Genomic DNA, 56971 nt, shown 5'->3' with positions numbered 1-56971 from the left:
CTGAAGGTCTGGGACGTCCACTACGGGTTCCGTCCGCAAGTGCCGAACCTGCGCGTCGAGAACCTGACGCTCCACAAGGTCGCTTACGGCGTGTACCACCCGAACTACGACGGCCACTACTACAGGAACGTGCTGATCAGCCACACGAACACGGAGCCGTTCAACCGCGGCCACGACGACCTGAGCGTGCAGTACGGCCGGCTCGTCGTGGACGGCCTGACGTTCGACTCGTGCCGCTCCGGCGGGATGCCGCTCGTGCAGATCTCGGACGACAACCCGACCGGTGCCGCGGTCACGCACCTGCGGAACGTTCGGACGCGGAACTGGACCGACACCAGTCGGCAGCGGTCGCTGGTGAACCTCGGCGGCGGGCCGCGTCCGGTGCCGAAATCCGAAAAGGGCGTGTCGGTGTACCTGCACGACTGGTTCGGACCCGGCCGCACGGCGCAGGTCGTGAGCGTGAAGTCGGGCGAGTACAAGGCGGACGAGTCGGCGTTCCGCTCGGAACCGCCGCTGACTGGCAATGAGTCGCGAGTCGCGGAGGTGAGCGGGGTGGCGTTCCCGGAGCCGCCCGCGGTCGTGGACGACCTGCCGCCCGCGACGGTCGTCACCCGGGTGATCCGCGAGAGCGGCCGGTTGCTGGTCCGCGGCTCCTGCACCGACAACGGCGTGGTCACGAAGGTGACGGTCAACGGCCGGCCGGCGCGGGCGACGACGCCGAACTTCGCCGAGTGGGAAGTCGAACTGGAGCCCGGCACGCAGCGGGTGGAAGCCCGCGCCGAAGACGCTGCCGCCAACGTGGAGCCGACACCGATGATCCTGGCGGTGAAGTGAACCCCCCCTGGGGTCGCGCGATCGACACTCGCCCCGAACCTCCTCCCAGTGGGCAGCGGGGGCTCGGGGCTACGTCGGGCGCAGGCCGCCCGGCGTGTCCGTAGCAGATCTAGCTGGGCAGCCTGGTAAGAAGCATCGTCGAGCGGAGACACGTCGACGAACTCGCTCCGAATCTCCGATCGTCCCGCGACCGACCTCCGGCGCGATCGACGAGAAACGTACCGGGCACCCTCTTCGACTCGTTCGGGAAAAACCACGACGACCAGTTTGTGCCTGTCCGCGCCTGGTGCCGGAGAATCACCACCGAGAACCGCGGCCCTGAGGACAATTACTGCCGCGAGGCGAATCGCTCGAGTTGGCGCGAGTATCGCGCCGCCGCACGCGGGGTCAGGTGGCGAGGCTGACCGACGCGACTGTACGCTGCCTTTTCACGGCCTCCACTTCGAATTATCACGTGCATCCGCCGTGACGGATCTGTAGCATTGGCCTCACCGGCCGACCCGTCCGAACTCACACCACCCCGTGGTGTCCCACGCACGTCTCGGTCGGAATCGCCGCCCTCCTTCTCATTCTTGCACCAGCCGCGGCCGTGGACGACACCGTCGCCGACTTGCTCGGGTGGGTGCCGGATCGGGCCAACGCCGCACTGTTCATCGACGCCAACGCGATTCAGAAGACGGACATGGTCGTCCGGCTGAAGTGGGCCGGCCAGATGGGGCCGACGTACGGCCTCGAGTCCCTCCCGCCAATCGCCGCACGGCTGGTTGTCGGCTGTCAGATCGACCTGAACGGAGGGATGGACTGGGAGATGGGTGTCGCTGCCCAGCGGAAGCGGACCACCGACGCCGAGTTCGCCAAGGCCAACGGCGGCAAACACGCCACCGTCGGAGGCAAGTCGGTGGTCGTCATCGAGAAGCACGGCATCGCAGCGACCCTCGCCCCGGGCGTGGTGACCGCGCACCAGCCGCCGAACCGCCAGGAGTCCGGGCGGTGGCTCCGGGCGGCGACCGGGAAGGCCGGCCCAGGCATGTCCCCGTACCTGAAGCAGGCTGCCGCCCTGGTCGGCCTTCAGACCCCAGCCGTACTCGCGTTCGACACCACCGACCTGCTCCCCGCCGCGAAGATCAAGGGCGGGCTCGACAATGCCAATAGGTCGGCTCGGGTTGCCCCTGTGGGCTGTCACTGGCGGAGCGTCCAGCGGGGCGCTCGTCAGTGTGCGGCCACGACACATGGCTGCGGTGGCGTGTCAAGGTGGCACAACCCGCGACTGAGTCGGCTGCGGTGTGTCATTTGAAATGCCTGGAGTTCAGGCGGGTGGCGGCCGTTCGAAGAGAGTTTACGTGCCGGCCCGAGGGTTGCGTTAGTGAGCCGATCGGGTGGCGGCCGAGGAGCGACGCATGAAGGTCGGAATCGTCGGGAGTGGGCTGGTCGGATCGACCGCGGCGTATGCCATGGTGATGCGCGGTGTCGGCCGCGAGATCGTGCTGGTCGACATGAACGCGGCCCGCGCCGAAGCCGAGGCGGCCGATATCCGCCACGCTGTCCCGTTCGCGCACGCCCACGAGGTTCGTGCCGGCGGCTACGCCGACCTGGCCGGATGCCTGGCCGTCGTGCTCTGCGCCGGAGTCGGGCAGAAGCCGGGTGAGACGCGGCTAAGCCTGTTACAGCGGAACGCGGCCGTCTTCGCCGAGGTCGTCCCTGCCGTGCTCGCCGCCGCCCCGGACGCGGTGCTCGTCGTCGCAACCAACCCGGTGGACGTGATGACCCACTTGGCCGCGCGGGCCGCGGCCGCGGCGGGTGTGCCAGCCGGGCGGGTGCTCGGGTCGGGCACCACGCTCGATACCGCCCGGTTCCGGTCGCTCCTCGGGGGTCACTGCGGCGTCGACCCGCACCACGTTCACGGGTACGTCATCGGCGAGCACGGCGACTCCGAGGTGCTGACGTGGTCGCTGGTGACCGTCGGCGGGATGCCACTCGAGGCGTTCGCCCAGCTCCGCGGCGTCGACCTTTCCGAGCCGCTCCGGTGCGAAATCGACTCCCAGGTGCGCCGGGCCGCGTACACAATCATCTCGGGCAAGGGCGCGACGTACTACGGCGTCGGGAGCGCCCTGGCCCGGGTGGTCGAGGCGGTGATCCACGACCAGCGTTCCATCCTGACGGTGTGCACTCCGGCCGCGGAGGTTGCCGGTGTCGCCGACGTGACCGTGTCGCTCCCGCGCCTGGTCGGCCGGGCGGGGGTGGCAGAGACCTTCCCGCTCCCACTGACTCCCGACGAACACGCCCGACTCCAGGCCAGCGCCGCGGTCATCCGGCAGGCGCTCGACGAACTCGGGAGTCAACCATGACCGGCACCGCGGGGGTAAGGACAATGAACGACTGCTCCGTTATAGTGGACCTTCAACCGGCAGTGACCGCCGCCCGCCAGGCGCTCGCGCAGACCAGCTACGGCTGGCTCCAGCGGGTCGAGGTCGTCCTGGAAGCCGGCCGCCTCGTCCTCCGGGGCGAGGTCCCGAGCTTTTACTTGAAGCAACTCGCGCAAGTGGCCGTGCTGGCGCTCCCGGACGTACCGGGTCTGCGCAACGAGCTCCGGGTCACCAGCGGGGTCTGACCCCCTCACCGACACCACCGAGAGGATGCAACTGATGCCCCCGACCCCCGCGGCGCCGGCCTCGATCAGCGCCTTCGGCCCGGCCCGGGCCACCGTCGCCGGCACGCCGCTCTCGGCCGACGAGGCTCGCAAGATCGACGCCTACTGGCGGGCGTGTAATTACCTCGCGCTCGGGATGACGTACCTGAAGGCCAACCCCCTGCTCAAGGAGCCGCTCAAGCCCGAGCACATCAAGGACCGCCTTCTCGGTCACTGGGGCGCGAGCCCCGGCCTAGCGTTCTGCTACATCCACCTGAACCGGGCGATCAAGGCGCACGACCTGGACGTGGTGTTCATGGCCGGCCCCGGCCATGGCGCCCCCGGAGTGCTCGGCCCGTGCTACCTGGAGGGGAGCTACAGCGAGGTCTACCCCGACTGCTCCGAGGACGAGGCCGGCCTGCTCCAGTTCTTCCGGCAGTTCTCCTTCCCCGGCGGGATCGGCAGCCACTGCACGCCCGAGACGCCGGGCAGCATCCACGAGGGCGGCGAACTCGGGTACGTCCTCTCGCACGCCTGCGGCGCGGCGTTCGACAACCCGGACCTGATCGTCGCGGCCGTGGCCGGCGACGGCGAGAGCGAGACCGGCCCGCTGGCGACGAGCTGGCACATCAACAAGTTCCTCAACCCGATCCGCGACGGGGCGGTGCTGCCGATCCTGCACCTGAACGGGTACAAGATCAACAACCCGACCATCTGGGCGCGGGTGCCGCACGACGAGATCGAGGCCTTCTTCCGTGGCACCGGCTGGACCCCGTACTTCGTCGAGGGCTCCGACCCGGCCACGATGCACCAGGCGATGGCCGCCACGATCGACAAGTGCGTCGCCGAGATCCGCGCCGCCCAGAAGCAGGCCCGCACGTCCGGCCAGGCGTTCCGCCCGCGGTGGCCGATGATCGTGCTCCGCACGCCGAAGGGGTGGACCAGCCCGGGCGAGTCCGGCGGGCACAAGCTGGAGGGGAGTTGGCGGTCGCACCAGGTGCCGATGGCCGACGTGAAGAAGGACAAGGGCCGGCTCAAGCAGCTGGAAGACTGGCTCCGCGCCTACAAGCCGGAGGAACTGTTCGACGACAAGGGGCGGTTCAGCCCCGAGATCAAGGCACTGTCCCCCGTGGGTACCAGGCGGATCGGCTCCAACCCGCACGCCAACGGCGGGCTGCTGAAAAAGGCGCTCCTCATGCCGGACTTCCGGCAGTACGGGGTGAAGGTCGAGAAGCCGGGTACGACTGAGGCCGAGAACTGCAAGCCGCTCGGCGTGTTCCTCCGCGACGTGATGAAGGCGAACATGCAGCACTTCCGGGTGTTCGGCCCGGACGAGAACACGTCGAACAAGCTCCAGGCTGTCTACGAGGTGTCGAAGAAGTTGTGGCTCGAAGAGTACTTCCCCGAGGACGCCGACGGCACCGAGTTGGCGGTGGACGGGCGGGTCATCGAGATGCTCTCGGAGCACACCCTGGAGGGGATGTTCGAGGGGTACGTGCTGACCGGCCGGCACGGGTTCTTCAGCACGTACGAGGCGTTCGCCCACGTCATCGGGTCGATGTTCAACCAGCACGCCAAGTGGCTGACGATCTGCAACCACCTGTCGTGGCGGGCCAAGGTGCCGTCGGTGAACCTGCTCATCACCAGCACCGTGTGGCGGCAGGACCACAACGGGTTCACCCACCAGGACCCCGGGTTCCTCGACCTGGTGGTGAACAAGAGCGCGGCCGTCACCCGCATCTACCTGCCGCCGGACGTGAACTCGCTCCTGTCGGTCGCGGACCACTGTCTGCGGAGCGAGAACTACTTCAACGTGATCGTGTCCGACAAGCAGAACCACCTCCAGTACCTGAGCATGGACGACGCGATCGTCCACTGCACGAAGGGCGTCGGCATCTGGGCGAAGGCCAGCACCGACCAGGGCCACGAGCCGGACGTGGTGATGGCGTCGGCCGGCGACATCCCGACGAAGGAGGCGCTGGCCGCCGTGGACCTGCTCCGGCAGGAGTTCCCGGACCTGAAGCTGCGGTTCGTGAACGTGGTGGACCTGTTCAAACTCCAGCCCGACACCGAGCACCCGCACGGGCTGAGCGACAAGGACTTTGACAGCCTGTTCACCACCGACAAGCCGGTGATCTTCGCCTTCCACGGCTACCCGTGGCTGATCCACCGGCTGGCCTACCGCCGCAAGAACCACCCGAACTTGCACGTCCGCGGGTACAAGGAGAAGGGGAACATCAACACCCCACTGGAGCTGGCGATCCAGAACCAGCTCGACCGGTTCACCCTGGCGATGGACGTGATCGACCGCGTACCGCGGCTCAAGATCGCCGGCGCGCACGCCAAGGAGAAGTTCCGCAACGAGCAGATCGCGTGCGTGAACTACTCCCACGAGCACGGCGTGGACAAGCCCGACGCGGCTGGCTGGAAGTGGCCGTACTGACTCGCAATCCGGGGACCGGGAGACGGGTACGGCAATCTGCGATCGATACTCCCTGTCCCCGAGTCCTCCGACCTCAGCCCACGGGCAACGATGGCCGACGCGGTTCTCGTCATCAACGCCGGTTCGTCCAGCCTGAAGTTCGCGGCGTTCCCGGCCGCGGGCGGTGACGCCCTCATGCGCGGAACGGTGGACCGACTCCCCGCCGACGGTCACGACCAGGCACTGACCGTGGCGCTGGACCGCTGCAAAACCGACCTCCGCGACCACCGCCTGATTGGCGTCGGCCACCGGGTGGTTCACGGCGGTGTCAAGCATTCGTCACCGGCCCGGATCGACGCCGCGGTGTTAGCCGAACTCGACGGCCTGACCCCGCTCGCCCCGCTCCACCAGCCGCACGGCCTCGCCGCCGTCCGGGCGGTGACCCGGCTCGCCCCGGACTTGCCGCAGGTCGCGTGCTTCGACACGGCGTTCCACCGCGCGCAGCCGGAGGTCGCACAGCGATTCGGGTTGCCGAGGCGGTTCCACGACGCGGGTGTCCGGCGGTACGGGTTCCACGGCCTGTCGTACGAATACGTCGCGTCCGTCCTGCCCGGCGTCGATCCGGGTGCAGCCGCCGGCAGAACGATCGTGGCTCACCTCGGCAACGGCGCCAGTCTGTGTGCGCTACTCGGCGGGCGAAGCGTGGCTACGACGATGGGGTTCACCCCCACCGACGGTTTGTTGATGGGCACCCGCTGCGGGGCCATCGACCCCGGCGTACCGATTTACCTGATGAACCACTACGGCATGCGTGTGGACCACGTCGGGCACCTGTTCGACTTCGAGTCGGGACTTCTGGGCGTGTCCGGTCTCTCGGCCGACATGCGTGAGCTGCTGGCGAGCGCCGACCCGCACGCGGCCGAGGCGGTGGAGTTGTTCGTGTACCGCATCGGGCGTGAGATCGGGTCACTGGCCGCGGCCATCGGCGGGCTAGACGCGCTGGTCTTCACCGGCGGCATCGGCGAGAACTCGGCCGTCGTTCGCGACCGCGTGTGCGCTGCGGCCGCGTGGCTCGGTCCGGTGAGGACGCACGTGATCCCGACCGACGAGGAGCGAATGATCGCCGACCACACCCGCCGGCTCCTCGTCCGGCCAGGAGCAACACCATGACTCCCGCCTCGCCCCAGGATGGTCTCATCCCGCTGTCCGACGAGCGGGCCGCTCTGAACGTGATCGGCAAGGCCGTCCTCGGCTTGTGGGACACGGTGAACACGCTCACCCGCCTGCGGCCGACGCGGCGGGAGCGGTACCGGGTGACGATCTTCGGGTCGGCCCGGGTCGCCGCCGACCACTGGGTGTACGGCGCCATCCGCGACCTGGCCGCCGAGTTGACGCGGCTCGGGTGCGACATCGTGACCGGCGGCGGTCCCGGGCTGATGCAGGCGGCCAACGAGGGCGTCAAGCTCTCCGACCCGGACGGCACGCACCAGAAGTCCGTCGGCATTCGCGTCGAGCTGCCGTTCGAGCAGAACGTGAATGCGTTCGTGACCGACTCCTACGAGCACAAGACGTTCTTCACGCGGCTGCACCACTTCGTGCTGGTGTCGGACGCGTTCGTGGTGACACCCGGCGGCATCGGCACGGCGCTGGAAGCGCTGATGGTGTGGCAGCTGCTCCAGGTGCGGCACCTGCGCGACACTCCGCTCATCCTCGCGGGCCACTTCTGGGACGGGCTGCTGGCGTGGGCGAAGGACGCGATGCTGCGGCCCGACATCCCGCTGGTGAGCCCGGGCGACCTGGACATCCCGGTGGTGCTGACCGACGGCCCGGCAATTGTTGCCGCAATCCGTGACCACCACGCCCGCTGGCTGGCCCGGCAGGGCGCCCCGGCGTAGCCCCGACGACACCCGAGACGCAGCACCACACGAGGAACGGCGATGGGGAAGGCGAAGCCGGCGGCCGCGCCCTCGGCGAAAGGTCCCTTGGAAATCCTCCAGGAGTACGGGTGCGGGTCGGTCCCGTTCTCCGGTGCGAACGACGCCCTGTACGAGCGGCGGCTCGTGTTCGACCACGTCATCGAGCCGGCCACGGCGACGCCGCGCGAGCAGTTCGAGGCGCTGTCCGCGGCCGTCCGCGACGTACTCGCCCAGCGCTGGGTCGAGACCTCGCGCCGCCACGACACGGCGAACCCGAAGCAGGTCTACTACCTGTCGATGGAGTTCCTGATCGGCCGGTCGCTGGCGAACAACGTCGCCAACCTGCTGCTGTCGCCGCTCGGCGCGTGGTTCGAAAAGTCGAAGGGGGTGAGCCTGGCACGGCTGATCGAGGAGGAGCCGGACGCCGGCCTCGGCAACGGCGGCCTCGGTCGCCTCGCCGCGTGCTGCATCGACTCCCTCGCCACCCTCGACGTGCCCGCCGTCGGCTACGGCCTGCGGTACGACTTCGGCATCTTCCGCCAGGAGCTCCGCGACGGGAATCAGGTCGAGCAACCGGACCCGTGGCTGACGGAACCGGACCCGTGGGAGGTCGCCCGCCCCGGCGAGCAGGTCACGGTCCCCGTCGGATGTACGTTCGAGGTCCGCCACGGCGACGTCCGCGTCAAACACGCCCAGCCGATGAACATACTCGGCGTCCCCTACGACCGGCCGGTCGTGGGGTACGGCGGGCGGACGATCAACACCCTCCGGCTGTGGCGCGCCGCGTCCCCGAACGTCTTCGACTTCGGCGAGTTCAGCGGCGGCGACTTCTTCGGCGCGGTCGGCGACCGGGTGCTGGCCGAGTCCGTCACGCGCGTCCTGTACCCCGACGACTCGACCGCCCGCGGCCGCTCGCTGCGGTTCCTCCAGGAGTACTTCCTCGTCCGCTGCTCGCTCGACGACATCGTGAAGCGCTTCCGCCGCCGTGGCAACGACTGGGCGGCTCTGCCCGACAAGGTGGCGATCCAGCTGAACGACACCCACCCCGCGATGGCCGTCCCGGAGTTGTTGCGCATCCTGCTCGACGAGGCGGGCCTCGGCTGGGATCAGGCTTGGGACCTCACCGTCCGCACGCTGGCGTACACGAACCACACCCTGTTGCCGGAAGCGCTGGAGAAGTGGCCGGTCGAGCTGTTCGAAGCGCTCCTGCCGCGGCACCTGGAACTGGTCTACGAGATCAACCGCCGCTTCCTCGGCGACGTGGCCGCGAAGCACCCCGGCGACGAGGGCCGGCTGGCGCGGGTGAGCCTCATCGAAGAGGGCGGGGCGCGGAAGGTGCGGATGGCGAACCTGGCCATCGTCGGCACCCACAGCACCAACGGCGTCGCCGCGATCCACTCGGAGTTGCTCCGGACGGCGACCGTACCCGATTTCGCAGAAGTGTTCCCCGAGCGGTTCAACAACAAGACCAACGGCGTCACCCCGCGGCGCTGGCTGTTGCTCGCCAACCCCGACCTCGCCGCGTTGCTGACGGACGCCGTCGGCCCCGAGTGGGTGACAAACCTGGCGCACCTGCGGAAGGCTGACGGGTTGGCCGACGACCCCGCGTTTCGCGCGAAGTTCCTTGTCGCCAAGCGGGCGGCGAAACTGCGCTTCGTGGATTGGCTGAAGGCGACCGCGGGGATCGCCGTCGACCCCGACACGCTGTTCGACGTGCAGATCAAACGCATCCACGAGTACAAGCGGCAGTTGCTGAACGCGATTCAGGTCGTCGTCTGGTACAACCGGCTGCGCGCGAACCCGTCACTCGCGGTGCCGCCCCGGACGGTGCTGTTCGCCGGCAAGGCGGCTCCGGCGTACCACCTGGCGAAGGTCATCATCAAGCTCGTGGCCGCCATCGGGAAGGTGGTCAACGCCGACCCCGCCACCAGGGGTAAGTTGCGGGTCGAGTTCCTGCCGAACTACTCCTGCACCCTCGCCGAGCACCTGATCCCCGCGGCCGACCTGTCGGAGCAGATCTCGACCGCAGGGTACGAAGCAAGCGGCACGAGCAACATGAAGTTCATGATGAACGGGGCGCTGACGGTGGGTACCCGGGACGGCGCGAACATCGAGATCGCCGAGGAGGCGGGGCAGGAGAACGTGTTCATGTTCGGCCTGACCGCCGACCAGGTGCTCGGCGGCCGCGGCTGGTACAACCCGCAATGGCACTACGAAAATGAGCCCGAGACGCGGGCTGCGCTGAACCTGATCTTCGACAACCACTTCTGCCCGGACGAGCCGGGGGCGTTCGAGGCGATCCGCGAGACGCTGCTGGGGAAGGGCGACTACTACATGCACCTCGCCGACCTGACGGAGTACGTGGAGACGCAGCGGGGCGTGATGGCGCTGTACGCCGACCGCGACGCCTGGGCGAAGAAGGCGGTCCACAACGTGGCCCGGTCGGGGAAGTTCTCGAGCGACCGGACGATCTTCGAGTACTGCCGCGACGTGTGGAGGGCCGGCCCGTGCCGGCCGGCGTAACGAGAGCCGCTGTGACGTGGGAGCAGCGCTACCGGCTACGGCTGACCGTCCGCACCTCGCTGGTGCCGTGGGCCGTCACCGCCCTCGCCGCGGCGCTGGTCGCGAACCCGGCCGTCCGCGCGCTCGACGCGGCCACCGGGTGGCGGGTGTTCGGCTTCACCACCGACGGGGCGCGGGCCGTGCTCGGGGCGCTCGCCGGGTCGATGCTCACGTTCCTCGTGTTCGTGCTGTCGTCGGTGCTCATCGTGGTGCAGCTCGCCGCCGGCCAGCTCACCCCGCGGGTGATCGCCCTCGTGTTCGCCATGCGGCTCGTCAAGGTAACGCTCGCCGCGTTCACGTTCACGCTCGTGTACACACTGGCGGCTCTGTCCCGCGTCGAGACGGCGGTGCCGGACCTGCACGTCGGCGTGGCCGTGGTGCTGAACCTGCTGTGCATCGTGCTGTTCTTCGTGTTCGTGCAAGAGCTGTCGGGGGCGCTCCGGCCGAGCACCATGATGCAGCTGGTCGCCGACCGCGGGCGCGCGGTGATCGATGAGGTGTACCCGACCGCCTACGACCCGGCCCGCCCCGAGGGGCCGACCCGGGCGACGCTGCCGGCCGGCCCCGTACGGGTTGTCGAGTACGCCGGCCGGTCCGGGTCGGTGCTGGCGTTCGACGCCGCCGGCCTGTCTCGTGCCGCGCGAGATGCCGACTCGGTCGTTGAACTGGTGCCGCAGGTGGGGGACTTCGTCGCCCCCGGCGACCCGCTAGTACGGGTGGTCGGGGGGAAGCCGGCAGACGAGGCCGCGGTGCGGGGGTGCGTCGCGGTCGGGCCCGAGCGGACGCTGGAGCAGGACCCGCGGTTCGCGTTTCGCATCCTGGTGGACGTGGCGGCCCGCGCGCTGTCGCCCGCCGTCAACGACCCGACGACGGCGGTGATGGCGCTGGACCAGATCGCCAGCCTGCTCCTGCTCGTCGGCCGCCGGCGGCTCGACGAGGGTCTCGTCCGCGACGCCGCCGGAGCGGTGCGGGTGGTGTACGGCACCCCGGACTGGCCGGACTTCGTGACTCTGGCGGTGAGCGAGGTGCGGCACTACGGCGGCGGCAGCATCCAGGTGGACCGCCGGCTTCGGGCGCTGCTCGATCACCTGATCGGCGAACTGCCCGCGGCCCGGCACGCGCCGCTGCGGGAGGAACTGGTGCTGCTCGGCCGGGCGGTCGAGCGCGGCTTCCAGGACGACACCGACCGGCGGCGCGCGGCCGTCGGCGACCAGCAGGGCGTCGGCGGGTCGGAGGGCTGACCGTGGGCGAGGCTCTAGACACCGTCGCGCGGCTGGCCGTCTTGGTGTTCGTGGTCGCCAGCATGGCCGGGGCCGGGCTCGGGCTCACGACCGCCGCCGTGGTCGCCCCGCTGCGGCGCGGCCGGCTCGTGGCGGGGTCGCTGGTGGCGAACTTCGTGATCGCCCCGGCTGTCGCATACGGGCTGACGCGGGTCGTGCCGCTGGTCGAGGCGCACGCGGCCGGGTTGATTCTCCTCGGCGGGGCGGCCGGCGCGCCGTTTCTGCCGCGGCTCGCCGCCGCGGCGCGGGGGGACGCGGCGTTCGCGGTCGGGCTGATGCTGCTGCTGATGGTGGGGAGTGTGGCGTTCCTACCGCTCGCGCTGCCACTGATGATCCCGGGCGTGGAGGCCGACCCGTGGCCGCTCCTCCGGCCGCTGTTGCTCACCATGCTCCTGCCGATCGCGGCCGGGATGGCGGTGCGGCGGTGGACGCCGGCGAAGGCGGCGCTCGTGCGGCCGGTCGTCGAGCGGGTCGCCACGGTGTTCATGGTCTCCGCCGTGCTGCTGCTCGCCGGGCTGAACGCCGGGCCGATGCTCGGCACCTTCGGCAGCGGCGCGACGTTGACCGCGATGGCGTTCGTGGCGGGGGCGGCGCTCGCAGGGTACGCCCTCGGTGGGCCGGCCCGCGAGACGCGTGCCGTCCTCGGCGTGGGGACCGGGCAGCGGAACGTGGCCGCGGCGCTGGTGATCGCCACCCAGAACTTCACCGACCCGGGGGTCGTGGTGATGCTCCTCGTCGCGACGTTCGCCGGTCTGGCCGTGCTGCTCCCCGCCGCGCGGGTGTGGGCACGTCCGGCGGCGGAGGTGGGCCAATGACCCGCGTCCTGGTCAGCGACTTCGACGGAACGATGACGCGCCACGACTTCTACAAGCTGGCGCTGGCGGACCTGTTGCCGCCGGACGTGCCCGACCAGTGGGCCGCGTACCGGGCCGGCGAGATCACCCACTTCGAGGCGCTGCGGCGGTACTTCGCCGCCATCCGCGCCCCGGAGGCCGAGGTGCTGGCGGTCGTGGACCGGATGGAACTCGACCCGGGGTTGAAGGCCGCCGTCACGACGCTGGCCGAAGCCGGGTGGGTGGTCGTGGTCACCTCGGCCGGGTGCGGGTGGTACATTGGCCGGTTGCTGGCCGCGGCAGAGGTCTCCGTGGAGGTTCATGCCAACCCCGGGCGGTTCGAGGCCGGCGCGGGGGTGCTGATGGAGAAGCCGGTCGGCTCGCCGTACTACTGCGAGAACCTCGGCGTGGACAAGGCCCGCGTCGTGCGCGACCACCTGGCCGCGGGGCGGACCGTCGCCTTCGCCGGCGACGGCTTCCCGGACTCTGAGGCGGCGCGGCTGGTACCCGACGGGCTTCGCTTCGCCCGCGCCGACCTGGCCGACGTTCTGACCCGCGAGGGGCTGCCGTTCCACCCGTTCGAGGTGTGGTCTGACATCGCCCGCGTCCTCGTCCCGCGGGGGGGCTGACATGCAGCGGCCGACGCAGATCGCCATCCCGACGCTCGTCCGTGTGAAGGACGGGGCGCTCGATCGCCTCGGCCTGTACCTGTCGCGCGGCGGGCACAAGCGGGTGGCGGTGCTGGTGAGCAAGGGGCTGTCGGCGCCGCTGCCGGATCGCGCGGCCGCGGCGCTGGCCGGGCACGGCGTCGAGGCGGCGGCGTGGGTCGAGGTGGCGGACAACGACGTGGAGTCGGCGGCGCGACTGTTCGCCGACCTGCCGAAGGCGTCGGCCGTGGTCGGGGTCGGCGGCGGAAAGGCGCTCGACGTTGCCAAGTACGTCGGGTTCCTCGGCCGGCTGCCGTACTACGCGGTGCCCACGTCGCTGTCGAACGACGGGTTCTGTAGCCCGCAGTCCAGCCTGACGGTGCGGGGCAAGCGGCGGTCGCTGCCGGCCGCGCTGCCGTTCGGCGTGGTCGTGGACACGGCCGTGTGCCGCGACGCCCCGCGGCTGCTCACCCTCTCCGGGGTCGGCGACTTGGTGGCGAAGTTCACCGCCATCGCCGACTGGAAGCTGGCGTTCCACGCCGTCGGCGAGCCGGTGGACGACTTCGCCGCGCTGATGTCCGACGGCTCGGTCCACGCCGTCCTCAGCCACCCGGCGCTCGACGCGGAGGGGGTGCGGCTGCTGGCGACGGCGCTGCTGATGAACGGCGTGGCGATGGAGGTGTGCGGGTCGTCGCGGCCGGCGAGCGGCAGCGAACACCTGATCTCGCACGCCCTCGACGCGAGTTCGGCGCGGCCGCGGCTGCACGGCTTGCAGGTCGGCGTGGCGACGTACCTGATGGCGCTGGTGCAGGGGACCCACGCCGACCAGATCGCCGCGCTGTTCGACGCCACCGGGTTCTGGGACGCGATCGCCGCCGACCCGTTCTCGCGGGCCGAGTGGCTGGCCGCGGTCCGCGCCGGTCCGGCGGTGAAGGCGAATTTCTACACCGTGCTGTCCGCCCGGGACGTGCTCCCGGAGGTGGACCGGCACCTGACGGACGACGCCCGGCTTGCCCGGTGCTTCCGCTAACCGCGACCGAGGACCGCACATGATTCGCCCCGACATCATCGACCTGCTCCGCGTCAAGCCGGGGAAGAAGTTCCGGCTGAAGGACTGCAACCCCGGCTGGAAGCAGACAGACGAGTTCGAGGAGTTGGGCAAGGACGCGCTGAAGGAGAAGGCGAAGGCGATTCTCGACGCGAACCTGGCCGACCTCGCTCAGGCGCAGGACCTCCTGTACGCGGACGACCGCCACGCCGTCCTGGTCGTCTTCCAGGCGATGGACGCGGCGGGAAAGGACGGCACCATCAAGCACGTCATGAGCGGCGTCAACCCGCAGGGCTGCCAGGTGTACAGCTTCAAGAAGCCGTCGGCCGAGGAGCTCGATCACACGTTTCTGTGGCGCTACCAGCGCTGCCTCCCGGAGCGCGGCCGGATCGGCATCTTCAACCGCTCTTACTACGAGGACGTGCTGGTGGTGAAGGTCCATCCCGAGCTGATCGGCCGGCAGCTGCCGCGGAAGAAGGAGACGTTCGGGAAGGCGTTCTGGAAGAAGCGGTACGAGGACATCAACGCCTTCGAGCGGCACCTCGTGCGCAACGGCACGGTGGTGCTGAAGTTCTTCCTGAACGTGTCGAAGGACGAGCAGAAGCGGCGGTTCCTGGAGCGGCTCGACCGGCCGGAAAAGAACTGGAAGTTCTCCCCGTCCGACCTCGCCGAGCGCGGCTACTGGGACGACTACATGGCCGCCTACGAGGACGCCATCGGGGCGACGAGCACGCCGGAAGCGCCGTGGCACGTCGTCCCCGCGGACCACAAGTGGGTGACGCGCGCCGTGGTCGCCGACGTGGTGACGACCGCGATCCGCGGGCTGGACCTGCGCGTCCCGGAGTTGACCGACGACGAGCGCAAGCGGCTCGACGCGGCGCGCGCCGCTCTGAACGCCGAGGAGTGACCCCCGCCGCGAACGTGGCCGCACGCACCGAACGGATTCGCCCTAACCGAGGAGACGCACCATGATCCCGACCCCCACGCGGCGCCGTGTCGCCATCACGGCCGTCGCCGCGCTCGGCCTCGCGGCCGTGGTCGCCGGCGGCCGACACGAAGCGGCCGGCCAGCCGCCCGTCACGGCCGCCGCGGCCGCGCAGCCCGCCGCCGTGTCCGCGGCACAACCCGCAGCGGATCGGCCGGCGGACCAGGGCGGCGTCAAGGCCGCCGTGGCCTCGCTCGCCGCGAGTTTCGGCAAGGGCGACGCCAAGGCCGTGGCCGCCCTGTTCACCGCCGAGGGCGAGTACGCCGACGACGACGGCACCACCGTTCGCGGCCGCGCGGCACTGGAGAAGGACTACGCCGAGTTCTTCACCAAGAACCCCGGCGCCACCGTGGAGGTGGAGATCGACGCCGTGCGGTTCCCGTCCCGCGACACGGCCGTCGTCGACGCACACTTCAAGGTCCGCCGCGCGAAGGGGGAACTGGTCGTCAGCCGCGGCAGCATCCTGTACGCCCGCGAGGACGGCAAATGGCTCGTCGCCATCCTCCGCGAGTGGGGCGGCGACGGCCTCTCGCTCCGCGACCTCGAGTTCCTCATCGGCACCTGGGAGACGAAGCAGCCCGGCACGACCGTCACCACGCGCTACGAGTGGACGGCGAACAAGTCGTTCATCCGCTGCCATTTCTCGGTCGCGCACGACGGCAAGTCCGTCGGCGGCGTTCAGATGATCGGCCGCGACCCGGGCACCAACACGCTGCGCGTGTGGACGTTCGAGGACAACGGCGGCGTCGGCGACATCGAGGTGACGCGCGACGGGAAGAAGTGGGTGTTCGCCGCCCGCGGCACGACCGCCGACGGCCATGTGCTGACGGCCACGAACCTCCTCACGCCGATCGACGCCGACTCGTTCCTGTGGCACCCGGTACAGCGGGCGCTCGACGGCGAGGCGCTTCCGGACCTGGTGCCGGTGAAGGTCACCCGCGTGAAGGCGAAGCAGTGACCACCCCCACCACACCTGTAGGACGAACCATGCGACGGACATCACTGGCATTCGGGGTGGCGGCCGCAGTTCTGCTCGCGGCGTCGGACGAGTCCTCGGCCCAGCGGGGCGGCCGCGGGGGCGGGGGCGGCGGGGCCCGCGGCGGGGCAGTCGGCGGCGGCGGCGGCGCACGCGTTGGGGGCGGCGCAGTGGCCGGCACGTACAGCGGCGCCGGGGCCGGCACGCGCTCCGGTGGCACGGTCGTCGGCCCCGCCGGCGGCACCCGCAGCGCGGGGACCGGCAGCGGGTCGTACACGACTCAGCGGGGGGGGACGATCGACTACGCCGGGGCCGCTCGCGGCGGAACGACGCCCGGCGGGGTGAGCGCCGGCCGGGGCGTTGGGGCGGCTCAAGTGACCACGGCCGGCGGCCGGGAGGTGAACAAGGTCGGCACCGCGGGAGGCATCGCCGGACCCGGCGGGAACGCGGTCGGGGGCCGGACCGGGGTGACCACCGGGAGCGGCCCCGGCGGGTCGTTCGGCTCGGCGTATCACGGCGGAGTCGCAATCGGCCCGCAAGGCGCGGCAGCGGCCGGCGGCCGGGTCGGCACGGCGACCGGGCCGGGCGGCACTGTCGCCGGCGGCACCCGCGGTGCGGCGGCCGTCGGCCCGTACGGGGCCGCCGCGGGCCGCACAACCGTCGCACGCGGTACAGGCGGCACGTATTACGCCTCCCGCACAAACCTCGCCGGTACAGGCGGTGTGGTGCGGTCGAACTTCGGCTACTATTCTGCCTTCACCCCCAACTGGTACGCCCGCTACCCCGGAGCGTGGGTCGCCGCCGGATGGACGGCCGCGCGCATCTGGTCGGCCCCGGCGTGGGGGGCGGTGTCGTCGTACTGCAGCTACCCGGCCGAGCCCATCTACTACGACTACGGCGAGACCGTCGTGTACACCGGCGACCAGGTCGTCTTCAACGGCGAACAAGAGTACCCGGCCGCGGACTACTACCAGGGCGCGGCCCAGTTCGCGCAGGCCGGCCGCGACGCCAAGGTCGAGCCGAACGCCGACGACTTCCAGCCGCTCGGGGTGTTCGCCATGGTCGGCGAGGGGGAGACGAAGTCCACGAACCTGTTCCAGCTCGCGGTCAGCAAGGCCGGGGTGATCCGCGGCAACTACTACAACGCGCTCACCGACAAGACCGACCCGGTGTACGGGTCGGTGGACCAGAAGACGCAGCGGGCCGCGTGGACCGTCGGCGACACCAAGTCGCCGGTCTACGAGGCCGGCATTGCCAACCTGACCCGCGACGAGACGACGATGCTCGTCCACTACGCCGCGGACAACTCCAAGCAGTTCACGCTCGTCCGCATCGAGCAGCCGCCCGGCGAGGCGCCGGCGGCCGACAAGAAGTAACCCCCCGCGGCCGGCGCCCCGGCGCCGGCCGCCCCCGACCACTCACCGTGAGGCTCACCATGACTCCCCGCAACGCCTATCGCCCCACCGTTACCTGGCTCGAAGACCGGGTGGTCCCGGCCATCAACGTCCTTTACGACTTCCGGTTCGACGCCACCGGGTTCTTCACCAACAACCCCGACCGCATCGCCACCATCCAGGCGGCCGCGGCCGACCTCGGGGCCCGGTTCACCGACACCCTGAACGCCATTCCGTTCCCGACCGCCCCGGGCGACACGTGGACCGCCCGGTTCGACGACCCGAGCGCACTCGACCAGGAGGAGGTCACCAACCTGATCGTCCCGGCGAACACGATCGTGGTGTTCGTCGGGGCCCGCGACCTCCTCGGCGAGCTGACCGAGGAGTCGAGCGAGCGGGTGGCGACCGGCTCCCCGATCTGGTACGATCAGGTGTTTGGCCGCGGGCAGGCGAACAGCTACGGCGCCGGGGCAACCGACCACAGCCCGTGGGGCGGGTCGATCACCTACGACCTGATCGCGAACTGGCACTTCGGCATCGACCCCCCCGGCGGGTCGACCGAGTACGACCTCTACATGGCCACCCAGAAGGCGCTGTTCCACATCCTCGGGTTCGGCGAGAGCGAGGCGTGGAGCCGCATTGCCTCGGGCGGCCAGTTCTTCGGCCCCCAGGCGGTCGCCGTGAACGGCGGCGCCCCGGTCCCGCTGGTGACCGGCGACGACGGCGAGCCCAACTACGTGTGGGCTGAGGACACCCTCTCCCAGGGCCAGCGGACGTTGATGGACGCGAACCTGGAGGACGGGGAGCGGATCGCCCCGACCACCCTGGACCTGGCCGCGATGACGGACATCGGGTGGAAGCTCCAGAGCACCAGCCCGCCGCCGCCGGCCGCCCCGCCGCCGCCGATCGCCGCCCCGGCCCCGATCGCCCCGGGTACGGCGCTGCTCGCCGTCGGGAGCGGGGCCGGCGGGCCGACGCAGTTCACCGTCAACGCCGCCGCCTCGTTCACCCAACTCGCCGCGTTCAACCCGTACCCGAGCTACGCCGGCGGGGCGGGGTTCACCGGCGGGGTCCGGGTGGCGACCGCCGACGTCAACCTGGACGGCGTCGAGGACATCATCGTCGGCCCCGGGCCGGGCACGGCGGCCGAGATCAAGGTCTACAGCGGGGCCAACTTCCCCACCAGCCCGGACACGTCGCTTATCGCCAGCGGGTACGCGTTCGAGACCTCGTTCCTCGGCGGCGTGTTCGTCTCGGTCGGCGACGTCAACAAGGACGGGGTCCCGGACCTGGTCGTGACCCCGGACGAGGGGGGCGGGCCGCGGGTGCGGATCGTCAGCGGGAAGGACCGGACGATCATCGCCGACTTCCTCGGGATCGACGACGCCAGCTTCCGCGGCGGCGCCCGCACCGCGGTCGGCGACCTGAACAACGACGGGAACGTGGACCTGGTGGTGGCGGCCGGGTTCGGCGGCGGCCCGCGGGTGGCGGTCTTCGACGGCAAGTCGCTCCGCCCGGGGGGCACTCCGACCAAGCTCATCAACGACTTCTTCCTGTTCGAGCAGGAACTCCGCAACGGCGCGTACGTGGCCGTCGGGGACGTGGACGGGGACGGGTACGGCGACCTGATCGGCGGCGGCGGCCCGGGCGGCGGCCCGCGGGTGTACGGGCTGTCCGGGTTCGGCCTGACCCAGCAGAACGGCGCCCAGACGGTGATCTGCAACTTCTTCGCCGGCGACACCAACAACCGCGGCGGGGTGCCGGTGGCGGTCAAGAACATCGACGGCGACCAGCGGGCGGACATCGTGGCCGGGGCCGGGGCCGGGGGGCAGGCGGTGGTGACCACCTACCTCGGGACCACCATCACCCCGTCCGGCACGCCGGCGCCCTACCACCGCTTCCTGGTGTTCGACTCGAGCTTCCTTGGGGGCGCGTACGTCGGGTGACCCCGGCACGCCGGTATCAGGACGAACGACTCCGGGGACGGCTCGGAGGTACACAGGAGGGGCGAAGATGCTCACGGAACGGACGCACGCGGTGGCGGTGTACGCGGACCGCGCGGGCGGGCAGTGGGTCGTACGCGACGGGGCCGGCGAGTTCTGGCTCCTGCCGCACACCGACAACCCCTGGCGGGACCGCCGGCCGTTCGAGCCTGCGGACGACTCGGACCTGGAGCCCGTCCCCGGGCACTACCGGGGCCTACTCGGCCTACCCTACTGACCCGGAGAGCGACATGAGTCACACGACCGACGCCCCCCCCCACGGGCACCCGCCGCACGCCGAGGAGCTGCACCGACTCGGCTCGAACTGGGGCTGGATCGTCGCTCTCGGCGCCGTCGTCACAGCGGCGGGCATCGGTGCCGTCGCCTTCAGCCTCCTGGCGACGCTCACCACCGTGATCGTCATCGGAGCCTTGCTCCTTGCCGCCGGCACCGTCCAGATCATTGGCGCGTTCGTCGCCCGGACGTGGCAGGGGTTCTTCGTCTCGGCGCTGGTCGGCGTGTTGCACATCCTCGTCGGCGGCATCATGGTCGAGCACCCGCTGCGGGCCGCGGCCGTGCTGACGCTGGTGATTGCCGTCATGCTCCTGGTCGGCGGCGCGGCCCGGGTGCTGTTCGCGGCAACGCACCGCTACCACGGCCGCGGCTGGACCGTCGTCAGTGGGCTCGTCAGCATCGCCCTGGGGGTGATGATTTGGCGCGACTGGCCGGAGGCGAGCCTGTGGGTGATCGGCACGTTCGCCGGCATCGACCTGGCCTTCGCCGGCTGGTCGTGGGTCATGCTCGGGCTGGCCGTGAAGGCCGCCACCACGTCCCCGAAACCTTAACCTCCTGGGACTTCGCCTGCCATGACCGCCGAACACGCCCGGCTCGACGAGGCCCGCGACAAGGACACCCCGTGGCGCCGCTGGGGGCCGTACCTCAGCGAGCGCCAGTGGGGGACGGTGCGCGAGGACTACAGCGACGGCGGCGACGCCTGGGCGTACTTCTCCCACGATCACGCGCGCAGCCGCGCCTACCGCTGGGGCGAGGACGGCCTCGCCGGCGTATCCGACGACCGCCAGCGCTTGTGCTTCGCGCTGGCCCTGTGGAACGGGAAGGACCCGATCCTGAAGGAACGGCTGTTCGGCCTCACGAACAGCGAGGGGAACCACGGCGAGGACGTGAAGGAGTACTACTTCTACCTCGACAGCACGCCGACGCACTCGTACATGAAGTACCTCTACAAGTACCCCCAGGCCGCGTTCCCGTACGCGAACTTGGTCGATACCAGCAAGGCCCGCTCCCGGACCGAGTACGAGTACGAACTCCTCGACACCGGCGTGTTCGCCGAGGACCGCTACTTCGACGTGTTCGTCGAGTACGCCAAGGCGGCGCCGGACGACCTGCTCGTCCGCATCACCGTCCACAACCGCGCCCCCGAGGCGGCCGGGCTGCACGTCCTCCCGACCCTGTGGTTCCGCAACGAGTGGTCGTGGCACACCGGGCCGGAACGGCCGGCCCTTCAGCGGGTGCCCGGCCCGGCGGCCCGGCCGGCCGTGCGCGCCACCCACCCGAAGCTCGGGGAGCGGTTCCTGTCCATCGACGGCGACGTGCCGCTGCTGTTCACCGAGAACGAGACCAACACCGAGCGCGTGTTCGGCGTCCCGAACCTCACCCCGTTCGTCAAGGACGGCATCAACGACCACGTCGTCCACGGCCGGGCCGGCACGGTGAACCCCGCGGGCGTGGGGACGAAGGTGGCCGCCCACTATCAGCTGACCGTGCCCCCGGGCGAAAGCCGCGTCGTGCGACTGCGGCTGACCGACGCGCCCCCGGCCGCGCCGTTCGGGGCCGCGTTCGACGCCGTGTTCGCTGCACGCGCCAAAGAGGCGGACGAGTTCTACGCGACGATCATCCCCGCGGCCGTGGGGCCGGACGGGGCGAACGTGATGCGGCAGGCGCTGGCCGGGATGCTGTGGAGCAAGCAGTTCTACCACTACGACGTGGACCAGTGGCTGGAGGAGCGGGGGAGCGACCCGTTCAAGCCGTCGCGCAAGCAGTCGCCGCGGAACGACCACTGGCACCACATGTACAACGGCGACGTCATCTCGATGCCGGACAAGTGGGAGTACCCGTGGTACGCGGCGTGGGACCTGGCGTTCCACGTCCTCGCCCTCACCCTCGTGGACCCCGACTTCGGCAAGCAGCAGTTGTCGCTCATGCTCCGCGAGCGGTACATGCACCCGAACGGGCAGATCCCGGCCTACGAGTGGAACTTCGGCGACGTGAACCCGCCGGTCCACGCCTGGTCCACGATCTTCACTTACCTGCTGGACAAGGGCCGCACCGGCGAGGGCGACCGCGAGTGGCTTAAGGCGAGCTTCCAGAAGCTGCTGCTGAACTTCACCTGGTGGGTGAACCGCAAGGACCGGTCCGGGAAGAACGTGTTCGAGGGCGGGTTCCTGGGGCTGGACAACATCGGCGTGTTCGACCGCAGCTCGCCGCTGCCGACCGGCGGCTACCTGGAGCAGGCCGACGGCACCGCGTGGATGGCGCTGTTCTGCCAGAACATGCTCCAGATCGCGGCCGAGCTGGCGATGACCGACGCCGACTACGCCGACATGGCGCTCAAGTTCTTCCAGCACTTCCTGTGGATCGCGTCGTCCATGACGCACGTCGGCGGCGACACCGGGATGTGGGACGAGGAAGACGGCTTCTTCTACGACGTACTCCGCCACCCGGACGGCCGGGCCGAGCGGCTCAAGGTGCGGTCGATGGTCGGGCTGCTGCCGCTGTGCGCGGCCACCGTATTCGACGGGAAGCTACTCGCCTCGTACCCCGAGATCGCCGAGCGGGTGGGGCGGTTCCTGGACCAGCGGCCGGAACTGTGCGCGGCCATCCACGACCCGCGGGCTGTCGGCCCAACTGGCCGGCGGCTCACGTCCGTCCTCGACGAGGCGAAGCTCCGCCGGGTGCTGGAGCGGATGCTGGACGAGGACGAGTTCCTCGGCCCGTACGGCATCCGGTCGCTGTCGAAGGAGCACGAGGCGCACCCGTTCGTGATGCACGCCGGGGGGCGCGAGTACCGCGTCGGGTACCTTCCGGCCGAGTCGGACACCGGGATGTTCGGCGGGAACTCGAACTGGCGCGGGCCGGTGTGGATGCCGGTAAACGTCCTCATCATTCGGGCGCTGCTCCAGTACTACTCCTACTACGGCGACGCCTTCACGGTCGAGTGCCCGACCGGCTCGGGCCGGCGGATGACGCTGTACCAGGTGTCCGAGGAGATCGGCCGGCGGCTGGCGGCGACGTTCCTCCGCGGCGCGGACGGGAAGCGGCCGGTGTACGGCGGGGCGGAGGCGTTCCAGGCCGACCCGCACTGGCGCGACCTGATCCTCTTCTACGAGTACTTCCACGGCGACAACGGGGCCGGGCTCGGGGCCAGCCACCAGACCGGCTGGACCGGGGTGGTCGCCCGGGTGATGCACCTGTTTGCGACCGCCGACGCCGAGCAACTCCGCGGCGCGGGGAAGATGAGCTACTTCCAGGCCGCCGCCCGCACCGGCCCCCCGGCCGCCGCCGGGGCCAGATGAGGCATCTACCGGAGAGTCTGATGGGTGCCGCGCTGCTCGATACCCTGCCGCTGGGGCTGCTGTTCCTCGCCGTGGTCGCCGGTGCGGCCCTGGCCGTTGAAGGCGGGTACCGGCTCGGCAGGTACCGACTCTCCCAGACCATCGAGGAAAAGGAAGCGCCGGTCGGCGCGATGGTCGGGTCGATCCTCGCCCTGTTCGCGTTCGTGCTGGCGTTCACGTTCGGCCTCGCGGCCAACTGGTTCGAGGCCCGCCGCCAGGCCGTACTGGACGAGGCGAACGCCATCGGCACGACGTACTTGCGGGCCGGGCTCCTCCCGGAGCCGGTGCGGGGCGAGAGTGCCCGGCTGCTGCGGGAATACGTGGACGTGCGGCTGGCGATGGTTCAGGACGGGCGGCTCCCCGAGGGGCTCGCCCGCACGGACGAACTCCAGCGGAAGCTGTGGGCGCAGGCCTTGCTCGGGGCGGAGCGGCAGCCTGGGCCGATAACAGCGCTGTACGTCAGCTCACTGAACCAGGTGATCGACATACACGCCGTCCGCGTCCAGGTCGGGGTACGGAACCGCATCCCGACGAGCATCTGGGGTGGGCTCCTGGCCGTGGGTGCCCTGGCGATGGCCGCCGTCGGCTACCAGGCGGGCATCGCGGCCACCCGGCGGTCGCCGGCCATGCTGGCACTGGTGCTGGCGTTCTCCGGGGTGCTATTCATGATCGCCGATATGGATCGCCCGCAACAGGGGTTCCTGACGATCGGCCAGCAGCCTATGCTTGACCTGCAAGCCGGAATGCGGGCGGACGCACACTAGCGCCGCGGCGGCCCGCGACGTAAGCTTGACGTACCGACCGGAGACCGACTCGTGTTCCTGGATTATCTGGCCCTTGCCCTGCTCCTGTTGAGTCTGACGGCAGTCTTTTACCTGTTCATTTATATTCACGACCTGCCGCACAAGATCGCCGAGGGGCGGGACCACCCCCACGTGGAGGCGATCCACGTCGCCTGCTGGCTGAGCCTGATCACCCTCCACGCCATGTGGCCGATCGTGTTCATCTGGGCGGTGTCGCACAAGAAGGGGCAGCCCCACCTCACGCTGGTCTCCGCTGGGGGTACGACCGACGAACTGGCCCGGCGCCTGGCCGTCCTCGAGGAGCGGCTCCGCAACCCGGACGCCGACCCCAAGTAACCCCCGCACACCCCGCACCCGAGGCACGCCGTGGTCGAATCACTCGTCGGGGTCTACGCCCTCATTTGCTGGCTGATCTTCAAGAAGTACAAGCTCCTCCCCGTGACGACGTACACGGTCTGCACGGCCATGCTGATCGGGGCGTCGATCCTCGGGGTGTTGTTCGTCGCCCTGTCGATCTTCCACCCGGTCAGTCACGACGGCCGGCTGTACGCGCCGGTCGTCCAGGTCGTCTCGCAGGTCCGCGGCGTCGTCGTGGAGGTGCCGTTCGAGGCGAACCAGCCGCTCAAGCAGGGCGACGTGCTCTTCAAGCTCGACGCCAAGCCGTTCCAGATCGAGGTCGACCGGCTGCGGGCCTCCTTGGCCGTCAAGAACAGCAAGTTCGCACAGCTCGCCGAGCAGCTTGCCGCCGCGGAGGCGACGACGCGGCAGGCCCGTGCCACGCTGCTGGCGTCCGAGTCGTCCTACGACCGGCAGCTGCGCGAGGAGCACGACGGCGCCAAGAGCAAGGTGGTCGAGCTGAAGGAACGGCTCGAACTCGCGACGGCACAGTTCGGTCGAGCCAAGAACTCGCTCGCGCAAGCGGCGATGAGCCAAGGGGAGTTCGACCGGGCCGAGGCGAATTTCAAGACTACGCAACAGGAGCACAGTCAGGCCGAGGCGAACGAGCGCCTCGCGGCCGAGAAGCTGCGAGGCGGCAGTGCCAGCCTGGAGTCGGTTCGGCAGGCGCTGGCCGCGGCCGAAGCGGCCGAGAGGAAGGTGCGGACCGAGTTCACCACCCAGGTAGACGGCCAGAACCCCGAGGTGCGCGAGACGACGGCGCTGCTGGAGCGGGCGCGGTGGGACTTGGAGCAGACGGTGGTCCGCGCCCCGTCAGACGGGTACGTCCCGCAGAAGCTCCTCCGCCCCGGGCAGATGGCCACCGCCCTGGGCGTCAAGCCGCTGCTGGCCTTCGTGACCGGGGAGAAGCCGCTTCTCGTCGCCAGCTTCCACCAGCGGGTGCTGTCGGACATCAAGCCGGGTCTCGATGCGGAGGCCGTGTTCGACGCGTACCCGGGGCGGTCGTTCAAGGTGAAGGTGCGGCGGACGCTGACGGCGATCCGCGAGGGCGAGCTGGACACCGGCGGGCAGATGGTCACCGGCACGCCGGTGACCGCGCCGGGGTACGTGCCGGTGGTCTTCGACTACGCCGAGGACGTGTCGAACCTGAACCTGCCGGTCGGGGCCGCGGCGAGCGTGGCGATCTACACCGAGCGGGCGCACGCCCTGTCGATCCTGCGGAAGATCATCCTGCGGATTCACAGCTGGGAGAACTTCGTCTTCTGACCCCGGGATGCCCGGGTCACACCAAGCTGTGGTGCTCCCCGACGGCCACCACCGTCGCGGTCGGCGGGGCTGCCGGCTCGACCCCGCCGCCCGGGGGCGGCAGCCGCCGGGCGAACCGCTCGGTGAGAACCGGACCGAGAACGGAGGTGACGACGAGCAGCACGATCACCGAGTTCAGCACCGGCTCGTCGATCAGTCGCTCGCCGGCCGCGTTCTTCGTGTCGTACGCGACCAGCGCGGCCGCAAGGGTCGCGGCGACCTGCGGGAGCGAGAGCGACCACATCGTCAGCCCCTCGTCGCGGGTGTAGCTGTACATGCGGCGGGCGATCTCGGCGGCGACGAACTTCGACCCGATCAGCCCGCCGACGATCCCGAAGACGAGCCAGAAGTTGGATACGAGGGTGTCGGCGAACGCTTTCAGGTCGATCAGGAACCCGATCGTCAGGAAGAAGACCGGGATGAACAGGTGGTTCCCGATGAACTCCAGTTCGTGCTTGGCCTCGCTGTTCCGGGTCGCGGTGTTCACGGCCAGTCCGGCCAGGAAGGCGCCGATGATCCCCTCCAGGTGGATCGCCTCGGCCGCGACCGCCGCCACCGCGACCATCAGCAGCATCAGGGCGAACTGCCCCTCCTTGGCCGGCTTGTAGGCAAATAGTTTGCGGCTGACCCACCCCAGCCCGAGGACCACGGCGGGGACGTAGACGGCGAGCTGGAGCAACTGGATCGCGAACGACTCCGGGGAGAACCCCGAGGCGTGGATCGGGATGCACACCGCGAGAACGAGCAGGGCGGCGACGTCGGTGAACACGGTCGCGCCGATGGTCACCGTGACCGCCTCGTTCCGCACGCGGCCGAGCTTCTCCACGATCGGGAACGCGATCAGCGTGTGGGACGCCAGCAGGGACCCGATGAGCAGGGCGCCGACCCACGGGTACCCGGCCCAGAACCCGACCAGGAAGCCGCCAGCGAGCGGCAGGGTGAACGTGAGCGCGCCGAACCCGAGCGACCGGTTCCGCGACCGGTTGAACATGACGAGGTCGATCTCCAGCCCGGCGAAGAACATGAGCAGGAGCTTGCCGAGCTCGGCGAAGAAGTTGGCGACCTCCCCGTGCTTGGGGGCGACCTCAAGACCGTGCGGCCCGATCAGTACCCCGGCCACCAGCAGCCCGACCACGCCAGGGACGCGCGCGCGGCGGCACAGCGGCGGGACGGTGAAGAGGATTAGCATCGCCACCGAGAACCGGGCCAGCGGCGGCAGGCTGTGGGCCTGTGCGAGAATGGTGTCGAACATGAGTGCGAGCCCCGCTGCAGGGGTTATCGGAGACGGGTGGTCACGGCACCCCGCGGGCGGGACGTGTTACCTCCATCAAGGCACGGCGAAGGAAAATAGGCAAGTGCGGCCGGCGGCTCACGCGGAAGTATCCGCACGGGAGACCGGCAGGGAAGCACTTTTCGATACGTTCGCCAGGTTCGCCTGAACCGGGCGGGTGACGCGCATCCGAACCAACCCGACAGGGAGCCGCGATGAACCCCACGATCACCGGTCAACCCGCCCCCCTCGGCGCGACCGTCGCCGACGGCGGCTGCAACTTCAGCCTGTTTTCGCGCACCGCGGGCGGCGTGGACCTGCTCCTGTTCGACCGCGAGGACGGCGCCGCGGCCCGCGTCGTGCCCCTCGACCCCGTCTCGAACCGCACCTACCACTACTGGCACACGTTCGTCCCGGGGGTGAAGGCCGGACAGCTCTACGGCTACCGGGTGCGCGGGCCGGTTGACCCCGACCGGGGGCTGCGGTTCGACCCCGAGAAGGTTCTCCTCGACCCCTACGGCCGCGGCGTCGTCATCCCGCCCGGGTACTCCCCGGAGCCGGCCCGCCGCCCCGGCGACAACGCCGCGACCGCGATGAAGAGTGTCGTCGTGGACAGCGGCGCTTACGACTGGGAGGGCGACGCCCCGCTCCGCCGACCGTCGGCTCGGACCGTCGTCTACGAGATGCACGTCCGCGGCTTTACCCGCCACCCGAACTCGGGGCTGAAGGACGCCGTCCGCGGGACGTACGTCGGGCTGGCCGAGAAGGTGGACTACCTGCGCGACCTCGGCGTTACCGCGGTCGAGTTGCTGCCGGTCCACGCCTTCGACCCGTTCGCCTGCCCGGCCGGGCTCGTTAACTACTGGGGCTACCAGTCGGTCAACTACTTCTCGCCGCACCCGCAGTACAGCTCCCGCCGCGACCCGCTCGGCGCGGTGGACGAGTTCCGCGACATGGTCAAGGCGCTCCACCGGGCCGGCATCGAGGTGATCCTCGACGTGGTGTTCAACCACACCGCCGAGGGGAACCACGACGGCCCCACGCTCTCGTACAAGGGGATCGACAACCCGACGTACTACATGCTCGAACAGGGCGGGAGCCGGTACGCCGACTACTCCGGGTGCGGCAACACGTTCAACGCCAACCACCCGGTCGCCCGCCGGCTGATTGTGGACAGCCTGCGCTACTGGGTGACCGAGATGCACGTGGACGGGTTCCGGTTCGACCTCGCGTCGATCCTGTCCCGCGCCCCGGACGGCCGCCCGCTGCCGAACGCGCCTGTGCTGTGGGACATCGAGTCGGACCCGGCGCTGGCCGGGATAAAGCTGATCGCCGAGGCGTGGGACGCGGCCGGGTTGTACCAGGTGGGGAGCTTCGTCGGCGACGCCTGGAAGGAGTGGAACGGCCGGTTCCGCGACGACGCGCGCGACTTCCTCCGCGGCGCCCCCGGCTCGGTCGGGCGGTTCGCCGACCGGATGCTCGGCAGCCACGAGGTGTACGGCCACAAGGGGCGCGAGGCCGAGCAGAGCGTCAACTTCGTGACCTGCCACGACGGGTTCACGCTCAACGACCTCGTGAGTTACAACGAGAAGCACAACGAGGCCAACGGGGAGCAAAACCGCGACGGGGCGAACGACAACCGGAGCTGGAACTGCGGCGCCGAAGGCCCGACCGACGACCCCGCGGTGGAGGCGATGCGGAACCGGCAGGTTAAGAACGCTCACGCCACCACGCTGATGTCGATCGGGCTGCCGATGATCCTGATGGGCGACGAGGTGCGGCGAACGCAGGGCGGGAACAACAACTTCTACTGCCACGACACCGAGGCCAACTGGTTCGACTGGGCGTTGGTGCAGAAGCACGCCGACGTCCACCGGTTCGTGAAACTGCTGCTCGCCCGCCGGGTACTCCGGGACGTGTGGCACGAGGAGCAGCGGCTGAGCCTCACGGAACTGATCGCCCGGGCGAACAAGGCCTGGCACGGGACGCGACTGAACCAGCCCGACTGGGGCGAGAACTCCCGCAGCATCGCGTTCGGGGGCGAGCTCCCGGGCGAGGGGCTGACGTTCCACATGATCCTGAACGGCTACTGGGAGCCGCTCGAGTTCGAGTTGCCGGGTGGGAGGGGATGGCGGCGCTGGATCGACACCGCGTTGCCGTCGCCGGACGATATCTGCGAGTGGACCGCGGCGCCCGCAATACCGGGCGTGAGCTACCGGGCCGGCGCGCGGTCGGTCGTCATGCTCTTCGCGGAGACGCGGTAGCCGCAGCGGCACGACAAGGGGGTAGTCCCTACGAGACGGGCTCGCTCCCCCGAGCCCGGCCCTCGCGCCGAGCACGCTCAGCCGCGCTCGGATTCTACCGAGTGCGTCGAGGGCCAAGCGCGAGAAGCTGCCAAGGGCTGAGCGCCCTCGGATGACACGGGGGCAGGGTGGCCTGATGGCCGATCCAGCACTCGCCCTTGAATCACGGCACCACCCGCTTCCAGGGGTGTGTCGGCGACCGCCTTCGACTCGGCCGGGAGCGTTCTCGCAACGCCGGGGTGCCGCTCCGGGTGGCTGGGGCCAGGGGCGAGCGACGCGCAACCGTTAGCGTACGACGGCGGCGACCGATCGGGCGAGGCGCTCGGCGTCGAAGGGCTTCGGCATCACCACGACTCGCGGGCTGGTGGGGACGGCGCCGGGGGCTTGGCCGTCGGCCTCACTGGTCGCCAACACGAACCCGACTCCGGCGCACGAGGGGTCAGCCAGTAACGCGGTCGCGAGTTGTGCCCCGGTCATGTCTTTCAGGTGCATCGACGAAACGACCACTGCCGCTCCCTCGCGTTTCGCGAGCGCGAGTGCCTCGGCCCCCGACTCGGCCGCGTGCACGTTCGCGGCGCCGAGTTGCTGGAGGTAGCGGCGGATGATCCCGGCCTGCGTCCGCGACGGCTCCGCCAGCACGACGGTTCGTCCTGCGACGCCGCTCGCCGGCGCGGCCGTGGCGGTGGACGGTGGTGACAGCGCGAACTCCCCAGTCGACTCGCTGGACCCCGCGGGGGAGTTTCGGTCGATGACGCGGGTCTTGCCGGGAGGCACGGCCGACGCAGGCGGCATCGCCGACCACTCACCAGTCCCAACGTTGGCCGGCGAGAGGTTCGCCCGGACTCGTTCCAGTGCCGCAGCCACCTCCGTCATCGACTGGTAGCGGTCGGCGGGCGCCTTCGCGGCCATCCGCTGGAACACGGCGTCGAGCTCGGCCGGCACCGCCGGCCGTAGGGCACGGACGCTCGGCACCGGCTCGTCACGGTGCTTCAAGAACATCGACATGATCGAAGCAGCCTGGTACGGTGCCCGGCCGGTCAGCAGGAAGAACAGCGTGCAGCCGAGGCTGTACACGTCCGCCCGGTGGTCTACCTCACCAGAATCGACGGCCTGTTCGGGCGGCATGTACTCGGCCGTGCCGACGACCGTGCCGGCCTGGGTCAGTGACAGGTTCGCGGCCGGATTGGCGGGCTCGTTCAACCGGGCCAGCCCGAGGTCGGCCACCTTCACAAGCCCCTCGGTATCGCGGAGGATGTTCCCCGGCTTGATGTCCCGGTGAACGATCCCCTGGGCGTGGGCGTACTCGAGCCCGCGGGAGGCCTGAAGGATGCGGTCGACTGCGTCCTCGACCGGGAGCGGCCCGCGGTCGGCGACCTCGGAGGCCAGGTCGCGGCCGGTCACGAGTTCCATCACCAGGAAAGGCCCGGCCTCCGCCTCGTCGGCGTCGTAAGCCATCACGATGTTGGGGTGGGCGAGCCGGGCGAGCGTCTCCACCTCGCGCTGGAACCGCTCGGCCAGCGTGCCCGAGCGCGCGCCCTCGCGGGACAGCACCTTGAGGGCGACGACGCGCTTCATCCGTCGGTGCCGGGCCTTGAACACCGCACCCATCCCGCCGGCCCCGAGTCGGTCGAGAACCTCGTAGTTCCCGATCCGCAACTCCTCGAACCGCTCGCCGAGGATCGCTTCGGCCTGGAAGGCGGTCAGCTTCCCGGCCTCGACGAGCATACGCGCGGCCGTCGCGCCGTCGGCAGCCGGGGGGATGTCGGCCGGGTCGAGTAGTCCACTGAGGGTAACGCGCTGTGCGAACTCGGCGGCGGAAACCACTCCACGGGTCGCTCTGGTCATCGTCAGGCCCCCTGGCAGATGGTCGGCGCTGCAGTTGCGGCCGCCGGGAACAGGTACAGGAGGAACGTGCCGCACTCGGATTCGAATCCGACCCCGTCCCCGGCGGCCGTGTCAGGCGGCGTGGTCGGGGTGGCGAACGTGAAGTGGTGCGGCGTGCCATAGAGTAGGGTTTTGGCCTGCCCGGCCGCCACGTTCAGGAACTCGGCCACGCAGTCGCGGACCAACGCGGCATCCGGCTCGTCCGCGACACCCGCCAGCACCCGGCGCGCGAGCGCGGCGGCGGTGGCGTACGGGAACGCGAGGGCTGCCCACCACCCCGCTCCGACGTCCAACCGGAGCGCCGCCGCGACGTCGGCGTCGCCGACACACCCGCCGCACCGGACCGCCTCGACGCCGGCCAACTCCCGCAGTGAGGTCACGACGCCGGTGTCGAACGCACCGAGTAACTCGTCCCGCGTGTCCACCCTCGCCCCCGTGGTCAGCCAACGGACTGGTAAAAGCCGCCCTTTAATTCCTCCGCCCGGCGAAAACTGTCCGCCAGGTTGATCGTCGATTCGGCCGCTCCAAGGAGGAGGTAACCGTCGGGTCGCAGCACGCGGGCCACGCGATCGAGGATCGCCTTTTTCGTGCCCACGTCGAAGTAGATCATCACGTTCCGCAGGAACACGAGGTCGAACCGCGGCAGCGACGGCCACTCGCGGACGAGGTTCAGCTCCCGGAATTCGACCATGCGCCGCATGTCGTCGGCTAATTCCCACACGCCGCCCTGCTGGCGGAAGTATTTCAGGAGGAAGGCCGCCGGCAGCCCGCGGTTCACCTCAAGCTGGCTGTAACGACCGTCACGCGCCCGAGCTAAAACCTCCGCCGACAGGTCCGTAGCCAGGATGTTGACGTGCCACGTGACGAGAGCCGGGAAGTACTCGCGGATCAGCATTGCAAGACTGTACGGCTCCTGCCCGGTCGAGCACGCGGCGCACCAGACGGACAGCCGCCGCTCCGCCTCGCGGCGGCGGATTAACTCCGGCAGCACGACCCGCCGAAGGGTGTCGAACGGCTGCACATCGCGGAAGAACAGCGTCTCGTTCGTCACCATCGCTTCGATGACGCGGGTGCCGAGCCCGGCGTCGCGGCCGGTCCTCAGCTGCCCGATCAGGTCGCCTACCGAGCCGAGCCGGAGCTGCGCGGCGAGCGGGCTTAGGCGCGACTCGACGAGGTACTCCTTCCCCGCGTCCAGCACGATGGCGCTGCGGTCGCGGACGAACCGGCACACGTACTCGAAGTCCTGGGCGGTCATCGGCCGCCCTCCCGGCCGACGCGGACCCGCCGCACGACCTCGGGCGCGAGCTGGGCCAGCGGCAGAACGCGGTCGGCGAGCCCGGCGCGGGCCACCGCCCCCGGCATCCCCCACACCACCGAGGTCGCCTCGTCCTGGACGATCACCCGCCCGCCGGCGGCACGAATCGCCTCGCTGCCGCGTAGCCCGTCCTGCCCCATGCCGGTCAGGACGACGCCGAGCGCCGCCGGGCCGTACGCCTTGGCGACCGAGCGGAACATCACGTCCGCGGCCGGGCGGCACGAGTTCTCGGGTGGCTCCTGGTTCAACACCACGCGCACCCCCGCGGCGTCGCGGGCGAGTACCAGGTGATAATCCCCAGGCGCGATCCAGGCGTGTCCGGGGGCGAGTGCCGCACCGGCTCGGCCCTCCTCGACCCGCACGGCGAACCGCGCCGACAGCCGCTCGGCGAGTTGGCGGGTGAACATGGGCGGCATGTGCTGGGCGATTACGACCGGCACCGGGAAGTCGACGGGAAGGCCGGCGAACAGGTCGGCGAGGGCGTTCGGCCCGCCGGTGGACGCCGCGACCGCGACCACGTCCACGCGACCGGACACGGGCACCGGTCCGACGTGCGGGGTAGGGGGGAGCGCCGCGGGGCGGGTACAGAGCGCCTTGATTTCCGGGATCAACTCCTCACGGATGACTCGAAGTGAAGCGTCGAGCCCTCCGCCGGCCGGCTTCGGGAAGTAGTCGGTGGCGCCGAGGGCGAGTGCGTCAAGGGTCGCGGCCGCGCCGCGCTCGGTCACCGCGCTGAACATGATGACCGGCAGCTTCGGGTACGTCTTGCGGATCTCGCGGAGCGTCGCCAGCCCGTCTAGCTCGGGCATCTCCACGTCGAGGACGACGAGGTCCGGCACGACCTGCGCCAGCTTGGCGAGGGCGATGCGGCCGTTGGCCGCGGTGCCGACGACTTCAAGGGTCGGGTCGGCGGACAGCTCCCCGGCCACCGCGCGGCGGAACACGGCCGAGTCGTCGACGATCAGGACGCGGATCGCGGGCACGGCTACTCCCCGAGGACGCCGAGGAGGCTGAGCTTGGCGACGAGGATGTCGCGGGTGAACGGCTTCATCACGTACTCGTCCGCGCCGGCCGCCATGGCGCGGGCGACCTGCGCCTGCTCGGTTTCGGTGGTGACCATCACGACCCGGACGCCGTCGTAGCTGCGGTCGGCGCGAACCGCGGTGATGAATTCAAGCCCGTCCATCACGGGCATGTTCCAGTCCACGAGGATGAGGCCGACGTCGGGCGTACGGGCGAGCGCGGCGAGCCCGGCGCGGCCGTCGCCGGCCTCGGACACGGCGAACCCCTCGTCGCGGAGCGTCTTGCCGATGATGGCCCGGACGGTCCGGGAGTCGTCGATCACGAGCGCGTGCATGCGCGGATCCTCCGGCGAGCCGGGGGCATCAGCCCCCGGATTCTGTGCGAACGGCGCGGGGGAGAATCCGGGGGCTGACGCCCCCGGCTCGCCGGTCAATGCTTGAACCCGCTCACCAACTGCTGCAACTCGTTCGCCATCCGCGACAGGGCGTCGGCCGAGCGCATCGTCTCGCCGGCGCCCTCCGTGGTGCCGCGGGCGGCCTGTGCTACGCCGGTAATGTTCCGCGCGATCTCGTTACTCCCCTTCGCCGCCTCCGTCACGCTCCGGCTGATCTCCCCCGTCGTCGCCGTCTGCTCTTCGACGGCGCTGGCGATGGTGTTCAGGATGTCGTTGATCTCGGTGATCACCTTGCCGATCTGGCCGATCGCCTCGACCGCCCCGCGGGTGTCGCCCTGGATCGCCTCGATCTTCCGGCCGATGTCCTCGGTCGCCCGCGCCGTCTGCTTCGCCAGTTCCTTCACCTCGTTGGCCACCACCGCGAACCCCTTCCCGGCCTCGCCGGCCCGCGCTGCCTCGATCGTCGCGTTCAGCGCTAGCAGGTTCGTTTGCTGGGCGATCGACGTGATGACCTTCACCACGTTCCCGATCGCGGCGCTGCTCTCGCCGAGCTTTGCCACCGTGTCGTTCGTGCGGTCGGCGACCTTGACCGCGGACGTGGCCACCTTGGCCGCCTCGTGCGCGCTGCGGGCGATCTCGCGGATACTCGCCCCCATCTCCTCGGCCCCGGTGGCGACGGTGGCGACGCTCGTGCTCACCTCCTCCGCGGCCGCCGACGCCACCCCCGCCTGCGCCGCCGTTTCCTCGGCGTTCGCGGCCATCTGCTGGCTCACCCCGCCGAGTTGGCGCGACGCCGCGGCCAGGGCGGTGGCACTCTCGGCCACCCGCCGCAGCACGCCCTCCACGTCGAGCCGCAACCGCACCTGTGCGGTCACGTCGGACGCGTACTTCACCACCTTCACCGGCTTCCCGGACCGGTCGATCACCGGGGTGTAGCTCCCCTGAATCCACACCTCCCGGCCGCCCTTGGCGACGCGGCGGAATTCGCCCGCCTGGTACTCCCCCCGGCCGAGGCGCGCCCAGAACTCGGTGTAGCCCGCGCCGGTGCGGGTCGCGTCGTCCACGAACATCCCGTGGTGCCGGCCCCTCACCTCGTCGAGAGTGTAGCCCATCAGCCGCAGGAAGTTGTCGTTCGCCACCAGGATCGTGCCGTCCATCTTGAACTCGATCACCGCCTGGGACTTGTCGATGGCGTCGAGCATGGCCGAGAGCCGGGCCTGCTCCTGCCGGGCGGCTGTCACGTCGTCCCAGTGGACAACGTAGCCCGCCACCGCCCCACCGGCGCCGGGCACGGCGTTGATGCGGGCGTGCAGGGTGATCGACCCGAACGTGAACTCGGCCTCGTGCGGCAGGGCGGCGCGGTTGTGGAGGATGCGCTCGATGGCCCGCGGGTCGCGGTGGAACCGGTGGATCGACCCGCCCAGGAGGTCGTCCACGCCGACCCCGAACACCTTCCGCAACTCGCTCTCCATGCCGCGGAGCGTCTCCAGCGCCCGGCCGTTGGCGTAGACGAGGTTGAGCCCCGGGTCGGCGAAGAAGACGTTGGTCTGGACGGCGTCGAACGCCGCCCGCAGGAACTCCACGGTGTCGAGGCTCGCGGCGGGTTTCGCGGCGGGCCGGGTGCGGGGCTTCTTCGGCGGCGGCATGGGCGGCTCGGTTGGGGGTCAGTCGGGGGCGCGGGCGTCGGCGAGGTCCACCGTGCGGTCGGTGTCGAGGATCAGGAGCAACCGCCCGTCGAGCTTGTACGCCCCGCGAATGAGCCCGCGTGCGGGGCCGGTGAGCGTCTCGGGTGACTGCTCGAACGCACTCTCGGGCACGTCCAGCACGTCGCCGATCTCGTCCACAAGAAGGCTGACGGCCCCGTCGTCGGTCCGTACGACGACGTTCACCGGCGGGTCGCCGTCCGGCCGGTCGGGGAGACCGAGTCGGCGGCGCAGGTCGAGGGCGGTCACAATCTGGCCGCGGAGGTTGATGAGCCCGCGGACGACCGGCGCGGTGAGCGGGACGCGGGTCATCTCCTGCGCGCGGATGATCTCCTGCACGCTCGTCACGTCCACCCCGAAGTGGTGGCCGGCGAGGAGGAACGTGCAGAACTGGCGGTCGACGGGCATGGCTACTCCGGCGATACGGCGGCCGGGTGCGCCGCCTTCACGACCGCCGCGATGTCCAGGAACTCCGTCACCCGGTCCTGCACGACGGCCGTGAACAGCACCCCCGCGCGGCCGGCCGGGGCGCGGGCGGTCACCGCCTCCTCCACGACGTCCAGCAGTCGGCTCACCACCAGCCCGACGCGACGCCCGTCGGCCGCGCACACCGCCACTTGCAACCTACGCTGCTCGTCGGGCCGACGCTTCGCCGCGCGCTTGTGGCGGCTCGGCCGGGAGGCACGGACGAGCGGCAGGATCTCGCCGCGGTACTGCACCACGCTCCGCCCGCCGACTCGCTCCACCGACGCGCGCGGGAATTCTTCCAGCCGGTCGACCGCGGCGAGCGGGATGGCCATCCGCCCGCCGCCGGACGCGACCAGCAGCACCGTCTCGCGCGCCTGAGCGGCCGCGACGGCCGACGGCCGCTCCGCCGCGGCGCGATCGCGCGGCCCGGACACCACACCGGCCCGCTGTGCCAGGCCCAGTACGTCGAGAATCAGTGCCACCCGGCCGTCGCCGAGGATCGTCGCGCCGGAGAACGCCGCCGCTCCCTTTAACTGCTTCCGCAAGGGCTTTACCACGATCTCGCCGGTGTCGTGGATGTCGTCCACGACCAGCCCGAACGGCCGGTCGTCGGCCTGGATCACGACCACGGTCGCGCCGCCGTCGGCCGGCCGCGTCGGGTCCACGCGCAGCAGCCGGTCGAGGTGGACGAGCGGCAGCAGGTTGCCGCGGAGGCGGTAGACCGGCGCGCCGTGGACATACTCGACGCCCGTGTGGGCCTGATCGCCGTCGAGCCGCACCAGTTCGAGGAGGCTCACTTGCGGGATGCAGTAGCGGTCGCCGCCGCACGTCACGGTGAGCGCCGGGATGATGGCGAGGGTGAGCGGGATCTTCATGCTCACCGTCGTGCCGCCGCCGGGCCGGCTCTCCAGATCCACGGTGCCGCCGATCTTCTCGACGTTGGTGCGGACCACGTCCATACCGACGCCGCGGCCGGAGAAGTGGGTGACCCTGTCGGCGGTCGAGAACCCGGGGAGGAAGACGAGGTTCACCGCCTCGCGGTCCGACTGGCGGGCGGCCAGGTCGGCGGACAGCAGGCCGGCGGCGACCGCCTTCGCGCGGACCCTGCCGGGGTCGATGCCGCCGCCGTCGTCGCTGACGCGAATGACCACCTTGCCGCCCTCGTGCGCGGCGTGGAGGTGGAGCCGCCCCTCGGCAGGCTTGCCGCGGGAGAGGCGGTCGGCAGGCGGCTCGATGCCGTGGTCAACGGCGTTGCGGACGATGTGCGTGAGCGGGTCGCGGATGGCCTCGACGACGGACTTGTCGAGGTCGGTGTCGCCGCCATCGAGGTCGAGCCGGACCTGCTTTCCGCACGCCGCGGCAAGGTCACGCACGACCCGTGGGAACTTCCCCCAGAGCGACCCGACCGGCTGCATCCGCGTCTTCATCACGCCGGCCTGGAGCTCGGTCGTGAGCTGGTCGAGCCGCTGCACCGGGCCGTGTAGCGCCGGGTCCTCGCGCGCCGCCCGGAAGCCGACGAGTTGGTTCCGTGCCAGCACGAGCTCGCCGACCAGCGTCATGAGCTTGTCGAGGAGTCCGACGTCCACACGGATGCTACCGTCGGACACCGCCGAGTGTCGCCCTTCAGCGGGCTCGGCCATCGACACGGCCGCGAGCACCGGGGCCGGCGGCGGTTCGGGCGGAAGGACGGTAACGCGCGTCGGCCCGACGACGACGGGCGGGGGGGGCGCGGCGGGCTGCGCTCGGTTGCTCGCCGCCCCTTTCGTGAGCGCTTCGAGGCGGCGGATGATGTCGGAGAAGTCCGCCTCTTCCTCCTGCCCGGTCGCTTCCAGCCCGGCAAGAATCCTGCGAACCGCGTCGACCACGGCGAGCATCGCGGTGGCGATCTCGGGGTTGAAGATGATCTCACCGGCACGCAGTCGGCTCAGGAGGTTTTCGCCGGCATGGGACACGGCCTGGAGTCGGTCGAGTCCGAGGAACCCGGCCGTCCCCTTGACCGTGTGGAGCGCGCGAAACACGCGGTCGAGGGTCTCGCGGTCCCGCGGAGTCTTTTCGAGCGCGACGAGATCGAGGTCGAGTTGTGCGAGGCTCTCGTGCGTTTCGAGGAGGAAGTCGCGGATGATGTCGTTCACGGTGCGATTCTCGCACGCCCCGCGGGGTGCATCCCACCCGGGTGCGTGTCGGTGACTCTTCCATGAACGAATGCGGATCTAAAACCTTCTTAACAGATGCCCGACGCACTGCAATCGATCGGCAACGACGAATCAGAAATTCCGTCCGTTGTGAGGTGTAAAAGTCGCATGGTCAGAGAAGTTGCGCTGGCATCGGAATAATTATCGTGCAATAGAATAAGCGATTGCGGCGGCTTGGCCGACAGGCCGGACGCGTGCGTGCCGCTGTTGATGTCGCGGAAAAGGGACGAGGGCCGTGGGGAGCGGCCCTCGTCGGCGAATCGAGCGGAGAGGGAGGGATTCTCTGACCGCGGTCCTGTTGCCCAGCCTGATCAGTGGCAACTCCTAGCTTTTTAGCCTCCTGCTGCTCCACGGTCAACGGCTGTCGGCTCACAGGCTGCATCCTGCGGTGTTCCCGACCGCCACAAAACCGCCACAAGCTGGATCCCCCGTGAACTACTGCGTTTCTCCAGTTGACGACTGGCGGGTGCCGTCGCGGAACTTGATTGCCGCGGCCGCGGCCGTCGAACTGCTGAGTAACCGCCCGGCGAATCACGTTGAGGGTTGGGTGGGCGCGTAACGCGGCGCGTCCCCCGGATTCGGGGGTCGGCGGGCTCGACGGGAGTTGATCGGTGTGGTGGTTTACCCGGCCGCCGTCGCCGGGATCGGGTGATCGCGGGTACGGTTCAGCAGCCAGCGGTCGGGGAGCCAGTCCGACAGGTGCTCGGCGGTCGGCTTGTCGCCCAGCGCGAACAGCCCCGGCAGCGCCTCCCGCAGGTACGCGAACGAGTCGATCCCCAGGTGCTTGCACGTCCCGACCACCGAGTACAGCACCGCCGCCGTCTGGCCGCCCACCTCGCTCCCGATCACGCCCCAGTTGTTCCGCCCCAACGCGATCGCCCGCAGCGTCCGCTCGGCGAGGTTATTGTCGATCGCCAGGAAGCTCTCCTCCAGGTATCGCTTCAGGGCGACCCAGTTGTTCGACGCATACCCGATCGCGGTCCCGAGCGGCGACTTCGGTAGCGCACCCGGTCGGGCCTCCACCAGCCACTTCTCCAGGTCGTCCTACACCGGCCCGGCGTCGCGGTGCCGCACCGCCCGGCGCTCGTCCTCGCGGTGCCGACGCCGTTCCTGGTGCGCCGGATCGTCCGACGGCGGCAGCAGCGGCGGCAACCCCCGCTCGACGGCGTACACCCGGCCGATCCACTCCAACGCCGTGGCCGCCCGCTCGTCGCCGGCGTCGCTCGCGGCCACGAACTTGCGGCGGGCGTGGGCCACGCAGCACACGTGCGTCACCCGGTCGTCGCCGAACAGCCCCTCGTACTGGGCCAGGGCGTCGGCCTGGAGGTAACCCGCAAACCCCGCGAGGAAGCGGGTCGGCCCGTCGGCCGTGTGGTCGGTCGTGAAGTCGAACACCGCGTACGGGTAGTCGGCGTCCCCGACGCACGCCCACAGGTGCGCCTTCTTCGTCCGGGGGCACCCCGGCACCCGCAACTTCACCCCGGTGTCGTCGCCGTGGATCACCCGCGACAGGAGCACCCGCGTGTGCATGAGGTCGTACAGCGGGGTCAGCAATTCCGACGCGCCGAAGAGCCAGTCGCCCAGGGTCGCGGACGCGATCGTCACGCCCGACCGGGCCAGCTGGCCGGCGAGGCGGTGCACGGGCGTGTGGTCGGCGAACTTGGCGGTGACGACGTGGGCCAGCAGCCCGGGGCCGCACAGCCCCCTGGCGATCGGCCCGACCTGCGTCGGCTCGGCGGTGGCCAGCCGCTGCTCCACCGGCACGGTCGTGGGGTCGCAGTGCCGGCAGGCGTAGCTCTTCCGGATCGTGCGGCGGACGAAGAACCGGGCGGGGTCCAGGTCGAGCTGCTCGGCCGTCTGCTCGCCGATGCACGCCCGCGGCCGGCCGCAACACGGGCACAGCTGCTCGGCCGCCGTCAGGTCGTGACGACCTCGCGGCGCTCGAGCTGCGCGGGCAGCGGCGACCGGCCGTGCTCGTCACGCCGCCGCTTCGTCTTGTCGGCGGCGGGCGGCGGCGGGCGGCGCTCACTGCGGCGGCCGAACCGGTGCTTGAGGGCGGCGTCGAGCTTGGCCGTCAGCTCGGCGACCCGGGCTTCGAGTTGCTGGCTCCGGGCCAGCAGCTCCCGGACCATCGCCTGGAGGGTGGGAACGTCGGTCGGGAGCGGGGCCGTGGGGTCGGGCGGCGGGGCGTCCATGCCCGGATGATGACGCGGCCGGCGGCCTCGCGCTAGCATAAAACGGTCACGCCCGGGTCGGCGCCTCGAACCGCTTGAACCGGCGGACGCGGGACAGGTCGATGCCGTCGAGGATCATGGCGAACTGGGCGGCGGTCAGCTCGATCCCGGCGGCGGTGGCTTCGGGGAAGTGATACCGCCCGGCTTCCAGCCGCTGACACCAGAGGCAGAGGCCGTGGCCGCCCCAGTACTGGACTTTGACGCGGTTCGCGGATCGATTGGTGAAGACGAACAGGTGTCCGCTCAAGGGGTCGGCGGCGAGCTGGGTGCGGACCAGGCCGGCCAGCCCGTCGAACCCGAGCCGCAGATCGACGGCGGCCGCGAACCAGAGCTTGGTGGTGGGCGGGACGGTCAGCACGGCCGGCCCTCCACCCCGCGGACGACGGCGACGACGAGTTCCGGGCGGGCGTCGGGCGGGAAGCAGAGGGCGGCTCCCGACGGGAGGACCAGTTCGATGGGCGTCGGGGGCGTGTGGGGTGGTGTGACCCGGAGGCGCACGACCGTCGGTCGGTTTGAGGCGGGCGTGGGTGGTTGTCCGAGGCGTCGCCGCCACAGGTAGAAGTTGGACTCGGACACGCCCTCGGCGGCGCAGAACCCGGCGACGGTGAGGTCGCCGGCCGCGAACCGGCCGAGGCGTTCGACCCACCGCCGGGTGGCGGCCGGGTCATACGGGGAGTGGGTGGGCACGTCGGGCACGGTGGCATTCTCCGAGAAGGGGGCGGATGCCACCGACCATACACGACCCGTCAATCACGTGATCCGCCGGGCCGTTACGCTTCACTTGAACTCCTCGGTCGGTTCCGGGCGAATGGTAAGCGGCTACCTCCACAAACCCTGGAAACTGCTGAGGATTTCATACATTTACGCCTTACGCAGTTATCGGGTCTGGCAGACGGTAGAGCGGGTGTTCGAGGTACGCGCGGACGGCGTCCCGGATGACGGCCCACTTGGCGGCGAACCAACTCACCCCGGTGGTGAACCGATGGTACTCCAGCCGGACGAACGCGCGGATCGCACAACCGATGTGGTTCCGCTGCCCGCGCGCCGCCCGGACCTGGCACCGCTCGACCCCGGTGTACTGCTTCAGCCCCCGGTGGTACTCCTCGATCCCCCACGACAACTCGCCGAACACGAGCCGCATCGGCTCGTCCATCCCGAGGTCGTTGGTGGCCCAGTGCGTCGTGTCGCCGTCTGGGGCGACCACCCGAAACACCCGCACCTCCCCGTACCCCGGCACCCACACCACCGTCCCCGACCCGGCGATCGGCTGGCGGTCCAACGCCATCGTCTCCCCGTGGTCGATTCGCACCTTCCGGTTCCCCTTGAACCGGGTCACGAACACCCACCCGAAGTCCCGGACCCGCTTGAGGTTCTCGACGCTCGCATACCACCCGTCGAACAGCACCGCCCGGGGGCGGAGGCCCCGGTCCCGGGCCGCCACCAGCAGGTCCGCGAAGTGGTCGTTCTTGGTCTTCCCGTCCCCGTCCTTGTGGTACACCCGGTAGTCGCACGGGTACACCCGATCCCCGTCCGACCACAGGGCGGTGATCAGGTTGATCCCCCGGACCACGGCGTGGTGGTTCCCGGACCAGTGGTGGGCGACCAGCCCGATGTGCTTGGCCCGCGGCTTGTCCAGGGTCGAGTCGTCGATGACCAGCACCCCGGTCCCCCGCCCGATCAGCGGCCGGACCTCGGCCCACAGGGCCTCGGGGTCGGGCTCGAGGCGGTGGAGGAGTCGGGTGAACGAGTCGTGGGCCGGTGCCGCCGGGCGATCCGGCTGGACCCGGGCGGCCTCGGTGGCCGAGACCACGACCGGCGAGGCGATGAGAAACTGGATGTAGTCCTCGGCGGTCGAGCGGGCGGCGTTCATCCCGCCGAACCTAACCGCCGGAACGGGGTTGCGCAAGATCAACCTCGGTCAACTGCGTAAGGCGTAACATTTTGAGAAGCAGGCCCATCAACAAGGCAGAGATCGCGCTTCGTTAAGGACTAAGGATCTGGCCCACTTCAAGTTCCCGGTTTCGTTGATGGCGGGTAGAATCTCGGGCCTGGCGAACCCGATTTCGGGAGGCGGGCATGGACGCCTATCCGGCGGAAGTCGAGGCGATGATGAAGCGGCTGGCGGGCTGGTTGTCCGAGAAGGACCGCCGCCGGTACGCCGCCGTCGAAGCGGCGAAACTCGGGCACGGCGGCGTCGAATACATCGCCCGCCTGCTGGCCTGCGATCCGAAGACCATCCGACAAGGCCTGCAGGATCTGGAACAACCCGACGACCCGGCCGACGGCCGGGTCCGAAAAAAGGGGGCGGACGTCGCCCGCTGATGGCGGCCCGACCGTCCCTCGGCGACAACCTCCGGCACCTGCTCCCGGAGTTCACCGCCGGGGACCCGATGCGGGACGGCGTACTCTGGACCAACTTGTCGCTGCGGGAACTGTCGCGGCGGTTGGCGGCGATGGGCACCCCGGCCAGTCGCCGGACGATCCGGCGGGCGTTGCGGGCCCTCAAGATCGGCCGCCGGACGGCCCGCAAGAAGAAGTCGATGGGCCACCACCCCGACCGGAACGCCCAGTTCGAGAACATCGCGGACCTCCGGCGGGGGTACGAGGCGGCCGGCGACCCGGTGATCAGCGTGGACACGAAGAAGAAGGAACTGCTGGGGAACTTCCACCGCGGCGGGGAGACGTATACGTCCCAGACGGTGGAGACCTTCGACCACGACTTCCCCCGGGCCGGGTCCGGCAAGCTGATCCCCCACGGCATCTTCGACGTGGCCCGCAACCACGCGTCCATCGTAAGCGTCCGGTGAAACGGTGAAAGGCTTGATGGCGGCATCGGCAGTGGGATTTCCCGCGCCATGCTGCCCGCATCCGGTACACTCGGGCAAATGTCTGATGTGACCCCGGAGTCGCTCTCCCACCGACGACCGGCTACTTCTTTTTGTTCGCCGCAGCCCTCATGCCCTCGGGCGTGAACGTGTCCGGTTGGAATTGCCCGGCTTCGGTCACGACCTCCACGTTCTGGAAGTAATACTCCCCGATCAGGTCGCCGTTCGCCCTCCTCAATACTGTGCCGAGTTGGAGCCACCGGTCGGCGTCGATCATCACCGTTACCTCAGAAAAGCCGTCGCGGTCGATGTTCGCTGCCGCGGGCGGTGTCTTCTCGCCAATCACAAACGAGTCCACCTCCGCCGGTGTGCAGGTCCGGCGGATGATGTGGCACACGCGGCCCCCGGCCTTCTCGACGCGGTCCTTGCCTTGGTATTTGACCGTCAACTCGTTTCTGTCCTTCAGATTCTTCCACGCGGTGTACGTGCGGAGCATCCCGCGGTAGATGCCCGAGTCCGTCACGCAGTACCGAGACGCGTTCCGGGCATCGGGGGATCGGGTGGCGATGGAGTAGTCGGTCAGGAAGGCGTCGGGCCGGAAGGTCAGCATCTCATTGCTGTTGTCGGGGGACGGGTACAACACCCCGTGGACCTCGTAAGAGAGGCCAAGTCGCCCTGCCTTTTGGAACCCCTTCTCCCAGACCATGCGCACCCGTGTTCTCGGCCGGACCCCCGGTTCGTCGGGTACCTCTCCCGCGACGGCGATCTGAATGATCTCCCGGTCGTGAAGGACGCCTGCCACGAACTCCCGCTTCTCCAGCGTCGCGCGAAACCCCTTAACCTTGTTTTCGTACCGGTTCATGCAGGCGGCGAGTATCGCGACCGGGTCAGTCCTGGCAAGCTCGGCGAACTCTTCATCAAGGGGCGGGGGCTCCATCCTCGGGCCGTGCGGCGGGTCGACTTCGACCGGTTGTGAGGACGGCCACAGGGCGCAACTGGCGGCACCGACCCCCATCAGGCAGAGTCCGACGGCGACGCTCCGCACGAACCGGCGACTCATCGCGTTTCCCCCCGCTGAGTTGGGTGCGTAGCGATCAACTTCTTCCCCGGGCCGGCGCCGTAGAGTCATGCTCTCCAGTGAAGCGTACGCGCTCGGCGGATCACGGCCCGGCCATCGGCAGTGACCTGAAGGCCGACTCCTTGTGACCGGCGGCCGAGCACTCCGCAAGGTGCGGGTAGCTGCACGACGTCGGGAACGAACTGCCCGCCAGTCGCAGATCCTTGCACCCGCACGTTCCAAACGTCAGACCCCGACGCGTGCACTCGGCGTTCAACCACTCGTAGGTCGCCCGCTTCCGCTCCAGCGGCACCGAGTAGACCGTGCCGCCGTCGATCGGGCACGCCTCGGTGCAGTACGACGCGGCCGCTGGCAGGTACGGTGCGCCGCCGAGCCGGGCCCGGTTCACGCCGGACGTGAGGAACAGATACGCAGCCGACACCTGTACCGCCCCGGCGCCGGCGATTGCGTCGAGAACCGATGCCAGTCGTTCTGGGGAGTCGTCCACGCCGGGCAGCACCGGGTCGAGCCGCACGAACCGGGCCGGCAGCCCGTACTCGCGGGCCAACATGAGATTCGCCAGCCGCGCCCGGGCCGGTGCGCACCCCGGTTCGACGGCCCGATTCCGCGCGTCGTCGAGATTCGTTAGCCCGACGAACAGGAGTACCTGCTCGGGATACTCGGCCAGCAACCGGAACACACGCCTCGGGACGACTCCCTTCGTCGAGATGCCGACACTCACATTCCGCGGCAACACGCGGCGCAACAGCGCCTCCAGATTGCCCCGCGCGGCCGGCGCGAGCGGGTCGGTGAACGGGCTGAGGTAGAGCGCCGGTGGGTACTCGTCGCGGCGGAGCAACTCGTCGAGCGCCAGCGCCGGGGCGACATCGGCTCCTCCGGCCTCGTGGCGGAGGGCCATCGACTGGTACCGATGGAAGTGGCAGTAGCCGCAGCGATGTTCGCAGCCGGCCGTGAGGTCCACGCCCCACTGATCGCACATCCCGGCGACCCGGACGATCCGGGCCTGGGCGATTGGTCGCGTCATCGGTTCCCCATTGGGTTCGAGTTTGCGCCGTCCGGTTCCGGCTCGCGGTCCAGACGGATCAGATACACCCCGACCAGAAGCGTCACCCCGCCGTGGACGACCGCGAACATCCACGGCCCGATCGCGGGGACAAGCTTGAACACGACGGCCAGGGCGAGGTAGCCCGCCGCGAGAAGGTGGTAACCGCCCCAAAACGGATGCGCGAGCGCGAGGTACGACACGCCGGTGATCAGCGCCAGCAGCGGGTAGAGAGACAGCCGGTACGCGGTCAGGTCGCCACCGTCCGACGGCCAGTACACGACCGGCAGTAGCGTGGCCGCGACGACCAACCCGATCATGACGGTCAGGGTGTGCCGGTCGCCGGCCCGGAACCGCCGCCGGCGCAGAATCACCCAGTACAACACGGCGAGCGCGGCGACGTTCAAGGCTGTCGCGGCGGCAAACGTTCCGCGCGGCAGCCCGGCGGAGATGGCCCACGCACAAAACAGGTGGAACGCGATGATGAGAATTCCGCTCCAGACGGACACCCACCCCCACGCGCCGGGTTTGTCGAACTGCTGCCGCAGCACGGCGCGCACGGCCTTGCCCCAGATGCCCGGCAGCCGGGCGCGCACCGGTTCGCCGCTGAGGAACCGCTGGAGGTCATCGGCCAACTCCTGCGCCGAGGCGTACCGCCGGGCCGGTTCCTTCTCCAAACACTTTGCACACACCGCGGCCAGGTCCTTACCCACGTCCCGGCGCAGCGACCGCACCGACGGGGCCGGGTCCTCGATCACCCGGCGCAACACCGCGGCGATGTCCCCACCGCCGAACGGGGTGCGCCCGGTCAGCAACTCGAACAGGATCATGCCCAGCGCGTGAACGTCCACCGCGACGGTCAGGTACTTGTCGCCGCGGGCTTGTTCGGGGGCCATGTACGCCGGCGCGCCGGCGATGCCCGTCGCCGTCGCGTCGGCACGCCGCGCGAGACCGAAGTCGGCGACCCGCGGTGTGCCCTCCGCGTCGAGTAGGATGTTCGCCGGCTTGAGATCGCGGTGGATCAGTCCCTGTTGGTGCGCGTGGTGGACGCCCCGCGCGACGTCGCGGACGATCTCCGCGGCCTTCGTCGGCGCGGTGAACCGGTCCTTCAACCATCCGGCGAGCGAGCCGGTCATCAGCGGCATGACCAGGTACGGCTCACCGTTGGCCTCGCCGGAGGCGAACACCGGCATGACGTTGGGGTGGCTCGCCTCGGCCATCGACTCGGCCTCGAACCGGAGCTTCGCTCGCTCGGTCGCGGACATCGCACCTCGCACCACCTTCAGCGCGACCACGCGCCCGAGGCGACGGTCCCGGGCGCGGTACACGACGCCCATCCCGCCGCGCCCGATCTCTTCCAGGATCTCGAAGTCGCCCAGCGCGCCGCCGGGCGCCCGCGCCGGAACCGGGGTTCCGAGCAGAGCGCCCATCCGGCGCCCGGCGGCGACGCACCCGAGCAGGTCCGTGGTGCGGTCCGGCCGGCGCGCGAGCCAGTCCACGACCGGCGCCCAGTCGCCGCGGTCCTCCGCTTCCAACACGAGCGCGAACCCGGTGTCCTCGGGATCGGCAGTTGAACCGACGTGGTGCGAGCGGGTCGCGTCGGGCGAGTCGTCCGGCACGGGAGTTCCTCTGGTCAGGCATTCGGGTCTTCGAGCATGCCTCGTAGCGCGGTCAGCGCGCGGTGGAGGAGTTGCGAGACGGCGTTCGCGTTCTTGTTCATCCGCGCGGCGATGTCGGCGACGCGCAGGCCGTCGATGAACCGCAGGACGACCGCCACCCGCTGCGCGTCCGGCAGCACCGCGATGGCGTCGGCGAGCCGTGCGAACTGCTCGGCCCGCATCGCCCGCATGCTCGGTGTCGTCAGGTCGCCGCCGAGCCGGTCCAACAGCTTCTGCGACGACTCTTCGCAGAGGTCGAGCGGCACCTCGCCCGACTCGCGCCGGTTCTCGTCGCGGGTGTTGTTTCGCACCGCCGCCACCAGGTACGCGTGCAGTCGTTCATCCGACATCCCGGCCAGTCGCTCGGGGCGGAACAGCACTTCCTCGAACGTTTGCTGCACGAGGTCTTCCGGGTCCAGGCGGGCACGGGCGCGCTCGAAGAGAGACAACCGGGCGACCCGTAGCAGCCCCGGCCGGTGGCGCTCCAGACGGTCGCGGAGGGGTGGCTCGGGCGAGTGACCAGCCATGCACGTACCTCGGGCTGCACCAGGCCAGTCGGGCGGGGCGGCCCGATCTTACGCGACATTCTGGGAAAAATGATGGGCTGGGATGCGATTCCGCCCCGGTCGGTACCGTGGTAGCACGGGATTAGCTGTGTTGACAAAGACCAGCTGCTGCTCGGCAAGCGTGCACAGTACGGTCGTGGTGTGCGTTGAGTTTTTGGCGGCGCGGCGAGTTGGGACCTCAGTGGTTGACGAGGAGGTGCTGTTTGGCCCAGGCGTCAGGCAACAGATGCGTCACGTCGGCCGGCTTGGCGGCCAGCTGCGTCAACACGTCGCTCAGGTATGCCCACGGGTTCAACGCTCAAGTTCCCCCACTTCTCGGCTGCTTCAGATCGGCCACTACCGCGACCATGATGTGGAGTTGGGACCAGCCCCGCCACAGGGTCATCCAGCCGGGCATCCCGTCACTGGGGCGGTTCTGGTGGCCGCCCAGGCGGCCCAGCGCCAGCAGGAACTCGGTCACCGTCCACGCCGTTCGGCCATGATCCCCGTGCCGCCACCGCGCCAGCACCACGACCCACGCCGGGGGCACCCAGCCCGTCGCCGGCCGCTGTGCCGCCGCGGGCTCCCGCCCGGCGTCCCGCAAGGCCAGGAGGAATACCGCCACGACCGCCAGGAGGCCGACCCCCGGCTCCAGCCGCGCCCGTGTCGTCAGCTGGAGGCTCTCCACCCCCGTGCCCGTCTTCCACGCCTTGTGGAACTCCTCGATTACCGCGCGCCGGGCGTACCAGTCCACCCGCTCCCAGGCGTCCGCGGCCGACGCCACCGGTACGTTCGTCACCAGCAACCACTCGACTGGCTCGACCCCGGCCGGTGGCGCGGCCTCCCACACCCGCGCCACCCAGACGGCCAGGGGGACACGCCGCCCGCGGTCCCGGATCTGCCGGGGCGGGGGAAGGGTGACCGGCTTCCACGCCACCCGCAGCGCCGCCGTCCGCGCCGGCTGGCCCGGCCGCGCATCCAGCCGGACGTCGCGCGGCGGCCCGGCCGCGGGCCAGGCCCGGACCGCCGCGTACAACCGGGAATCGGCCGGCCCGGCCCCCAGGTCGGCCGCGACGGCCCGGTCGTGGCGGGACCGGATCACATATGCCCCGCCGGCGGCGTCGGCCCAGTCGAACAACTCGCGGACGTCGCCGGCCCGGTCGGCGACGTGGACGAACCGCTTGCCGTCGGGGGCGGCGGGCACGGCGGCGGCCGCATCGAGCCAGAGGCGGCCGGCCGGCCCCGGCCTCGCCCGCCGCGCCGCCTTGGGCGGTGGGACGTACAGGATCTGGTGGGCGAGGCCGATCGTGGCCCCGCCGGGCGTCACGGCCAGGGAGGTGTGGGCCACGAACCCGCGGCCGTTCCCGTCGCCGATCGGCCCGAGGCCCTCGACCCGGAGGCCGGAGAAGTCCAGCAGGGTGTCGTCGTGCAGGACCAGGATCACCGCCTCGGTGGCGTCGGCAGGGCAATTGCATGAAATTGCTTACGATTTGAGCCCGTTGAGTCGCCTCCTCTCCGTCTTGAACATCGCGCGCCACGGCTGCGGTCCTCGCGCCACGCCTCTGGCGCATTCGCGGGCCGGGTCCGACAATGTCACGCTCCACGCAGCCGGAGCGATCCCATGGCCACCACCCCCCGACCTCTCGCCGACTACTTCGCGGATCTCCGCGACCCGCGCGTCGCACTCAAGTGCGAGCACGACTTCATGGCCATCATCCTGATCGTCGTCTGCGCCACCCTCGCCGGGGCCGACGACTTCGTCAGCATGGCCACCTTCGCCGACGCCAAGCGGACGTGGCTCCGGGAGCGGCTCGGGTTGAATCTGAACAACGGCATCCCGTCCCACGACACCCTCAACCGGGTGTTCGCGGCCATCCGCCCGGACGAGTTCGGGGCGTGCTTCCTCGGCTGGGTCGAGTCGATGTCGGACCGCCTGAAGCTCAAGCAGATCGCGATCGACGGGAAGGCCATGCGGGGGTCGAGGCGGAAGACCGGGGCCGGCTACCGGACGGTCCAGATCGTGAGCGCGTGGGCGTCCGAGAACGGTGTCACCCTGGCCCAGGTGCGGACCGACGAGAAGTCCAACGAGATCACCGCGATCCCGGAACTGCTGCAACTGCTCGACGTTTCGGGGGCGTTGGTGAGCATCGACGCGGCCGGCTGCCAGAAGGACATCGCCGCACGCGTCGTGGCCGGCCGGGGGGATTACCTGCTGGCGGTGAAGGACAACCAGCCGCGGTTGTTCGAGGACATCCGGGTGATGGCCGGGGCGGCGCTGGAGGCGGACTACACCGGGCTGAGCCGGTGCGCGACGGAGGAGGAGGCGCACGGCCGGGAGGAGTTCCGATTCTGCTTCGTGATGACCGACCTGGCGGGGATCCGTGACCGGGATCTGTGGAAGGGGCTGAAGTCCGTGGTGTGCGTGGTAAGGGGCCGGTCGGTCAACGGGAAGGAGGGCTCCGAGGTCCAGTATTACATCAGCAGTCGTCGAGGTTCGGGGAAGATGTTCCTGGAAGCGAGTCGGCGACATTGGGGCATCGAGAACGCCTGCCACTGGGTCTTGGATGTGGCGTTTCGAGAGGACGACCATCGGCTTCGGGAGGGCCATGCCCCCGAGAACATGTCGCTGGTTCGAAAGATGGCGTTGGCCATGTTGAAGAAGACCAAGCCCAACATGGGCATCAAGAACAAGCGACTCAAGGCCGGATGGGACGATTCCTTTCTCGAAGACGTGCTACGCGATTTCCTCCGCAAATGAGTGCGTTTCCCCTGGTGGCGTCGGCCATCCGCCGGTGGGTGAGCCGGCAATGCGTCCGCAGAACCGCGGCGTGGGTGACGTCGGGGGCGGCGAGCAGGCGGTACAGGGCGTCGAGTTGGTACGGATCGGGCAACTTCTGGGGGAGCGTACCGGCCGGGCGGGCCAGGATCTGGTCGGCGACGCGGACCAGGCGGGCGGCCCGGCGGGGATCGGACAGGGGGGCGTCACCGAAGTGGAGGCGGCCGAACGAGCCGTCGGCGGACTCGGGGAATCGCATCGGTCTCCCTCCCGGCGATAACGCAGGTCATCGACGACCGTTATCGCTCGCGGAGGCTCGGCCGAGAAGTGGGGGAACTTGAGGGTTCAACGCATGCCGCTTCGCCGACGCGCACACACTCATCAGCACCGCGGCACTCGTCAGCCCCCCGTCGCCGCCGACGTGCAGCCAGTTGCCGCGGTTATGCAAAGCTCCGCATAACCGCGGCAACTGGCTGCACGTCGGCGGTGACGGCGGGTTGAAGACCGCCTCGGTCCTGCTGAGCGTCTGCGCCAGTGCGACGCGGCACCGGCTCGACCCGTGGACGTACCTTCGCGACGTACTCGACCAACTCGCCGGCCGGTCCGGCGACGTGGACATGAATGATCTGCTCCCCGATGGCCGGGCCGGTCATCACCACCGCACCGGATGACGGCCGGCGATTCGGTCGCCCCCCAGTGCACGCGGCCGGCGCTCACCGCTTCTCCCGCGGCGGCGGGGCAGCCGCTCACACCCGGGCACGGCGGCGTAGGCCCGGCGGATCACTCCGCGGACCAGTTCCCGGGTCACGGGGGCACCGAGCGGCAGCCGGTGCCGGACGAACAGGTGGCAGGCCGTCGTCCCCGGCCGGTCCCGGCGGACGTAGTCCAGGACGGCTCGGCGGACCCGCTCCGGCATCGGGAGGATGCGCGCCCGCCGCGGCTTGCCGGCCATCAGCCGGAGGGTGCCGGCGGCCGCGTCCACGTCGTCGAGGGTGAGGTCGGCGACCTCCCCGACCCGCAGCCCGAGGTCGATCAGGCAGACGGCGATGGCGTGGTCCCGGCGGCCGACTGGGGTCGAGCGATCGAACCGCGCAAGCACCCCAGTGAGTTGGTCGTCCGTGAGGATGGGCGGCAGAGCGGCGAGCCGCCACCGCGGGAAGAGGGGCACCGCGGCGATCAACTCGGGACCGATCCGCCCCCGGAACTGGAGCCAGCGGAGGAAGCTGCGGAGCCCGCCAGCGGCCACCCGGGCGGTAGCCACCCGGCCGGTCCGCCCGTACCCGGCGACGAACTCCCGGACGTGCGCGAGTCGCAGCCGCGGCCACCGGATCGAGTGGGTGCCGAACACCGCTGCGAGGAACTCGCGGGCGTACCGGCGGTGGTACAGCCGGGTCGCGTCGGCCAACCCGGCGGCATCCCGGAGGTGGGTGTCGTAGGCGGCGACAACCCGCTCGATCCGGGCCGGGGCCGGCGCGGGCCGTGGCGGAACGAGGCCGCGATCCCGGAGGTGGCGGAGCAGGTGGTGTCCAGCGGACCGGGCGTTGCACCTGAGTCGCCGGAGCGGCGGGCGGGTGGCGAATCGCCGCACGTCGGCGTCGGTGAGCGTGGTCAGCGACCGGTGGTGCCGCCGCAGCCAGCGGCCGAACAGTTCGGCCTCCCGGAGGTAGAACTGGACGGTGAGTCTGGCGTACCCGCAACGATGGAGGGCCGCGAGGAACGATCCGAGCCAGTCGGCATCCGGGCTGGCACGGAGCCGCCTGGCGACTCGCGGGCAGAAGCATCGGTCGAACATGACGAACTCTCCGAACGGGAATTGGGTCGGGGAGCTGTCAGAATTATGCGGAGTTCGGAAACAGGCAGTGAAGGCCATGACGTGGGGGACGCGGAACCGACTACCGGCAACTCCGCATAGCGCGGGACTGGGCATAGCCGCGGCTATGCGGAGCTCCGCATAGCCGCGCCAACTGGCTGCATGTCGGTGGAGATCGTGGGTTGAAGACCGCATCCGTGCTGCTCAGCGTCTGCGCCACTGCGACCCGGCATCGCCTCGACCCGTGGTCGTACCTGACGCACGTCCTGTCGGAGTTGCCCGCCCGGCGGGCCGGGGCGGAACTGGGAGACCTGTTACCGGATGCGTGGGGGAAGCCCCGTGGCGAAACACACCGCCGAGTGGGTTGACGGCGGCCGGCGGTCACTCCTTCTGGAATTCCTTCCAGAATTCCGCGGCCGGCTTGCCGTTGATCGTCTCCAGCGTCCGGATGGAGCGGAGGATCTCGGCGTCGCGTTCGGGCCGGAAGTCGCAGCTGAGTTCCTTGAGGGGCATTCCCCTCAGCAGCGAAAGGTCTGTCACCTTCGTGTGGTCGACCAGGAGTGTGGTCAAGTCGCTGCAGCCCTTGAAGTGGGCCAGGCCCGCGTCCGTCACCTCCGCGGCCCAGTTCAGCGCGAGGCCCTTCAAGTTCTTGCAGTCCTTGAAGTGGGCCAGCCCCGCGTCGCCCACCCGCGTCCAGCCCAGGTTGAGCACCTGCAGCTCCTTGCAGTCCTCGAAGTGGGCCAGGCCGGCATCGGTCACCGGCGTGCCGCGGAGTTGCAGTGCCGTCAACTTCTTGCAGCCCTTGAAGTGGACGAGCCCCGCGTCGCCGACCTCCGTCCCGCTCAGGTCGAGTTTCGTCAACCCCGCCAGGTTCATTCCCGCCAGTGGCGTCAGGTCGGTGAGCGGCCCTTTCTCCTCCCGGTGGGCCGTGCCGCTGAGGTCGAGCATCTGCAGGGCGCTGAAGACCCGGATCGGGGCGATGTCCGTCACCTTGTCCGTCACGATCCGCAGTTCCGCGACCACGCCGTCCTCGATCTTGTGCCCCACTTTGCCGTCGAAGCCGGGGTTGCGCTGCATCAGTTCCTTGCGGACCTCCTCAACCTGTTGCTCGGCCGGCCGGGCGGCGATCCGCTGAACGTCGGCATCGGTGAACGGGGCGACGGCGACCGGCGGCATCTTCGTTTCGAGCGAAAGTGCGCCGGACGGCACTCGGGCCAGGCGCAGGCCGAGGTCAAACTCGCGGTTTGACTGCGGACTCCAATAGCGACTGTTTGCCCGACACCCCTCGTGCGGCCACGCATCTCCGAGATGCACACGAGATGTAGTATTCACCACGTCCTCGCACCACTCCCATACATTGCCGTGCATGTCATGTAAGCCCAGCTTGTTGGCTTGATACGATCCGACTCGGCACGTGCGATTCAACCCAATGCCCAGTTTGATGATATTGGCCTGTTCCGACAACAGGGTATTCGTCGGCTTCGTGAGATAGAAGTCGAAGGCACTGTCCCCCTTGTCCGCCATCGGGGTAATGGTTCACGGCTCGGCACACTTCGCGATCCCAAGAGTATTGCCGACTACACTTACGCGGAGCGTTTCCAACTCGACATCACGCATCGGGAGCTGATTACGGCATTGCAAAAGGGCGACGTTCTCATGCCCCCTGGTTCGGCCTCAGCGCAACTGATGGGCGAACTGACTGTCGCGACTGGCCGGGAAGTTGCGCTCATCCGAATCGGGAACCAGCGCTGGCTCCGCCTCGGTGGAAGGGACGGAGTCGTCGTCGTAGATGCCGATCGGGTGATCGCTCACACGCACCCTTCCGGCGAGCTACGATTCAGCGTCGGCCCGGACAGCGACATGGCCGTCTTCACCAACCCTGACTTGAAACTAACCAAGCAGAAGAGCAGCGTCTTGATCGCGCCCGACGGCACTGCCGTGCGGCTCCCGATCCCAAGATAGCAGCAGCGGAGGACGAAACGTGACGCACGAAGAGATCCGACACGCCCTAGGTTCGGGCTGCTCGGAGGAGGAGCTGAAGGCGATGCGTTGTCCGGTCTGCGAGGGCAATGTGGTCTTCTACGTCCACCCCAAGCGAAGGAGCTGCTTCATTCGCTGCCAACAAGACAATGGCCATATGGCCATGCACGAGGAGAACCCGTTGCCGCCCGACTGGTGGGAGAAGTACGTGACGCAGGGGGGCTGGATGTCATGACGCCAACAGCGACGGCCCAGCTTCACGCCGAACGTGCGCCCGCACCACTTCGGTCAGCCAGGCGAAGGCGTTGCGGCGCTGGCGGCGGCAGGTCTCGATGACCGACAGCAGCCGCTCGACGAACCGGCTACCGGCCGCCGACTGCGTGCCGAAGGAGAGCTTCCGCCAGATGACCGCGTGCCGCAGCGCCCGCTCGGCCGCGTTGTTGGTCGGCTCCACGCCGGCCACGTCCACGAAGGTCCAGAGGCGCGCGCGGTGCTCCCACAGTTCCCGGCAGACGCCGTGCGTCAGTGCGTTGCACCAACCGCGCAGCAAGAGCACCTCCACGGTGTCGCGGATCGGGTGCATGCGGCGTCGGAACTCGGCACGACTCAGCGTTCCGTCGCGCACCCGTTTCCAGAGGGCGAATAGTTCCTTCGTCGGTCGCATCAGGTCGTGGCCGAGCCGCTTCTTGGTGTGGCACGGGTCGCCGATCAGGGCCTGGAAGTCGCGCTTCAAGTGGGCCCAGCACCACTGCAGCCGGCCGAACCGCCAGTACATTTTCGCCCGGTCGCAGTGGATGGTGCCCGCGTAGTCCGCGCCGAGGAGGTCGTCGAGTACCTCGGCCCCGCGGCTGGTGCGGCAGGCAAAGAACGTGAACGTGTCGGCCACGAAGGTCCAGACCCATCCCTTCGACGGGCCTTCCTTGGTCGGTGACTCGTCGATGTGGAGCACGGGTTGTGCGGGCAGCCTCGCGGCGAGGTCGTCGTAGGCCGGTTGCACCGCCTCGGCACACCGGCCCTGCAGCAGGACCATCCAGCCGGCGCTGGCGGGTTGGTTGAGGATCGTACCCAGGAACTGGGCGGCCCGGCGTTTCGACTGGCGGAAGCAGGCCATCAAGACGCCGGCGAACGCGATGAGCCGCGGCCCCGCCTGACCCGTGGGCACGCCCATCGGCAAAGCGCCGCAGGTGGAGACGCCGCACGCGCAGACGAGCCGGTGCCGCCGGTACTCGGTGACGACCGGCTCGATCTCGGGGAGTTCCCAGACCTGGTGGCGGACCGGCTCCGGGTCGGTGCCGGCGAGCGCCCGACCGCACTTGCGGCACGCCGTCGGCACGCACGGGATGACGGCCTGGCAGTCGTCGACGGGGATCAACGCCCGTTCGTGCTTGTCGTGCCCGGGCTGCCCGCCGCGACGCCGCTTGGACCTGGGCTTGGGCACGACCGGTTTGGCGTGTGGGTGAGCCGACGAGGGTGGCAGCGAGGAGTTGGTGGAGTCCTTGTCGAGTCGGGCCTTCAACTCCGCGACTTCGCGCTGGAGTTGGGCGATCTGCCGGGCCTGCCACTGGATCAGGGCCAGGACTTCGGCCGGCAGCGCGGCCAGAACGTCAGCCGAAACAGGCGGGGGTGCATCCATGCCGAGCGGAAGAGTAACCCAAAGGGCGCTCCGAGGCTACCCCGGCCTGTGAACGGTTACGCCATCGGGCCGCCCCGACACGCGTACTCCCACTCCACCTCCGTCGGCAATCGATAGACCCAGCCCGTCTCCTTCTCCAGCTTGTTCAGCTTCGCCACAAATATCTGGCATTGATCCCACGACACGTTCTCCACCGGGAATCGCTTCAGGTCCGCATCGGGGATGTCCTTTACCGCGTCCTTGCCGTAGCCTGCGCGCGAGAAGTGGCTGGGGTTCTCGCCCATCACCTTCTCCCACTCCTCCTGAGTGACCTCGTACTTGCCCAGGTAGAAGTCGGCCGGGATCTCCACTTCCTTGTCGGCGAGTTTGTCCTTGCCCCCGCCCAGCCACGACTTGCCCTTCGGCACTTTTACGAACTCCATGCCGAGGGTGTTCTTGAACTGCCTCGCCGCTTTCACGGCGTCAACTGGCAGCGACACCCGAAAACCGACGAGGTAGCCACGGTCCGTCGGGTCGATGGCGTGGCGATGCGACGACCGGCAGACGGACGCGGTGTAGCCCCAATGACCGCCCCGGATCACGCGCAGGGAACCGGCGGAAAATGGGCTGTTTGGGTTGATCGCGGGTTTATCCTGGAATTGCCCATAATAGGACGCGTCCCAACCGTCCTGCACCCATTCCCAGACGTTGCCGTGAATGTCAGATAGCCCGAACGGATTCGCCTTCAACTCGCCCGCCGCGTGTGTCCGGCCCCCGGAGTTTCCACCGAACCACCCCGCCCGCACCAGGTCTTCGTCTTTGTCGCCAATCCAGTACTTTGTGGCCGTCCCGGCCCGGCAGGCAAACTCCCATTCCGCCTCAGAGGGCAAGCGGTAACCCGTCCCGTCCAGCGGCGTGATCGTTTCACCGGCCCGGAAGTAAAACGGCTTCAATTTCTCCTGTTTGCTCAGCTTGGCGCAGAACTCGGCCGCGTCATTCCAACTCACCGTTTCCACCGAGTGCTCGGCCGTCTCCAGCCCGGCGACCGCCTCTTTGCCCATTCCCAGCGGAGCGAAGTGCGAGGGATTCACGCCCATCACTTTTTCATACTCCGCCTGCGTGACTTCGTTCACGCCCAGGTAGATCGGCTGCGTCAGGATCACCTTGTGCTGCGGCGCTTCTGACTGGATGCACTCCTGCCAGTGCTTGTCATCCGGG

The 56971-nt window shown here is 69.8% G+C and carries 53 protein-coding genes and 2 pseudogenes (2 of these 55 cut by a window edge); 30 read left to right on the top strand and 25 right to left on the bottom strand.

Annotated elements, in window-relative coordinates; genetic code table 11:
* The 22 genes from ETAA1_RS19445 to ETAA1_RS19340 all read left to right on the top strand — a co-directional run.
* Positions 1-834: the 3' end of a G8 domain-containing protein gene (locus ETAA1_RS19445; protein WP_202920265.1), read on the top strand. 1455 nt of this gene lie to the left of the window's left edge; the window shows 834 of its 2289 coding nt (coding positions 1456-2289); its start codon lies off the left edge, out of view; the stop codon is at positions 832-834.
* A gap of 589 nt (positions 835-1423) precedes the next feature.
* Positions 1424-2128, top strand: a complete 705-nt coding sequence (locus ETAA1_RS19440; protein ID WP_145241371.1) for a hypothetical protein — start codon at positions 1424-1426, stop codon at positions 2126-2128.
* A gap of 103 nt (positions 2129-2231) precedes the next feature.
* Positions 2232-3179 (top strand): L-lactate dehydrogenase, encoded by a 948-nt coding sequence (locus tag ETAA1_RS19435; protein ID WP_145241369.1) that lies wholly within the window; start codon positions 2232-2234, stop codon positions 3177-3179.
* Between the two features lie 23 nt (positions 3180-3202).
* Entirely contained in the window at positions 3203-3442 is a 240-nt protein-coding gene (locus ETAA1_RS19430) for a BON domain-containing protein (RefSeq protein WP_202920264.1), read from the top strand.
* A 34-nt stretch (positions 3443-3476) separates the two neighbouring features.
* Positions 3477-5903 carry a phosphoketolase family protein gene (locus ETAA1_RS19425; RefSeq protein ID WP_202920263.1) on the top strand — a complete coding sequence of 809 codons (2427 nt, stop codon included), beginning with the start codon at positions 3477-3479 and terminating at the stop codon, positions 5901-5903.
* Between the two features lie 90 nt (positions 5904-5993).
* Positions 5994-7052, top strand: coding sequence for an acetate/propionate family kinase (locus ETAA1_RS19420; protein WP_145241363.1), 1059 nt, complete (start codon positions 5994-5996; stop codon positions 7050-7052).
* Positions 7049-7777, top strand: coding sequence for an LOG family protein (locus tag ETAA1_RS19415; protein ID WP_145241361.1), 729 nt, complete (start codon positions 7049-7051; stop codon positions 7775-7777). Before ETAA1_RS19420 ends, ETAA1_RS19415 begins: the two co-directional genes overlap by 4 nt.
* Positions 7778-7819: 42 nt before the next feature.
* Positions 7820-10321 (top strand): glycogen/starch/alpha-glucan phosphorylase, encoded by a 2502-nt coding sequence (locus ETAA1_RS19410; RefSeq protein WP_145241358.1) that lies wholly within the window; start codon positions 7820-7822, stop codon positions 10319-10321.
* Between the two features lie 11 nt (positions 10322-10332).
* A complete protein-coding gene (locus ETAA1_RS19405) occupies positions 10333-11601 on the top strand; it encodes a DUF2254 domain-containing protein (protein ID WP_202920262.1) in 1269 nt (422 codons plus the stop codon).
* A 2-nt stretch (positions 11602-11603) separates the two neighbouring features.
* Positions 11604-12455, top strand: a complete 852-nt coding sequence (locus tag ETAA1_RS19400; RefSeq protein WP_145241355.1) for a bile acid:sodium symporter family protein — start codon at positions 11604-11606, stop codon at positions 12453-12455.
* On the top strand, positions 12452-13102 hold the full coding sequence (locus ETAA1_RS19395; RefSeq protein WP_145241353.1) for an HAD-IB family phosphatase: 651 nt from the start codon (positions 12452-12454) through the stop codon (positions 13100-13102). Before ETAA1_RS19400 ends, ETAA1_RS19395 begins: the two co-directional genes overlap by 4 nt.
* A gap of 1 nt (position 13103) precedes the next feature.
* Entirely contained in the window at positions 13104-14150 is a 1047-nt protein-coding gene (locus ETAA1_RS19390) for an iron-containing alcohol dehydrogenase family protein (RefSeq protein ID WP_145241351.1), read from the top strand.
* Between the two features lie 19 nt (positions 14151-14169).
* A complete protein-coding gene (locus tag ETAA1_RS19385) occupies positions 14170-15075 on the top strand; it encodes a polyphosphate kinase 2 family protein (RefSeq protein WP_145241349.1) in 906 nt (301 codons plus the stop codon).
* Positions 15076-15136: 61 nt separating this feature from the next.
* Positions 15137-16111, top strand: a complete 975-nt coding sequence (locus tag ETAA1_RS19380; RefSeq protein WP_145241347.1) for a YybH family protein — start codon at positions 15137-15139, stop codon at positions 16109-16111.
* Positions 16112-16299: 188 nt separating this feature from the next.
* On the top strand, positions 16300-17505 hold the full coding sequence (locus ETAA1_RS19375; protein WP_145241345.1) for a hypothetical protein: 1206 nt from the start codon (positions 16300-16302) through the stop codon (positions 17503-17505).
* A 59-nt stretch (positions 17506-17564) separates the two neighbouring features.
* Positions 17565-19469, top strand: a complete 1905-nt coding sequence (locus tag ETAA1_RS19370) for an FG-GAP repeat domain-containing protein (protein ID WP_145241344.1) — start codon at positions 17565-17567, stop codon at positions 19467-19469.
* A 67-nt stretch (positions 19470-19536) separates the two neighbouring features.
* The gene (locus ETAA1_RS19365) at positions 19537-19743 is read left to right on the top strand and encodes a hypothetical protein (RefSeq protein ID WP_145241342.1); all 207 of its coding nucleotides are present in this window, start codon (positions 19537-19539) and stop codon (positions 19741-19743) included.
* Between the two features lie 13 nt (positions 19744-19756).
* Entirely contained in the window at positions 19757-20350 is a 594-nt protein-coding gene (locus tag ETAA1_RS19360) for an HdeD family acid-resistance protein (RefSeq protein ID WP_145241340.1), read from the top strand.
* Positions 20351-20371: 21 nt separating this feature from the next.
* Positions 20372-23098, top strand: a complete 2727-nt coding sequence (locus ETAA1_RS32990) for an MGH1-like glycoside hydrolase domain-containing protein (protein ID WP_145241338.1) — start codon at positions 20372-20374, stop codon at positions 23096-23098.
* Between the two features lie 20 nt (positions 23099-23118).
* Positions 23119-23901: a bestrophin-like domain gene (locus ETAA1_RS19350; protein ID WP_145241336.1), complete on the top strand. Its 783-nt coding sequence runs from the start codon at positions 23119-23121 to the stop codon at positions 23899-23901.
* 51 nt (positions 23902-23952) lie between these two features.
* Entirely contained in the window at positions 23953-24276 is a 324-nt protein-coding gene (locus tag ETAA1_RS19345; RefSeq protein ID WP_145241334.1) for a DUF3302 domain-containing protein, read from the top strand.
* 30 nt (positions 24277-24306) lie between these two features.
* The gene (locus ETAA1_RS19340) at positions 24307-25602 is read left to right on the top strand and encodes an HlyD family secretion protein (protein ID WP_145241332.1); all 1296 of its coding nucleotides are present in this window, start codon (positions 24307-24309) and stop codon (positions 25600-25602) included.
* Between the two features lie 16 nt (positions 25603-25618).
* Here ETAA1_RS19340 and ETAA1_RS19335 read toward each other — a convergent pair whose 3' ends face one another.
* A complete protein-coding gene (locus tag ETAA1_RS19335; RefSeq protein ID WP_145241330.1) occupies positions 25619-26893 on the bottom strand; it encodes a cation:proton antiporter in 1275 nt (424 codons plus the stop codon).
* A 233-nt stretch (positions 26894-27126) separates the two neighbouring features.
* Here ETAA1_RS19335 and glgX point away from each other — a divergent pair, with 233 nt between their 5' ends.
* Entirely contained in the window at positions 27127-29175 is a 2049-nt protein-coding gene (gene glgX / locus ETAA1_RS19330; RefSeq protein WP_145241328.1) for a glycogen debranching protein GlgX, read from the top strand.
* Between the two features lie 324 nt (positions 29176-29499).
* Here glgX and ETAA1_RS19325 read toward each other — a convergent pair whose 3' ends face one another.
* The 13 genes and pseudogenes from ETAA1_RS19325 to ETAA1_RS19265 form a co-directional block, all read right to left on the bottom strand.
* Positions 29500-31059, bottom strand: a complete 1560-nt coding sequence (locus tag ETAA1_RS19325) for a protein kinase domain-containing protein (RefSeq protein ID WP_145241326.1) — start codon at positions 31057-31059, stop codon at positions 29500-29502.
* Positions 31060-31061: 2 nt separating this feature from the next.
* Complete coding sequence (locus ETAA1_RS19320; RefSeq protein WP_145241324.1) at positions 31062-31523, bottom strand: chemotaxis protein CheX; 462 nt, start codon at positions 31521-31523, stop codon at positions 31062-31064.
* Positions 31524-31537: 14 nt separating this feature from the next.
* Positions 31538-32353: a CheR family methyltransferase gene (locus tag ETAA1_RS19315; RefSeq protein WP_145241322.1), complete on the bottom strand. Its 816-nt coding sequence runs from the start codon at positions 32351-32353 to the stop codon at positions 31538-31540.
* Positions 32350-33396: a chemotaxis-specific protein-glutamate methyltransferase CheB gene (cheB, locus tag ETAA1_RS19310; RefSeq protein WP_145241320.1), complete on the bottom strand. Its 1047-nt coding sequence runs from the start codon at positions 33394-33396 to the stop codon at positions 32350-32352. The genes ETAA1_RS19315 and cheB overlap by 4 nt, the downstream gene beginning before the upstream one ends.
* 2 nt (positions 33397-33398) lie before the next feature.
* On the bottom strand, positions 33399-33770 hold the full coding sequence (locus ETAA1_RS19305) for a response regulator (RefSeq protein WP_145241318.1): 372 nt from the start codon (positions 33768-33770) through the stop codon (positions 33399-33401).
* A 95-nt stretch (positions 33771-33865) separates the two neighbouring features.
* On the bottom strand, positions 33866-35476 hold the full coding sequence (locus ETAA1_RS19300; RefSeq protein ID WP_145241316.1) for a methyl-accepting chemotaxis protein: 1611 nt from the start codon (positions 35474-35476) through the stop codon (positions 33866-33868).
* Between the two features lie 18 nt (positions 35477-35494).
* A complete protein-coding gene (locus ETAA1_RS19295) occupies positions 35495-35941 on the bottom strand; it encodes a chemotaxis protein CheW (protein WP_145241314.1) in 447 nt (148 codons plus the stop codon).
* Between the two features lie 2 nt (positions 35942-35943).
* Positions 35944-38133, bottom strand: a complete 2190-nt coding sequence (locus ETAA1_RS19290) for a chemotaxis protein CheA (RefSeq protein ID WP_145241312.1) — start codon at positions 38131-38133, stop codon at positions 35944-35946.
* Between the two features lie 681 nt (positions 38134-38814).
* Positions 38815-40095 (bottom strand): annotated as a pseudogene (tnpC, locus tag ETAA1_RS19280) (IS66 family transposase).
* Positions 40096-40109: 14 nt separating this feature from the next.
* Positions 40110-40388 carry a hypothetical protein gene (locus tag ETAA1_RS19275; RefSeq protein WP_145241305.1) on the bottom strand — a complete coding sequence of 93 codons (279 nt, stop codon included), beginning with the start codon at positions 40386-40388 and terminating at the stop codon, positions 40110-40112.
* 46 nt (positions 40389-40434) lie between these two features.
* Positions 40435-40785 carry an IS66 family insertion sequence element accessory protein TnpB gene (gene tnpB / locus ETAA1_RS32190; protein WP_202920260.1) on the bottom strand — a complete coding sequence of 117 codons (351 nt, stop codon included), beginning with the start codon at positions 40783-40785 and terminating at the stop codon, positions 40435-40437.
* Positions 40779-41123 carry an IS66 family insertion sequence element accessory protein TnpA gene (gene tnpA / locus ETAA1_RS32185; protein ID WP_202920259.1) on the bottom strand — a complete coding sequence of 115 codons (345 nt, stop codon included), beginning with the start codon at positions 41121-41123 and terminating at the stop codon, positions 40779-40781. The genes tnpB and tnpA overlap by 7 nt, the downstream gene beginning before the upstream one ends.
* A 172-nt stretch (positions 41124-41295) precedes the next feature.
* Entirely contained in the window at positions 41296-42297 is a 1002-nt protein-coding gene (locus ETAA1_RS19265; protein WP_145244711.1) for an IS701 family transposase, read from the bottom strand.
* 206 nt (positions 42298-42503) lie between these two features.
* Here ETAA1_RS19265 and ETAA1_RS32180 point away from each other — a divergent pair, with 206 nt between their 5' ends.
* Together ETAA1_RS32180 and ETAA1_RS32175 are read left to right on the top strand one after the other, a co-directional pair.
* Entirely contained in the window at positions 42504-42749 is a 246-nt protein-coding gene (locus ETAA1_RS32180; protein WP_202920258.1) for a hypothetical protein, read from the top strand.
* Positions 42749-43234 carry an ISAzo13-like element transposase-related protein gene (locus ETAA1_RS32175; protein ID WP_202920257.1) on the top strand — a complete coding sequence of 162 codons (486 nt, stop codon included), beginning with the start codon at positions 42749-42751 and terminating at the stop codon, positions 43232-43234. Before ETAA1_RS32180 ends, ETAA1_RS32175 begins: the two co-directional genes overlap by 1 nt.
* Positions 43235-43355: 121 nt before the next feature.
* On the opposite strand, the gene ETAA1_RS19255 is transcribed toward ETAA1_RS32175, so the two are convergent.
* From ETAA1_RS19255 to ETAA1_RS19235, 5 genes are all read right to left on the bottom strand, one after another.
* Positions 43356-44312 carry a DUF1571 domain-containing protein gene (locus ETAA1_RS19255; RefSeq protein ID WP_202920256.1) on the bottom strand — a complete coding sequence of 319 codons (957 nt, stop codon included), beginning with the start codon at positions 44310-44312 and terminating at the stop codon, positions 43356-43358.
* A 100-nt stretch (positions 44313-44412) separates the two neighbouring features.
* Positions 44413-45354 carry a radical SAM protein gene (locus ETAA1_RS19250; RefSeq protein WP_145241297.1) on the bottom strand — a complete coding sequence of 314 codons (942 nt, stop codon included), beginning with the start codon at positions 45352-45354 and terminating at the stop codon, positions 44413-44415.
* Positions 45351-46991: a serine/threonine-protein kinase gene (locus tag ETAA1_RS19245; RefSeq protein ID WP_145241295.1), complete on the bottom strand. Its 1641-nt coding sequence runs from the start codon at positions 46989-46991 to the stop codon at positions 45351-45353. Before ETAA1_RS19245 ends, ETAA1_RS19250 begins: the two co-directional genes overlap by 4 nt.
* A 14-nt stretch (positions 46992-47005) precedes the next feature.
* Positions 47006-47557, bottom strand: a complete 552-nt coding sequence (locus ETAA1_RS19240; protein WP_145241293.1) for a sigma-70 family RNA polymerase sigma factor — start codon at positions 47555-47557, stop codon at positions 47006-47008.
* A gap of 337 nt (positions 47558-47894) precedes the next feature.
* A complete protein-coding gene (locus ETAA1_RS19235; protein WP_202920255.1) occupies positions 47895-49019 on the bottom strand; it encodes an IS4 family transposase in 1125 nt (374 codons plus the stop codon).
* Positions 49020-49196: 177 nt separating this feature from the next.
* Between ETAA1_RS19235 and ETAA1_RS19230 the strand changes: the two genes are divergently transcribed.
* Positions 49197-50333 carry an ISAs1 family transposase gene (locus tag ETAA1_RS19230; RefSeq protein WP_145241289.1) on the top strand — a complete coding sequence of 379 codons (1137 nt, stop codon included), beginning with the start codon at positions 49197-49199 and terminating at the stop codon, positions 50331-50333.
* Here the strand turns inward: ETAA1_RS19230 and ETAA1_RS33910 are convergent.
* A complete protein-coding gene (locus ETAA1_RS33910) occupies positions 50272-50610 on the bottom strand; it encodes an IS4/Tn5 family transposase DNA-binding protein (RefSeq protein ID WP_145241287.1) in 339 nt (112 codons plus the stop codon). The genes ETAA1_RS19230 and ETAA1_RS33910 overlap by 62 nt on opposite strands.
* Positions 50611-50848: 238 nt before the next feature.
* Between ETAA1_RS33910 and ETAA1_RS19220 the strand changes: the two genes are divergently transcribed.
* Complete coding sequence (locus tag ETAA1_RS19220) at positions 50849-51022, top strand: transposase domain-containing protein (protein WP_145241285.1); 174 nt, start codon at positions 50849-50851, stop codon at positions 51020-51022.
* On the opposite strand, the gene ETAA1_RS19215 is transcribed toward ETAA1_RS19220, so the two are convergent.
* Positions 51004-52143: a tyrosine-type recombinase/integrase gene (locus ETAA1_RS19215; RefSeq protein ID WP_202920254.1), complete on the bottom strand. Its 1140-nt coding sequence runs from the start codon at positions 52141-52143 to the stop codon at positions 51004-51006. The two genes, ETAA1_RS19220 and ETAA1_RS19215, sit on opposite strands and share 19 nt — an antisense overlap.
* A 215-nt stretch (positions 52144-52358) precedes the next feature.
* Between ETAA1_RS19215 and ETAA1_RS33905 the strand changes: the two genes are divergently transcribed.
* A complete protein-coding gene (locus tag ETAA1_RS33905) occupies positions 52359-52529 on the top strand; it encodes a transposase domain-containing protein (protein ID WP_390621251.1) in 171 nt (56 codons plus the stop codon).
* A 13-nt stretch (positions 52530-52542) separates the two neighbouring features.
* On the opposite strand, the gene ETAA1_RS19205 is transcribed toward ETAA1_RS33905, so the two are convergent.
* Together ETAA1_RS19205 and ETAA1_RS33900 are read right to left on the bottom strand one after the other, a co-directional pair.
* A complete protein-coding gene (locus ETAA1_RS19205) occupies positions 52543-53337 on the bottom strand; it encodes a leucine-rich repeat domain-containing protein (RefSeq protein ID WP_238389256.1) in 795 nt (264 codons plus the stop codon).
* 93 nt (positions 53338-53430) lie between these two features.
* Positions 53431-53529 (bottom strand): annotated as a pseudogene (locus ETAA1_RS33900) (formylglycine-generating enzyme family protein); the annotation flags it as partial.
* Between the two features lie 24 nt (positions 53530-53553).
* On the opposite strand from ETAA1_RS33900, the gene ETAA1_RS32985 reads away from it, so the two are divergent.
* Positions 53554-54123, top strand: coding sequence for a hypothetical protein (locus tag ETAA1_RS32985; protein ID WP_238389255.1), 570 nt, complete (start codon positions 53554-53556; stop codon positions 54121-54123).
* A gap of 19 nt (positions 54124-54142) precedes the next feature.
* The gene (locus ETAA1_RS19200; RefSeq protein WP_145241110.1) at positions 54143-54376 is read left to right on the top strand and encodes a hypothetical protein; all 234 of its coding nucleotides are present in this window, start codon (positions 54143-54145) and stop codon (positions 54374-54376) included.
* On the opposite strand, the gene tnpC (ETAA1_RS19195) is transcribed toward ETAA1_RS19200, so the two are convergent.
* Complete coding sequence (gene tnpC, locus ETAA1_RS19195) at positions 54371-55774, bottom strand: IS66 family transposase (protein WP_145241108.1); 1404 nt, start codon at positions 55772-55774, stop codon at positions 54371-54373. The genes ETAA1_RS19200 and tnpC (ETAA1_RS19195) overlap by 6 nt on opposite strands.
* A gap of 56 nt (positions 55775-55830) precedes the next feature.
* Positions 55831-56971, bottom strand: partial view of a bifunctional serine/threonine-protein kinase/formylglycine-generating enzyme family protein gene (locus ETAA1_RS19190; RefSeq protein ID WP_145241279.1) — the end only. 1577 nt of this gene lie beyond the right edge of the window; the window shows 1141 of its 2718 coding nt (coding positions 1578-2718); its start codon lies off the right edge, out of view; the stop codon is at positions 55831-55833.

Origin of the sequence: Urbifossiella limnaea, from assembly GCF_007747215.1 — a bacterium.
Taxonomy (GTDB): Bacteria; Planctomycetota; Planctomycetia; order Gemmatales; family Gemmataceae; genus Urbifossiella; species Urbifossiella limnaea.
The sequence above is the reverse complement of the archived record's forward strand: the minus strand, read 5'-3'. Positions and strand labels throughout refer to the sequence as shown.

What these genes read in the sequence shown, in the direction of transcription:
- ETAA1_RS19435 (WP_145241369.1), top strand. Translation starts at nt 2,232, where the DNA reads ATGAAGGTCGGAATCGTCGGGAGTGGGCTGGTCGGATCGACCGCGGCG.
- ETAA1_RS19430 (WP_202920264.1), top strand. Translation starts at nt 3,203, where the DNA reads ATGAACGACTGCTCCGTTATAGTGGACCTTCAACCGGCAGTGACCGCC.
- ETAA1_RS19425 (WP_202920263.1), top strand. Translation starts at nt 3,477, where the DNA reads ATGCCCCCGACCCCCGCGGCGCCGGCCTCGATCAGCGCCTTCGGCCCG.
- ETAA1_RS19420 (WP_145241363.1), top strand. Translation starts at nt 5,994, where the DNA reads ATGGCCGACGCGGTTCTCGTCATCAACGCCGGTTCGTCCAGCCTGAAG.
- ETAA1_RS19415 (WP_145241361.1), top strand. Translation starts at nt 7,049, where the DNA reads ATGACTCCCGCCTCGCCCCAGGATGGTCTCATCCCGCTGTCCGACGAG.
- ETAA1_RS19410 (WP_145241358.1), top strand. Translation starts at nt 7,820, where the DNA reads ATGGGGAAGGCGAAGCCGGCGGCCGCGCCCTCGGCGAAAGGTCCCTTG.
- ETAA1_RS19395 (WP_145241353.1), top strand. Translation starts at nt 12,452, where the DNA reads ATGACCCGCGTCCTGGTCAGCGACTTCGACGGAACGATGACGCGCCAC.
- ETAA1_RS19390 (WP_145241351.1), top strand. Translation starts at nt 13,104, where the DNA reads ATGCAGCGGCCGACGCAGATCGCCATCCCGACGCTCGTCCGTGTGAAG.
- ETAA1_RS19385 (WP_145241349.1), top strand. Translation starts at nt 14,170, where the DNA reads ATGATTCGCCCCGACATCATCGACCTGCTCCGCGTCAAGCCGGGGAAG.
- ETAA1_RS19380 (WP_145241347.1), top strand. Translation starts at nt 15,137, where the DNA reads ATGATCCCGACCCCCACGCGGCGCCGTGTCGCCATCACGGCCGTCGCC.
- ETAA1_RS19370 (WP_145241344.1), top strand. Translation starts at nt 17,565, where the DNA reads ATGACTCCCCGCAACGCCTATCGCCCCACCGTTACCTGGCTCGAAGAC.
- ETAA1_RS19365 (WP_145241342.1), top strand. Translation starts at nt 19,537, where the DNA reads ATGCTCACGGAACGGACGCACGCGGTGGCGGTGTACGCGGACCGCGCG.
- ETAA1_RS19360 (WP_145241340.1), top strand. Translation starts at nt 19,757, where the DNA reads ATGAGTCACACGACCGACGCCCCCCCCCACGGGCACCCGCCGCACGCC.
- ETAA1_RS32990 (WP_145241338.1), top strand. Translation starts at nt 20,372, where the DNA reads ATGACCGCCGAACACGCCCGGCTCGACGAGGCCCGCGACAAGGACACC.
- ETAA1_RS19350 (WP_145241336.1), top strand. Translation starts at nt 23,119, where the DNA reads ATGGGTGCCGCGCTGCTCGATACCCTGCCGCTGGGGCTGCTGTTCCTC.
- ETAA1_RS19335 (WP_145241330.1), bottom strand. Translation starts at nt 26,893, where the DNA reads ATGTTCGACACCATTCTCGCACAGGCCCACAGCCTGCCGCCGCTGGCC.
- glgX (WP_145241328.1), top strand. Translation starts at nt 27,127, where the DNA reads ATGAACCCCACGATCACCGGTCAACCCGCCCCCCTCGGCGCGACCGTC.
- ETAA1_RS19325 (WP_145241326.1), bottom strand. Translation starts at nt 31,059, where the DNA reads ATGACCAGAGCGACCCGTGGAGTGGTTTCCGCCGCCGAGTTCGCACAG.
- ETAA1_RS19315 (WP_145241322.1), bottom strand. Translation starts at nt 32,353, where the DNA reads ATGACCGCCCAGGACTTCGAGTACGTGTGCCGGTTCGTCCGCGACCGC.
- ETAA1_RS19305 (WP_145241318.1), bottom strand. Translation starts at nt 33,770, where the DNA reads ATGCACGCGCTCGTGATCGACGACTCCCGGACCGTCCGGGCCATCATC.
- ETAA1_RS19300 (WP_145241316.1), bottom strand. Translation starts at nt 35,476, where the DNA reads ATGCCGCCGCCGAAGAAGCCCCGCACCCGGCCCGCCGCGAAACCCGCC.
- ETAA1_RS19295 (WP_145241314.1), bottom strand. Translation starts at nt 35,941, where the DNA reads ATGCCCGTCGACCGCCAGTTCTGCACGTTCCTCCTCGCCGGCCACCAC.
- ETAA1_RS19275 (WP_145241305.1), bottom strand. Translation starts at nt 40,388, where the DNA reads ATGGACGCCCCGCCGCCCGACCCCACGGCCCCGCTCCCGACCGACGTT.
- ETAA1_RS19265 (WP_145244711.1), bottom strand. Translation starts at nt 42,297, where the DNA reads ATGAACGCCGCCCGCTCGACCGCCGAGGACTACATCCAGTTTCTCATC.
- ETAA1_RS32180 (WP_202920258.1), top strand. Translation starts at nt 42,504, where the DNA reads ATGGACGCCTATCCGGCGGAAGTCGAGGCGATGATGAAGCGGCTGGCG.
- ETAA1_RS32175 (WP_202920257.1), top strand. Translation starts at nt 42,749, where the DNA reads ATGGCGGCCCGACCGTCCCTCGGCGACAACCTCCGGCACCTGCTCCCG.
- ETAA1_RS19255 (WP_202920256.1), bottom strand. Translation starts at nt 44,312, where the DNA reads ATGAGTCGCCGGTTCGTGCGGAGCGTCGCCGTCGGACTCTGCCTGATG.
- ETAA1_RS19250 (WP_145241297.1), bottom strand. Translation starts at nt 45,354, where the DNA reads ATGACGCGACCAATCGCCCAGGCCCGGATCGTCCGGGTCGCCGGGATG.
- ETAA1_RS19240 (WP_145241293.1), bottom strand. Translation starts at nt 47,557, where the DNA reads ATGGCTGGTCACTCGCCCGAGCCACCCCTCCGCGACCGTCTGGAGCGC.
- ETAA1_RS19230 (WP_145241289.1), top strand. Translation starts at nt 49,197, where the DNA reads ATGGCCACCACCCCCCGACCTCTCGCCGACTACTTCGCGGATCTCCGC.
- ETAA1_RS33910 (WP_145241287.1), bottom strand. Translation starts at nt 50,610, where the DNA reads ATGCGATTCCCCGAGTCCGCCGACGGCTCGTTCGGCCGCCTCCACTTC.
- ETAA1_RS19215 (WP_202920254.1), bottom strand. Translation starts at nt 52,143, where the DNA reads ATGTTCGACCGATGCTTCTGCCCGCGAGTCGCCAGGCGGCTCCGTGCC.
- ETAA1_RS19205 (WP_238389256.1), bottom strand. Translation starts at nt 53,337, where the DNA reads ATGCCGCCGGTCGCCGTCGCCCCGTTCACCGATGCCGACGTTCAGCGG.
- tnpC (WP_145241108.1), bottom strand. Translation starts at nt 55,774, where the DNA reads ATGGATGCACCCCCGCCTGTTTCGGCTGACGTTCTGGCCGCGCTGCCG.